This is a genomic window from Bradyrhizobium sp. Ken01, assembly GCF_055807355.1.
In genome coordinates, this window is the sequence record NZ_JBVVPC010000011.1 from 112,003 (window position 1) to 167,740 (window position 55,738).

The window sequence follows — 55,738 nt, forward strand, 5'->3', positions numbered from 1 at the left end:
GCTGCTCGTGCTCGACCTCGTCGACTTCCGCGTGCTGATGGCGCGGCATCCCGATCTCGCCGAGACCATCGATGCCGAGGCGAAGCGGCGCACGCTCGAAAACAAATAAATGGCGACGAGCAAATAAACGGAGACAAGAATGTCGGACATCACCGATGCAGCCACCGGCCCAGTGCTCGAACTCGTTGGCACACGCGCCACCATTCGCCTCAACCGTCCCAAACATCTCAACCGGCTCCAGGCCGAGGACCTCGGCGAGCTGGTCAAACTGTTCGACCGGGTCGAGGCCGATCCTGATATCCGCGTGCTGGTGTTGACCGGCACCGGGCGCGCCTTCTCCGCGGGCTATGATCTCAACTCCGTTGCCGAGCGCGCGGTCAGCGCGAGCGAACAGCAGAGCGCGGGCTCCGCCTTCGAGGTGGTCGTCAACCGTCTGGAGGATCTCGGCGTCCCCACGATCTGCCGGCTCAATGGCGGCGTCTATGGCGGCGCGACCGACCTCGCGCTCGCCTGCGACTTCCGCATCGGCGTCGATACCGCTGAGATGTTCATGCCCGCAGCACGCCTCGGGCTGCACTACTACAGCAGCGGCATCAAGCGTTACGTGACGCGGCTCGGCGTCGACAATGCAAAAAAACTGTTCCTGACCGCGCAAAAGATCAGCGCGCCGGAGATGCTACGGATCGGCTATCTCACCGATATGGTGGCGGTCGAGTTTCTGGACGAGGAGGTCGACAGGCTCGCCAACATCCTCGCCGGCAACGCTCCGCAGGCGATGCGCGGCATGAAGCGTGCGATCAACGAATTCGCCCGCGGCGAACTCGACCAGCAAGCCGCCGACCAGCGCCACCGCGACAGCATGCGCGGCGACGAGATCAAGGAAGGCATCAAGGCCTTCGCGGAGAAGCGGCCGCCGCGGTTTTGAGGGGGCGGAGCTGCAGCCGCTATTCGTCGGTGTCGTCCCGGCGAAGGCCGGGACCCATTCCGCGAGGTCTAGCGATAGCGGATGGTATAGATCCCGAACGACGCGTCTTCGCCAAACTTCTCCTTGTGGTTATGGGTCCCGGCCTTCGCCGGGACGACACAGAATGTGAGGCTCGTGCGCCTTACCCACCGGCAGCCGCGGCATGCTGCGCGGCCATCTCGGCATCGGCCGCAGTGATCCGCTGGAACGCCGGCCGCGCCGTCATCCGTTCGGCATAGCGGACGAACACATCCTTCTTCGGCACGATACCGAACATCATGGTCCAGCTGAACGCGACGCCCCACAGCACATCCGCGGCCGTCATGCGCTCGCCGAGCAGATACGGTCCCTTCGACAGCTGCGCCTCGAGCGCGCCGAGCATGGTGTCATAGTCGGCATACGGCGATTGCGTAATCGGTGCAGGCTCGCGCTGCATGAACTTGTCGATCAGGGCCGGTTCGAACGAGGCGCCGTAATAGGCGATCCAGCGCAGATAAGGGCCGCGCAGCGCATCGTTCAGGGCGGGCGTCAGCCCGGCTTCCGGAAACAAATCGGCGAGATAGATGGTGATCGCGACCTGCTCGGTCACAAGCTGCCCGTGGTAGCCGATCGCCGGCACCTTGCCGAGCGGGTTGATCGCGAGATAGGCCGGCTGGCGCTGCTCGCCGGCCTTCATGTTGAGGACATGAAGATCATAAGGCGCCCCCAGTTCCTCAAGCAGCACCCGCGTGCCGGTGGCCCGGCTTTGCGGTGAATAATACAGCGTGATGCGGTTCGGATCGGTCATGGCGGTCTCCATCTGGCCGGCTGGCGATGGCGTTGTAGCGGATCATACCTGACATCTTGTGTCAGGTATGATTTAAGGAATCATGCGCGCGAGCCGGATGCTGTCGATCCTCACCACCCTTCAGGCCAAGGGGCAGGTCAGCGCGCCCGAGCTCGCCGAGGCCTGCGAAGTCTCGGTGCGGACGATCTACCGCGACATCGACGCGCTCGCGGCGTCCGGCGTCCCTGTCTATGCCGACCGCGGTGCGGAGGGCGGCTATCGCCTGCTCGACGGTTATCGCGTGCGGCTGAACGGTCTGTCGCAGAGCGAGGCGGAAGCGCTGTTCCTGGCTGGATTGCCGGGCCCGGCGGCGGCGTTCGGGCTGGATGCGGCGATGATGGCTGCACAGAACAAGCTGATGGCCGCGCTGCCCGCTAATTTGCGCGAAGACGCCGGACGGATGCAGGAGCGCTTTCACCTCGACGCGCCGGGCTGGTTCGGCGAGGCGGAAGAGCCGAAGCATCTGCGCACCATCGCCGCCGCGACCCTGCGCGGGACACTGATCAAGATCCGCTACCAGAGCTGGCGCGCCGAGAAGCAGCGCCGCGTCGCGCCGCTCGGTCTCGTGCTGAAAGGGGGCAGCTGGTATCTCGCAGGTCTGGTCGACGGCAGCGTGCGAACCTATCGCGTCGCGCGCGTGCTCGACTGCACGGCGCTCGACGATCGCTGTGAGCGACCCGCCGGCTTCGATCTCGCCGCCTATTGGCGGGACGCAACGCTGCGTCTCGAGGCCGAGATGCATCCCAACGTCGCGATCGTCCGGCTGTCGCCCTTCGGCGTGAAACTGCTCGACGCACTGAGCCAGCCTTACGTCAGGGCGCGTACGCAGCTCGACGAGACCGCAGATGCAGACGGCTGGCGCATTGCCAGAGTGCCGACCGGCAAGACGTCGTGGCATGCCGCGGCCGAATTGTTGCGGCTCGGGCCAGAGGCCGAAGTGCTGGAGCCGGCCGATCTGCGCGAGAAGATGGCCGAGCTGACAGAGGCGATGGCTGTGCGCTATCGCGCGGCGCGGAAAACAGGACGGCGGCGCAATGCGCCGCGACCGACGAAACACTCCTGAAACACGATTCTCCCCTCCCCGCATGAACGCATCCGCGTTTCGGCTCGACCGAGATGCAGGGACACAACAACGGCCCTTTGCGCCATACTGGAGAATGAAGATGTTTCGTAAGCTTGCACTTGGTCTGATCGCTGCCGGCTCGCTCGGCGTTGCCGCTCTCGCCCCCACCGCCGCGTCGGCCCACGGCTTCCACCATCACTGGGGTCCCAGCTGGGGCTTTGGCGGCGTCTACGTCAACAGCGGCGTCAACAGTTGTTATCAGGAGCGCGTCGTCCAGACCCGCCACGGCCTGCGCGTCCGCGTCGTGAACGTGTGCGCGTACGGGATCTACTGATATCTCGCATTCACGGCAAAGCCCCGATCGCACCGCGATCGGGGCCTTTGCGCGTCGAATTTTCTTCTCTTAGCAACCCTGTCGCTGCCGGCGAAACCAGGCCCAGGTCTCGCGCGTCGTCCTGATGTAGCCGCGGCCACGATGGACGATCTCGCCGTCGACGATTCCGTTCAGCTTTGGCAGGGCGTGGAACGGGATCGAGGGATAGGCGTGATGCTCGACATGGTAGGGCATGTTCCACGCAACCCATTTGACGATCGCGCCGGTGTAGGTGGTGCGCGTGTTCTGGAATGCGCTGCGGGTACGCTCGCAGCCGGTGTGCTCGGCGTAGAGATAGGGCCGCAGGAAGAACTGCCCAACGATCAGCGGCACGATCCAGACCCAGAGCAGCAGCGCCGACGAGAACCATAGCGACAGCACGAGCAGCAACGCATAGAGCGCGGCGTAGGCGCGCGCCTCGGCGACGATGATGGCGCGCCTGTTCTCGGGAATCCAGGGCACGATGACCTTGCCGGTGACGGCATGGCCGAGCATCAGCCGCAGGCGTCCGGCGACCTGAAGCACGCCGCTATAGGCGAGCGCGAGCTGGGTGTCGGATTTCGGTTTGACGCCAACGACCAGCTCCGGGTCCTTGTCCGGATCCTGGGTGTAGCGGTGATGGTCCCAGTGGAACAGGCAATAATATTCGTAAGGCAATCCGATGATGAAACCCGACAGGTAGCCGACGACGAGGTTGAGAGCGCGGCTCTTGAACGCCGTCTTGTGCGCGGTCTCGTGCACGGCCATGAACAGGAAGGCGACGAGATAGCCCTGCACCGCCATCAGCGGCAACGCCCAAAGGATACCCCAGGTCGAAGAGACCCTCCAGATCAGCGCGCCGACCAATACGACCAGGCCGTAATGGCTGAGGCTTTGCGCGGCGCCCCTGAGGTTGGAGCGCACCGACAATTCGCGCAGCATCGTCGGCGCCAGCGGCTTCAGCCGATGGCCGGATTCTGAAACGGTTGCGTCGCTCATGATCGGATGTCTGCCCTACTTGCCGAGAAGCTCTGCGATCTCGGCCTTGATGAAGGCCAGATCGCGCGGATTGTTGACGGGGTTGCCGGCGCGATGGCCATGCAGCGACGGGATCGGATGCAGCACCGCAGAGCGCGCATTGACCAGCCGGCCGAGTTCGTCCTCGTTGTCGCGAACGTCGAAATAGCGGTCGGTCGCGCCCGGCATCAGCAACATGTGCGCCTTGATCGCACCGAGCGCGCGATCGAAATCGCCGTTGAATGTGGCGCAGCGACTGATATCGCCGTTCTGCCAGATCCCGATCTGAGCCAGGAGATCGTTGGCATCGCGCCGGGCAAACGCCGCGTCCCAGGTGCGGACGAGATAGTCGTCGAGCGAGGTGAAGCCTGCTTCGCGCCAGATCTCGTCGCGATAGAAACCGTGCGACATCGCCCAACCCGCGTAGACGCGCCCCATGGCGCGATAGCCCGCGACGGGCTTCTCGACGAAGCGGCCGTCGCGGAAGGCGGGATCGGCGGTCAGCGCGGCCTTCACACTTTCCAGGAAGACGTAATTATAGGGCGCGCAGCGGGCACTGCCACAGACGACAGCCGCCCGCTCGACCATATCGGGATGCAGTGCCGCCCAGTGATAGGCCTGCATGCCGCCCATCGACCAGCCATAGACCAGGGCAAGCTTCGAGATGCCGAACCGCTCGGCGAGCAGCCGATGCTGGACCGCGATGGCATCGTGATAGGTCAGGATCGGGAATGGCGCAGAGGTATTCGACGGCGACGACGACAAGCCGTTTCCGAACAGGTTCGGGATCACGATGAAGTAGCGTGTGGGGTCGAGCACGCCGTCGGGGCCGATCAGCCACTCGGTGTCGGTGTGCTGCGCGCTGAACGAGGTCGGATAGAGAATGACGTTGCCCTTGTCTGGACTGAGCGTGCCGTAGGTCTTGTAGGCGAGCTTGAGCGAAGGGACGACGGCCCCGGACCGGAGCGTGACGTCCCCGGCCTCGAAGATCTCGTAGTCGCGCCCTGCCGTCATGGACCGAATTCCCGCTCGCCGCGACAAGCGCGCCGCGGAAACAGCGATGCATTGATCATGCCGGTCCCGCAGACGCATCGTCGCGTCACGCTTAATAACTGTACTTATAGTCCATTTATTATGGAGCAGCAAGATAAATCCGGTCGCGCGCCGGCTCAGGCGATGGCGGCCAGATAGCGCGCGACAGAGGCCGCGAATGCGGCCTTGGCGCCCGCGGCGATGTTGCGGCCCCACCAGGCGCCGTAGATGCGGTCGAAGGCCAGCGGCTCGACGGCAGCCGCAATCCGTCGCACCGCGGCAGCATTGAGCGGCATGTAGTTCGGATAAGAGTACATGAAGCTGACAAAACGGCGATCCATCGTCACCTGCGCGATATCGCCGGTGAGCAGCGCACCCCTGCCGTTCGCACCGCGCGCATGGTGCAGCATGGTGGCGCCGGCGAAATGACCGCCGGTGTGCAGCAGCAGCACATCGTCGGAGATGCGATGGCTCTCGCCGGTCCAGTGCACGATCGAGGAATGCGGACGCGTTACCCATTGGCGATCATCGGCGTGCAGATAGACCGGCACCCCGCCGAACGCCTCGCTCCAATCGGCGAGCGCGCCATAGTAATGCGGATGCGAGATCGCGATCGCCTTCAACCCGCCGAGCGACCGCACATGCGCGATCGCGTCCGGCGTCGCCAGCGGTACGCAGTCCCACATCACCCAGCCGTCCGCGAGCGGCACCAGCAGCGCCCGCTGACCGATGGCAAAGCTTGGCTCGAGCGCGATGCCGGTCAGGCCGAGATCGTCGCGCCAGACGACGCGGTGACGCTCCGAGAGCGCCTCGCGCGTGAGAAAAGTCTGCCCCTTCCAGCCGACGTACTGCCGTTCGTCCTCGCAAATCGGGCAGGACGCGGGCGGATTTTCGCCACCCGGAAATTGCGCACCGCACGTTTCGCAGGTCCAGAGAGGCATGCCGTACTCCCGACAGGGACGATCCAACGTCAATAAGGAATTGCTGGCCGTGACCGCAAGCCCCACCGACCGGGCAAAACCTGGAACCAACCCGAGCAGCGCCCGTTAAACTCTCGTCCGCGCCAGAACGATTGGCTGAAAGGATCATGTCCCACCCGCCGCCTCACGGCTGAGACCACGTTTTGGTATCGATGACATCGCGGTCCCCCTCCTCGTCTCGTATCTGGCCCCTGTTCGCTCTCAACTTCTTCATGGCCGACATGCAGTCGGGCATCGGCCCCTTCGTCGGCGTATTTCTCCAGGAGCGCGGCTGGGCGAGCGGGTTGATCGGCACGGCGATGACGATCGGCAATGTCGCGGGCATGCTGATCACGACGCCGATCGGCGGCTTCATCGACGCGAGCCGCAACAAGCGGATGTGGGTCGTGATTCCCGGCATCTGCGTGGTGCTCGCGTCCGCGATCATCCTGATCTCGCAGAATTTCTGGGCGGTGACGTTCTCGCAGGTCGCACAATCGCTTGCGAGCGCCGCGATCGTGCCGGCGGTAACCGGCATCACGCTCGGCATCGCCAAACAGAAGGGCTTTAACGCACTCAACGGCCGCAACCAGGCGTTCAACCATGCCGGCAACATGGTCGGCGCCGCGCTGTCGGGCTATCTCGGTTACAAGTTCGGCTATGTCGCCGTGTTTGTGCTCGCGGCAATATTCGGCGCGATCGCGATCGCCTGCGTGATGATAATCCCGGCCAAGGCGATCGACGATCGCGCCGCGCGCGGCAGCAAGGAGGACGATCCCGACAGCGCGCCGGACGCCCTCACGATGCTGCTCAAGCACCGCGCGCTGCTGGTGCTGGCACTGGCGCTCGCGCTATTCCATCTCGGCAATGCCGCCATCGTGCCGCTCTATGGCCTGGCGGCGGTCGCCGAAGGCCAGGCCAACGGCCCGAGCTTCGTCGCGACCACCGTGGTGATCGCACAAGGCGTCATGATCATCACATCGCTGATCGCCATGAAGGCGGCGAGCAAGCGCAACTACTGGCCTATCATCCTCGTCTCCTTCATGTTCCTGCCCATCCGCGGCGTGCTCGCCTTCTTCGTCACGGGATGGTGGGGCGTCGTGCCGATGCAGGTGCTCGACGGCATCGGCACGGGACTCCAGACGGTTGCCGTCCCCGGCATGGTCGCACGCTCGCTCAATGGCACCGGCCGCATCAATCTCGGCCAAGGTGCCGTGATCACCGTGCAGGGCGTCGGCGCGAGCCTCAGTCCCGCGCTTGGCGGCTGGATCGCGCAATGGATCGGCTACGGCCCGACATTCCTGCTGCTCGGCGGTTTTGGCCTCGCGTCCATGGCGCTGTGGTTCGCGTTCGGCGCCCACGTGAAGAAGTATTGAGGCGCGAGCTTCAGGTCCCAAAATTCTTCTGGATCGCCTTGTCGAGCGTTTCGCCGCCGACGAAGCGCTGGCGCAGCTCGCGCTTGAGCAGCTTGCCGCTCGGGTTCTTGGGCAGGGCATCGACGAAGATGACGCGCTTGGGCACCTTGAAATGCGCCATCTGGCCGGCGCAATGCTTGATGACGGACTCCTCGTCGAGCTTCTCGCCGCTCTTGACCACGACGATCGCAGTCACCGCCTCGATCCAGCGCGGATCGGGCAGGCCTACCACCGCAACCTCGGAGACGGCGGGGATGCGGTAGACCATCTCCTCGACCTCGCGGCTTGCGACGTTTTCGCCACCGGTCTTGATCATGTCCTTGACGCGATCGACCACGGTGATGTGGCCCTCGTCATCGACGGTGGCGAGATCGCCGGAGTGAAACCAGCCCCCAGAAAACGCCGCCGCCGTCTTGACCGGATCGTTGTAATAGCCGGAGAGCAGATGCGGCGAGCGGTGCACGATCTCGCCGACTTCGCCGACCTTCACATCCTCCATCGAGCTGTTGACCACGCGGGTCTCGACGTTGAGCACGGGCTTTCCCGCCGAGCCGGCTTTGCGCAGCTGGTTCGCGGGACCCAGCACGGTCGCGAGCGGCGCGATCTCGGTCTGGCCGTAGAAATTCCAGAACTTCACGCTGGGCAGGCGGCGCTGGAGCTCGAGCAGCACCTCCACCGGCATGATCGAGGCGCCGTAATAGCCCTTCTGCAAGGTCGACAAATCCGTCTTGTCGAAATTGGGCGAGCGCAGCATCGCGATCCAGATCGTCGGCGGCGCGAAGAACGATGTGATCTTGTGCGTCTGGATCAATGATAGAATGTTGTCGGCCGCAGGCTTGCCCGTGATCACGCCGGAGGCGCCGAGATAGATTTGCGGCCCCAGGAACACGTCGAGCTGCGCGCAATGATAGAGCGGAAGCGCGTGCAGGAATTTGTCGTCCACGCTCATGCCGCCGTCGATGATGCAGCTGACATATTGCCACATCACCGCATCATGGGTCAGCATCGCGCCCTTGGGCAGCGACTCCGTGCCGCTGGTGTAGACGATCTGCGCGAGATCGCGGCTGTCGACGGACGCATCGAGGTACGAGCCGTCGGGGCTGAGGAGATCGTCGAAGGTGGTGAGGCCCGCGGGCGCCGTGGCGGGATCCTCACCCGGCAGCCAGATCATTTTCTCGACCGCGCAATCCCTGGCGCTGGCCGCGCGCGCGGGCTCGACGAAATCAGGGCCGGCCGCGAGCAGCTTTGCGCCGGAGCTCTTCAGGATGAAATTGATCTCGTCCGGATTGAGCATGAAGTTGATCGGTACCAGCACCGCGCCAATCCGGGCCAATGCGAACCGGAGCACCGCAAAGGCGTGCGAATTGCGCGAGAGCACGGCTACGCGGTCACCCTTTTTCACGCCGAGGCCAAGCAGGCCGCGGCCGAGCCGATTGCAGATCGCGTCCATCTCGGCAAAGGTCCAGCTGACATTGCCACAGCTCACCGCGAGCTTGCCCGGATCGCGGCCCGCCGCACGGCGCAGGAGGTCGCCGATGGAATGCTCGCGGGCCTTCGATATGGTCGCTGCGATGTCGCTCGTCATTTCCGTTCCCCTGAATTTTCTCATTGCGTGAGGGCCGCCCTGAGCACAGGTCAGGCCATTGCATTCACGCGCGTCTTGTCTTTTGCAAAAGCCTAGTCGGGGCAACCGGCCGCGTCAAATCAGCCGGCGAGCGCGGCGCCGTTACGCAAGAATTGAGATCAGAGCTTGTGCCCCTTCTGGCGCAACGCCTCGATGAGACGCTGCTTCAACTCGTCGGCCGTCTTCTGGCCGACATCCTGGCCGATCTGCGCGCTTGCCTGCGCCAGCGCATCCGACTTCTCCAGGAACTTCTTCCCGGCCGGCTGGACATAGAAGGCCTCGATCTGGCGCAACTCGTCGATGCTGAAGCTCTGGGCATAGAGGGCTGAGACTTGGTCGACCATCGAGGTGAGGGCCGGAGTGTAGATCTCGGAGCCGGGTGCCGTCACCGCATCATAGTCGCGCTCGATCTCCGGCCTGTCCTGCGCGACCACCGGCCTCAGCTTGAGCAGGAGTTGCGGCAACAGCGCGCGATACTGATCCGCGATTTTCAAGGTGACCACGAGCTTGCGCGCCGCGCTCATCGCCTCCGGCGACGGTGCTTGCGCCGACGCACTACAGATCAGGAGCAGGAGGGTGCCGGCGATCGTCAACACAAGTCTGGACATAAACCTCTCCGTTGGATCTCTCCACGAAAAATGCAGGCCGGCGATACTCAAGAACCCGCGGGCGCCACGGCAGACCTATCCGCGGGCGCGCTTTCCAGGACGGTGTCGGCCTCCTCGATCTCCGTCACCTTCACGAACAGGTTCGGCACCCGCTCGGTCCGGTCGAGCAGCCAGGCGGCTGCGATCATGATGACGATGCCGACGACGGAGACCGCGAGCTGCTCCCAGACCCCCTTGGTGTATTGCGTCAGGATCCAGTGCGCCGAGAACGACAGGAAGACGCCGAGGCAGAAGATCGGCAGCGAATGCTGACCGCAGAGGATCACGGGGCGCAGCCAGGCCCCGTGCAGGGTCCGCCATTTGCGCGAGATGAGGTGCGTCACCCAGATCGCCAGCGCCAGAAAATGCGTGAAGCGCAGCATGTCGAGGTCGGTTTTGTCGATCGGGTAGATCGCCTTGATCATCCATTTCGGGATCAGGGCTTCGAGCACGGGGACGTGCCAGGTCATCACGATCAGCAGCGCGAAGGCGAGCCAGGCCGCGGCCAGCGCCATTGCCGCCTTCGACCACACCCATCTCGCGACCTTGTCGATCTGGCCGATGCCGCACCAGGCCGCGAACACGAACATCAGCTGCCAGCAGAACGGGTTGAAGTACCAGTGCGTGCCGGGCGGGTAGGAGGCGACGTTCCAGTCGAACCAGCGCGCCAGCAAGTACAGCACCGCGGACGCGGCGAGCGTCAGGTTCGGCCGGCGCACCAGGCACCACACGATGAAGGGCGCAGCGAACACCAGCGTGATGTAAAGCGGCAGCACGTCGAGATTGACCGGCTTGTAGCGCAGTGAGAGCGCCTGCCCGATCAGAACGTCCGGATGCTCGAGGAAATTGTGAACGTTGAACTCGTGCTCGTACATGGGATTGTCGAAGCGGCGCACGGTGCGGGCGATCTGCGCCGTGAACAGCAGGAACAGCATGATGTGGGCGACATACATCTCGGCCGCGCGCCGCCACAGCCGCTTCAGCGCGGCGATAAACCAGCCGCCCGCGACGATCGGCCCGTAGATCCAGCCGACCAGATAACCGGAGATGAAGACGAAGAATTCGGCGGCGTCGCTGAAGCCGTAATTGCGCAAGGTCAGCCAGGCCACGACGTCGTGCGGGATGTGGTCGAGGAAGATCATCCACAGACCGATGCCGCGAAAGAGATCGAGCCGCAGATCGCGCTCGACCGGCGCGAGCAGCGCTGACTGGTCCCGTGTGATCATGGTCCCGCCTCGTTCGGTGGGCGTCGCGCCGTCGCGGCGCCGAAAAATCGGATGCTAAAAATTGAAATCAAAAGTCGCCTGGCCGTGTGGCCAGGGCCGACGGTAGCCGACCTTGCTGCGCGTGCAAGGGCATCGTCATCGGGGCGGGCCGCACCAGCGTGCCGTCCTCCGCGCTGCACCATGGCGGGCCCTTCAAAATAAAAGGGCGAAAACAACCCCATGCACAGTAGCTAACTCCTTGCGACGCCTGCTGAATTTATTTGACGCGTCGGGCAGATTTCGGCCGTGACGGTGGCCCCGGCCGCCACTGCCGTCAGCTGAGCTCGTCACCCGTCGCCTGCATCTCGTTGAGCATCGCCTCGGCCTTGTGCTGCAGCGGCAGCGCACCGCTCTCCGACGCGATCGCGATGGTCGCGCGCAGGGCGGCAACGGTGGCCGCCTTGACCTTCGCATCCGTCGGCGGCGTCACCACGGCCTCGCCGAACAGGGCCTCCGCCTCCAGGCCGGAGAACCCCTGCTGCCGCGCAGTGTTGCGCGCCTCGCGCAGCATGTTCTGCGCGGCCTGGACGTCGCCGAGCCGGTGGGTGGCGAGCGCCAAATAGATCGAGCTGCGCAGCACCGCCGAGGTATAGCCGACCGCCTTCGCCTCCTCACGCGCTTCCGTCAGCATGCCGCGCGCGCGGTCGAACAACCCCTGCTCCAGATAGGCCATGCCGAGATGGCAGGCGAGCACCGGCACGAAGAGCCGGATGCCGTGCTTCTGCGCCAGGACAAAACCGTCCTCGAGAATGGCCGCGGCCGCCGCCGGCTCGCCGCGGCCGAGCTTCAGCCAGCCGCCGCTATAGGCGGCGGCGACGCGGTCGTAGGGGCGGCCCGTTTCCTCCGCGATCGCTGCGGCCTGTTGCTGGAGCTGCTCGGCGGCATCGAGTTCGCCCATGACGGTGTGGGTGATGCTGCTCATCATGCAGCACAGCAGGAGCAAAGATCGTGGGGTCGTGCCGATCGGAGCACTCGCGGTCAGACCCGCGAGATGGACGCGGGCGGTGGCCAGCATCTTCTCGGCCCGATCGTAGCGGCCGGAAAGAAAATAGGCCTGCCCGAGACTGTATTGCGCGAGATTGCGCCAGGCGGGATTGGCCGAGCTTTCCGCCAGATGCACCACATCTTCCCCGATCGCGACAGCTTCGACCGGCGTTCCATAGAAATTCTGGGCACCCGCTCTCATGGTCATGGCCGCGACCTTGCGTCCAATGTCGCCGATCGCATCGGCTCGCCGTTCGGCTTCGCTCCCCAGATCCAGGGCTTCGGCGACGCGCCCCGACCCGGCAAAGGCCAACCGCGCCTCCATCCGGAGGTCAATGGCGTCCGTTTCGCGCGCGTGCGTCACCGGGGTCTTGTCGAGAGACCCCATCGCGATCTCGAAATAGTCGACCGCGTCGGCAAAGGCCGAGCGCACCAGACATTTTCGAGCCGCGCTCCTGCCATGCTGAAAAGCCTTCCTCCAATCCTTCGCTCTGGTCGCGTGATAGCAGAGCGTATCCGGACCGTCGGTCCATGCCTCGTCGGTTTCGAGAGCCGCCAGAATGCTGGCATGGATGCTTTCCCGCACCTTCTCGACCATCGAATCGTAGGTCACCTGCCTGACCATCTCGTGCCGGAATTCGAGCGAATCCTCCAACTCACTGTCGATCCTGACGAGCAGCTCGGCCCGGTCGAGCGCGGTGAGGCAATCCTGCAGGACGTCTTCCGGCAAGGCCGCCACTCTTCGCAGAGTGGCCTGGTCGGCCCGGGGTCCAAGCGCCGCGGCGATCTGGAGAAGCGACCGTTCCTGTCGTGACACACGATCCAGCCGCGCCGCGATCACACCCTGAATGCTGCTGGGGATGCCGAGCTCATCCACAGGACGCGCGAGGGTAAGGTCGCCCCACTGACCAAGAAGCATGCCGCTGTCCTTCAGGCTGCGGCAGACTTCCTCGATGAACAGCGGAACGTTGGCGGTATGCGAGATGATCCGGTTCTTCAGGTCTTCGTTGGTCGTGGCGGGACCAAGCATGTCCGCGAGCATGGCCAGGCCCGAATCGTCATCGAGAGGCCGCATTGCCACGATTTCCGCGCGGCAGCTCGCGATCCACACCGGCATCCCATTGGGCCGCGTCGTCAGCAGCACAAGCAAATCAGGGCATTGCAGCCCCGACAGGGTGGCGACGACGGCATCGCTGGCCCGATCCATCCAGTGCAGGTCTTCGATCAAAAGAACCGTACGCTGACGACGGGCGACGCTCTCGACGATTGCGCAGCTTGCGTCTGAAATCGCGCGACCGCGCGCGTGAGGCTCCAATTCATCCCATTGCGGATCGGAAACCGGCAAATCCAGGATCGCGTCGACGGCTCGCTGTTGCACCACCGGCAACGCGTCTCTCGGATCATCCGTCATGGTCTGATCTCTCGCAGCCGTATCAAGAATCGACAGCAACAGGCGCTTGAGCGCGCTGTACGGCGCACCCTGGAGATTCGGGCTGCACTCGACATCGATCAGCCGCCAGCCGCCAGCCCGAAGATCCTGCGCGAATTCATGCGCAAGTCGCGACTTGCCAATGCCGGCGTCACCCATCAGCAGAACCGTCTGCCGGCCGGCAGCAACCCTGTCCGCAGCGCGCCACAACAAGGCCCGCTCTGTCGTGCGGTCGACGAATCTGGAAACGCTGCGCGCCCGTCGGACCCGCCAGCTCGACAGATCGCTCGCCCCCATGACCCGGTAGACAGGCAGGGGCTCGCCGAAACCACGGAGCGCCTTGCGGCCCAGGAATTCAAAGCGGACGTGTCCGTCCGCCAGCTCCTGGCAGGCTTCGGAGACGTAGATCTGGTTCGCCTCGGCTGCCGCCTCCAGCCGCGCCGCCAAGTGCTGGGCTGCGCCGCCAATCTCGTAGACCTTGGAAAATTCGCTCGCGACCATATAGGCCACCACATGACCCGAGTGGAGGCCGACCCGGACCTGAAGTCCTGGATCGCCCAGACTGCCAACGCGCCGGACCAGCTCAATGGCCGCGTGGCAGGCCAGGGGGGCGTGGTTGTCGTCGGCGATCGGGGCGCCGAAGACGGCGGCCAACCCGTCCCCCAACTCCTTGCTGACGATGCCGCCGAACTGGCGCACCGCGCCTCTCATCGCCGCAAGAGCCGGTTCGAGGCGCGATACCGCCGCCTCCGGCTCCAGCTCGGCCACAAGACCCGTGGAGTCGACGACGTCGGCGCGCAAAATCGTCACAAACCGTCGTTCGCTGTCGGGATCGACGTGCTGGCGCACCGCCGCCCCGCATTTGGAGCACCAGCTGTCGCCCGGACCAATCGCCGACTGACACGCGAAACAATGCATTCCAGCGCCTTCAACCACTGCCTTGGCAGTCTCACCCCAACCCCTGCCAGGCGTTCAACCTGACAATACCTATAGGAAAGTGCGTGGCAATCGGCCTTGCGACATGCGACGTTGCGAGATGGAGGCTCTCTGGACGAAATACATTCCTGAGTGGTAGCGTTGACTGCGCACCACAAACAGCGTGATCGGCCGTAGGGTGACGCGTATTTTCGGCCACCGCACGAGAGATTTTGACAAACAGACATACGAAGGAAAGAGGCGATGGCCGGACTGGTATATAGCGGCAAGGCATTTCGAGACTTGATGAACAGCAATTACTATCCTTTGGCGAACATGAAGAAGAGCGTCGCGAAGCTCAAAGAGTCCGACGACATCGACCTGCCGACCTTGGAATACGGCCAGTACCATTTGATTTTGAACCCGGCATCGAACTGGCCGCAGGGAAGCGCCAAGTACTGGCACAAGGAAAAAGGCCGGGCCCGCGTCGACCTCAGCACCCAGCCGAACACGGTCCCCCTGTCCAGGGATGAGCCGGGTGTCATTCCACTGACACGTTGCGATCTGCTCGATGCCTGCGTCCGGAAATGCTTCAACTCCGAGCCGCCGATCCCGATGAAGACGAAGATCATCACCCACGAAGCCAGCGACGCATTCGCGCACAGGCATGAGATTCGGCTGGAGTGGGACTACAAGAAGGGCTCGGACAAGCCGACGCTGCTCAACCTGACGATGGTCTGTCCGCACAGATCCTGAGCTGCCGGATACATCCTGCTTCGTTCAGAAAATCATCTCCGCCCGCGCGCTACAAGCGCGCGGGTTAGAACCTCCGGCGCGTCCTTGAGGTGTCATGCCTGTCGCATCTTCCGTCACGGGCTTGTCGTACGAAAATGATTCGCTGCCTCCTGAACCATGACAGGAGCGGCCGATGCCCGTTGGACTGCTGGAGGTCGAAGGCAGCATTGATGTCGGCCAGTTCTGGCCGGAGGGGCGGTCGGACGCCGACACCACCAAGGTCGTGGTGAATGTCGCGCCGGACGCGATCCGCTTCCGCAAGAACGATACCGCGCCGTTCCACCCGACCCACGCCTTCGACGACGCCAAGGTCAAGGGCCGCACCAACACGGCACCGATCAAGAACGGCAAGCTTACCATTCGCCTGCAGGGCATTGACGCGCCGGAGCTGCACTACCAGCCCTCGCCGCTCTCGCCCGCGGAGAAGAAGGGGCTGACCGACGCCAGGCGACAGGCCTATCACGAGGTCACGCATCCCTATCGGCAATTTCTCGGCGCAACGACGAGCAAGGCGCTGCATGATTTTATCGGCAGCAGCGGCGAGCCGACGCTGGCGTGCCGGGTGTTCACGCATGTCGATGCCCCGAACGAGGTGTTCGACACCTATGGACGGCTGGTCGGCGACATCGAGGTCACGGTCGGCGGCCACAAGGTCGACGTCAACCATTGGCTGGTCGAGCAGGGCTTCGCCTATCCGACGTTCTACTCCTCGATGAACGACGACGAAATCAAAGCTTTCCTCGCGCTAGCCAAGACCGCGCGAACGAGGAAGCTGCCGGTCTGGAAGCACCTCGCCAGGACGATTCCCGCCTTCGACTTCGACCTGCGCGAACCCAAAACAAACGAGACCGACGTACTCGCGACCGACAAGGGCCCGGTGATCATGCCAAAGCTCTACCGCCGCTACGCCAATTGGTCGGCGCGCAAGAAGGCAAAAGTGACGAGCCAGAATTTCCAGAAATTCTTGGACGAAGGCTCCGGTGGCAAGCCCGACACCTGCTACGAGATCGACGACTTCCTGGAGAACGGCGTGCACTCGGCGACACCGCGCAATTTTGCGGAGTTCGTCGAGGGCGGAAAGACGATCAAGTTTCAGCCGGAGGGACTGGTGTTCGGCGAGGCACCGTCGATGCTGGTCGGGGCGGACGGGAGGGCGATTACGGGGTCTTGAGAGACGCGCGATAAAGATGGCCCGCACGACGCGGGCCATCTCCTCTTAGAAACCCTTAAGCTTCGCGCTCCGTCAGCGCAGGCCGCCTGTCACATGGAGCGTCTCGCCCGTGACGTACGACGCGTCGTCCGAAGCGAAGAAGGCCACTGCGGCAGCGATCTCCTCGACCTTGCCGATGCGGCCCAGCGGGGTGGTGGATTCGATCCAGTTGCGCATGTCACCTTCGTGCAGGCCGGCCGAGACGACGCCTTCGGTCGCGATCATGCCCGGGTTGACGGCGTTGACGCGGATCTTGCGCGGCGCCAGCTCCTTCGCCAGGACGGCGGAGATTGCATCCACCGACGCCTTGGTCGCGGTGTAGACGGCTGTGTTCGCCGGCGCGATGGTCGATACGCCGGAGCTGATGTTGATGATGCTTCCGCCATTGGCGTTGAAGTGCTTCGAAGCTTCGCCCGAGACCAGCAGCAGGCCAAGCACATTGAGGTCGAACTGCCTATGGAAATGCTCAGGCGTGATGGCCTCGAGCGGGGCGAATTCGTAAATGCCCGCGTTGTTGACGAGGATATCGATCGCGCCGAACGCCTTTACGGTCTCTGCGACCACGCTTGTCACGTCCTTGGCGTCGGCCAGATTGCCGTGGACCGCGACGGCTTTGCCACCCTTGGCGACGATGGCGGCGACCACGCGGTCGGCGGCCTGCTTGCTGGAGCTGTAGTTGACGGCGACCGCCGCGCCCTCTGCCGCCAGCCGGGCCGCGATTTCGGCACCGATGCCTTTGGATGCGCCGGTCACGAGCGCAACTTTTCCTTCGAGTCTCTTGGTCATCACATTCTCCACCATCCGGCACGACGCCGATATTCAATAGTTCAATACTAGTGAACTATTGAATGAGTTCAAGGGAGGTGCTATATTTTATGCATGGTGCAGTTCGTCCACCCATCGCGGAGCGAGATTTCACTGGCTGGGGTGCTGGGAGCGCTCGCGGACCCTATGCGGCTGCGGATCGTCAAGAGCCTGGCCGCGCAGAACGATTGCATGTCGTGCACCGAGGCGGCGCCTTGCCCTGACATGGCGAAGTCGACCCTGTCGAACCATTTTCGTATCCTGCGCGAGGCCGGCCTGATCCGGACCTCCAAGCAAGGCGTCCAGCACCGCAACGTCCTGCGCGAGGAGGACATCAATGCGCGGTTCCCGAAGCTGCTGAAGATGATCCTTAGCTATCCGGAGTGAGGGCTTCCCCCACTCTTGCGCAAGGTGCGGCCAACGTTTCCGCCGCAGCGCCTCCCAAAACAAAAATGGCCCGCTCAGCGCGGGCCATTTTCGGATCGGGACCAGTCAGGTCCGAACTTGGTTGCGGGGATAGGATTTGAACCTATGACCTTCAGGTTATGAGCCTGACGAGCTACCGGGCTGCTCCACCCCGCGTTAACCGTTGCTTTGCCTTCGTGAAAGTGCCGGGGACGGTGAATGAAGGGCCGGCGCTGTTCGCGTGGCTTGCTTCGTCCGTCCCGAAGGCTTCCTTGGAAGGCAACCCCGGGCAAAGCCCGTTGGGTGCGGGCGGTATGTACCAACCCGGGGTGGCTTTGGAAAGGGCTGCGGGGACGTTTTTTTTCGACTTTATGACAGCGCGGTGGACGAATTTGCGGCCTGTCTGGGCCGCCCTTGCCAGAAGTTCCACAAGGGGCCAGCTTGCGGCCACAAAACCAGGCGGAAACGCCACTTAAAAGGGGAGAACGCCATGGACCACGCCTTGGAACGTCCCTCGGATCGCCCCTCCGATCGCCCCCTGGACCATCCCCCGCCGAGCGCCCCGCTTCGGGCCGTCGAAGACGCCTTCCACGCCATGGTCGCGCGGTCGCGGGCCGAGCCGGCGCCTGGCCTTGCCGAGCGGCTCGACCGGCTGGCGCGGCTGCGCACTGTCGTTGCCGACAACGAGGAGCGCTTCCGGCAGGCGATCTCGGCCGATTTCGGCCACCGCTGCGCGGTCGAGACCAATATCGCCGAGACCATGATGGTGTTCTCCGAGATCCGTCATGCCACGAAACACCTCAAGAGCTGGATGGCGCCGCAGCGCGTTTCGACGGCGCTGCAATTTTTGCCCGCGCGCAACCGGCTGATGCCGCAGCCGCTCGGCGTCGTCGGCATCATCGCGCCGTGGAATTACCCGCTGCAGCTGACGCTCGCGCCCGCCATCGGCGCACTCGCCGCCGGCAACCGCGTCATCATCAAGCCGAGCGAGCACGTCGCCCATTTCGCAAGCCTGCTGAAGGAGACGGTCGCCGCGCGGTTCGACGCTGCGGAAGTGCTCGTCACCGGCATCGAGGACGAGATCGCAAAGGCCTTCGCGAGCTTGCCGTTCGATCATCTGGTGTTCACCGGCTCGACCCGGGTGGGGCGGCTGGTGGCGGAGGCCGCGGGGCGCAATCTGACGCCGGTCACGCTCGAGCTCGGCGGCAAGTCGCCTGTTATCATCGACGCCTCGGCCGATCTCGAAGAGGCCGCCGAGCGCATCGCCTACGGCAAGCTGCTCAATGCCGGGCAGACCTGCATCGCGCCCGATTATGTGCTGGTGCCCGAACGCTCGCTGCAGGCCTTCGCCGAGAAAGTGCGCGCGCAGATGCGACGCATGTTCGGCACCGACCCCTCCAACAAGGACTACACCTCCGTGATCTCCGACCGGCACTATGCCCGGCTGGAGAATCTCGTCGCGGATGCGGCACGTCGCGGGGCAAAGATCCTGCAGCCCGCGAAGGCGGACGATCCGAACTGGAAGGCGCACCGCAAATTCCCGCCGACGCTGATCGTGGGCGCGACCGCAGAGATGGCGGTGATGCAGGAGGAGATTTTCGGCCCGGTGCTCCCCGTGCTCGGCTATCGCGAACCGGCCAATGCCATCGCCTTCGTCAACGCCCGCGAGCGACCGCTGGCACTGTATTGGTTCGGCAAGGACCGCAATGCGCGCGACGAGGTGCTGGCGCGCACCATCTCCGGCGGCGTCACCATCAACGACTGCCTGTTCCACTTCGCGCAAATCAACCAGCCGATGGGCGGCGTCGGCGCATCCGGCACCGGCGCCTATCACGGCGAATGGGGCTTTCGCACCTTCAGCAAGCTGAAGCCGGTGTTCTATCGCTCGAAATTCAACCGCCTCGCCGACCTCTATCCGCCCTATGGCGGCAAGATCGCGCGGCTGGAGAAGATGATGCGGTTCATGTCGTAGGGGTGGTCGTTCCGGGGCGCGAAGCGAACCCGGAACCTCGAGATTCCGGGTTCGATGCTCCGCATCGCCCCGGAATGACGATAACGGGGGAACATCAGTGACTGACACATTGGATTTCGTCGTCGTGGGCGCGGGCTCCGGCGGCTGCGCGGTGGCGGGGCGGCTGTCGGAGGATGCGGGGACATCCGTGGCGCTGCTCGATGCCGGCGGACGGAACGACAATTGGCGGATCACCACGCCGTTCGGGCTCGCCTTGCCATACAAGGCCGCGAACTGGGGCTTCGATACCGTGCCGCAGAAGGGATTGAACGGCCGTATCGGCTATCAACCGCGCGGCAAGGGGCTCGGCGGGTCCTCGGCGATCAATGCCATGGTCTACATCCGCGGCAACAAATGGGACTACGACCACTGGGCTTCGCTCGGCAATGCCGGCTGGTCGTATGCGGACGTCCTGCCCTATTTCAGGCGCTCGGAGAACAACGCCGATTTCGACGGTGCGTATCATGGCAAGGACGGCCCGCTGCATGTCAACAGACTGCGCGCGGACAATCCGATCCACGACGTCTTTCATCAGGCCGCGCGCGAGGCGCAGTTCCGCATCCGCGAGGACTTCAATGCGGAGGACCACGAAGGGCTCGGCAGCTATCAGGTGACGCAGCACAATGGCGAGCGCTGGAGCGCGGCGCGCGCCTATGTGAATCCGCACATGGGCAAGCGCGCGAATCTGCGTGTCGAGACGCAGGCGCATGCCACGCGCATCCTGTTCGAAGGCGGGCGCGCGGTCGGCATCGAATACGTCCAGGGCAAGCAGACAAAGCAGCTGCGCGCGCGGCGCGAGGTGATCCTCGCCTCCGGTGCCTTCCAGTCACCGCAATTGCTGATGCTGTCGGGCATCGGCGACGGCGAGGCGCTCGCCGCGCACGGGATCGGCGTCATGCGTCATTTGCCGGGCGTCGGACGCAATCTGCAGGATCATCCGGATTTCGTGTTCGTCTACGCCTCCGACTACCCGCACTTCGTCCACTCATCGCTCGGCCGGCTGCCATCCCTGCTCCGCGCCATCCAGCGCTACCGCGGGGAGCGGCGCGGCCTGATGACCACCAATTTCGCCGAGTGTGGCGGCTTCCTGAAGACCCGGGCCGATCTCGATGTGCCCGACATCCAGCTGCACTTCATCATCGCGATGCTCGACGATCACGGCCGCAAGAAGCACAAGGAGGCGGGCTTCTCGTGCCACGTCTGCCTGTTGCGACCGAAGAGCCGTGGCAGCGTCTGGCTGAAAAGCGCCGATCCGCTGGCGGCGCCGATGATCGATCCGAATTTCTTGGGCGAGGCAGAGGATCTCGAGACGATGGTCGCGGGCTTCAAGACCACGCGACGGCTGATGGAGACGCCCGCCATGCGCGCGTTGCAGAAGAAGGACATGTTCACGTCCGACGTGAGAACGGACGACGACATCCGCGCCATCCTGCGCGCGCGTGTCGACACCGTCTATCATCCCATCGGCACCTGCAAGATGGGCACTGACGCGATGGCCGTGGTCGATCCGGCGCTGAAGGTGCACGGCATGGAAGGCCTGCGCGTCGTCGACGCCTCGATCATGCCGACGCTGATCGGCGGCAACACCAATGCGCCGACCATCATGATCGGGGAGAAGGCGGCGGATATGATCAGGGGCGAGATGCGGTGGTATTGAAGCTGCCGCCTCATACTCCGCCGTCGTCCCGGACAAGCGTAAGCGCAGATCCGGGACCCATAACCCCAGGGAGTAGCTGCGGCGTGAGATGGTAACCACGAGTCTTCGCCAAACTGCTCCCTGTGGTTATGGGTCCCGGATCTGCGCTCCGCTTCGCTGCGCTTGTCCGGGACGACAGTCAATCAATTCAGCAAGAACCCGCCGTCCACCGTCACTACGCTGCCCGTCATGTACCGCGAGGCCTTCGAGGCCAGCAGCAGGATCGCGCCGTCGAGATCGGATTCGGCGCCGATGCGGCGCTGCGGAATGCGCTTGGTCAGGCGCTCGCCCGGCGGCGTCGACCAGAACGCGTGGTTCATCTCGGTGTCGATGTAGCCGGGCGCGAGCGCGTTGATGCGAATGTTCTGCCCCGCGAGCTCCAGCGCCATCGCCTTGGTCGCCTGGATGATGCCGGCCTTGGAGATCGCGTAAGGCGACAGCGCCTTCGGCACGCCGGTGCCGAGCACGGACGCGATGTTGACGATGTTGCCTGCCTGCTTGCGCGCGACCATGCGGCGCGCGATCTCGGTCGCGAGGAAATAGGCGCCCTTGAGATTGGCGCCGATCACCGCGTCCCAATCGGCTTCGGTCTGCTCGGTCGCGAGCTTTTCGATCGCGATGCCGGCATTGTTGATCAGCACCGTGACCGGGCCGAGCGCGGCTTCCGCGGCATCGACGGCCCTGGCGATCGATGCGGTGTCGGTGACGTCAAGCGCGACGGCGGCGGCACGGCCGCCCTTGCCGCGGATCTCGTCTTCCAGGCTCTTCAGCTTGTCGGTCTGCCGCGCCGCGAGCGCGACGGCCGCGCCATGCGCCGCCAGCACCCTGGCAAATTGCCGCCCCAAGCCCTGGCTCGCACCTGTGACGAGGATGGTTTCCTGACTGACGTCGAATAGGTCTGACATGACGTTTTCCTTGACGCTTTCCTTGGGCGCTTTCCCTGAGCTTTGGGGCCATCAATACAGACGATTTTAACGATCTGAAACCGGAATGATCGGTTCTGCGTTCACTCGTTCCATGGCAGGCTCCCGCGCATGAACAGTTTCGATCTCGCCGTCTATGCGGCGCTCGCAATCGCGATCGGCTTCGGTTTCAGGACCGGCCTGCTCGGCAGCGCCATGACGATCCTGGCCTATCTCCTCGCCGCCCCCATTGCCGTCGCGCTGATGCCGCTGATCGTCCCGCAGGTCGCGGGCAATCCGAATGCGCCGCTGCTGCAGAACTGGATCTGGTTCTTCGGCATCTTCGTGGTGGTCGGCATGCTGTTTGGACGTCTCGGCCGTCTGGCGCTGAGCGACACGATACGGCAGGCCGGCATCGGCGACCGGCTCGGCGGCGCAGCCCTCGGCGCCATCAGGGTCGGCCTCGTCGCCACGACCCTGGTGCTGGTGTTCGACCAGATCGTGCCGGCCAACCGCCAGCCGCCGTTTCTCGCCGGCTCGCACCTGAGGCCGCTGTTCTCGACGGTGGGCCGGATGGGCTTCAAGTCGCTGCCGCCGGAGGCGGCCTCCGCGATCGACCGTCTCAAGCAGGAGCGGCGCATCTGATGAGGCGCATTTGCATCGCCGCGCAGGCGTGCATGCATTTTGATGCGAGCCAATCCCTTATCAGCGGCGCCAAGGTTGGCTAGAATGGCGGCTTCTTAAAAACCTGCATGACATTACGGGAGTGAAACAGTGGATCTTGGGATCAAAGGTCGCCGCGCCATCGTCTGCGCATCCAGCAAAGGCCTCGGACGCGCCTGCGCCATCTCGCTGGCCGAGGCCGGCGTACACGTCACGCTGACCGCGCGCGGCGCCGAGGCCCTGAAGAAGACGGCCGACGACATCCGCAAGGCCTATCCTGATGTGACCGTGACCGAGATCGTCGGCGACATCACGACGCCGGCGGGCCGCGAGGCCGTGCTGAAGGCCTGCCCCGAGCCGGATATCCTGATCAACAATGCCGGCGGACCTCCGCCCGGCGATTTCCGCAACTGGACCCGCGACGACTGGATCAAGGCGATCGACGCCAACATGCTGACGCCGATCGAGCTGATCAAATCGACCGTAGACGGCATGATGGCGCGCAAATTCGGCCGCATCGTCAACATCACCTCGGCCGCGGTGAAGGCGCCGATCGACATCCTCGGTCTCTCCAACGGCGCGCGCGCCGGCCTCACCGGCTTCATCGCCGGCCTGTCGCGCAAGACCGTGATCAACAACGTCACCATCAACGGCCTGCTGCCGGGCCCGTTCGAAACCGACCGTCTGCGCAGCACCGCGAAGGGGGAATCCGAGAAGCGCGGCATCACGCCGGACCAGGTTCTGGCCGAGCGCGCCAAGCTCAACCCCGCGGGCCGCTTCGGCGATCCCGACGAGTTCGGCTATGCCTGCGCATTCCTGTGCGGCGCCAAGGCGGGCTTCATCACCGGGCAGAACCTTCTGCTCGATGGCGGTGCCTTCCCGGGAACGCTGTGAGGGCGGTCTGGTACGAGGAGACAGGACCGGCGGCGGACGTCCTCACCTATGGTGAGATGGCGACGCCGGTCGCAGGTCCAGGCGAAGTTCGTATTCGCCTGGAAGCCTCCGGCGTCAATCCGGCCGATGTCGGCCGGCGCGGGGGCAGCTATCGCGCCAAGGAGTTTTCGCGCGTCATTCCGAACAGCGATGGCGCGGGCTTTATCGACCAGACCGGCGATGGCGCGACGCGGTTCAAGATCGGCGACAGGGTCTGGCTGTTCAACGGCCAGCGCAACGGCCGCGCCTTTGGCACCGCGGCCGAACATATCGCGCTTGCCGAGCATCTGGTGACGCCGCTGCCGGACAATCTCTCTTTTGCGCAAGGCGCGACGCTGGGCATTCCCGCCATGACGGCGTGGTGCTCGCTGTTCGCGGACGGGCCGATCGTCGGCAAGTCGGTGCTGGTCACCGGCGGCGCGGGTGCAGTCGGGCATTACGCCGTGCAACTCGCGAAATGGGGCGGCGCGCAGGTGATCGCGACCGTCAGCTCGGCGATGAAAGGCGAGCAGGCGCGACAGGCCGGTGCCGATCTCGTGGTCAATTACAGGGACGAAGATGTCGTTGCCAAGGCGATGGCCTTCACCGACGGACGCGGGGTCGACCGATTGGTCGATGTCGATTTCGGCGGCAACATCGCGACGACCCTGAAGTTGATGGCAATGAACTCGACAATCGCGGTCTACGCCACGAACGGCAACCGCACGCCGACCGTGCCGATGCGCGAGCTGATGGAGAAGTGCATCACGCTCCGCTCGCTCGTCTTGTTCGCGCTGCCGCCCGCGTTGCTTGCGGCGGCGCAGGCCGACATCTCGAAATGGCTGGCAGCGGGGCCCCGAATCCACAATGTCGCGGCGCAGTTTGCGCTGTCGGAGACGGCGCAGGCCCATGTCGCCGTCGAGAAAGGCGACAAGCTCGGCACCGTGGTCGTCGACTGCGCGCGCTAGTATCGGCCGGGATCACCGCTGTTGCTTGGTGGGCTCGTCTTCGTCCCGCTGGCTCGGACTGGATGAATCGGCGACTGGGTTTCCGTCGGTCCAGTCGATGCCGAATTCGTCGAGCCCGTCGGCGAGCAGATCGCCCAGCATCGGCTCACCGAGCAGATAATGCGCCGTCTCGCGCCGGGGACTGCGATACTCGGCGCGCGCCTCCACGGCGCGTGCGCGCAAATCGTCCCAATCGTCGATCGTGCCGTCGCCGCGGCCGAGCCAGGTCAGCGTGACGAGATCGATCTGCTCGTCTTCGTTCATGGCGACGATGAAACTTCCGAGTTCGTTGACGACCGGATCGGAGCCGTCATCCTCGAGGACGTCGACCGCGTCGTCGTCAGTGGCGTTCGAGCCGGAATCCGGATCGGAATCCGCCTGCTTGACGTCGAATTCACGCGCCTTTTCGATGATGAAGGCGACCTTGTCCGCGGAGATTGCGAGCTCTGGCATGGCTGGCCCTTTGTCTTTCCCTGGGTTCCCGCGATAACGCCGCACCGCGTCAGATGATCCATTGCGCCTGACGGCGAAACTGCGCATGTTCCGCGCCAAAGCAAGAACATGAGGATGCGCCGGATGCAGTGGAAGGTCGGCAGGGTCAAAATAACCAAGGTCGTGGAATTGGAGACGGTCGGCTCGACCCGCTTCATTCTGCCCTTGGCGAGCAATGCAGAAGTCCAGAAGCTGCCCTGGCTGATCCCGCATTTCGCCACCGAAGAGGGCCGGCTGAAAATGTCGATCCATTCGCTGGTGGTGGAGACGCCGACGCGCCGCATCGTGGTCGATACCGGGCTTGGCAACGACAAGCAGGGCCGCAACGTCCCGACCTGGAACAATCGCACCACGCCTTTCCTGGAGACGATGATTGCGGCGGGCTTTCCGCCCGACAGCATCGATACCGTGCTGTGCACGCATCTTCATGTCGACCATGTCGGCTGGAACACGAAATGGCTCGACGGCAAATGGGTGCCGACCTTCCCCAACGCGCGCTACGTCTTCGGCAAGACCGAGTATGAGCATTGGCGCGACCATTCCACCGAGCCGGACAAGCGGGCCGTGTTTGACGATTCCGTGAAGCCGATCGTCGATGCCGACCGGGCCGAGTTGATCCCGAGCGACCACCGGCTCAGCGACGAGATCAGCATGATCCCGACCCCCGGCCACAGCCCCGGGCATATGAGCATTCTGATCCAGTCGGACGGCGAGCAGGGACTGCTGACGGGCGACGTCGCCCATCATCCCTGCCAGATGGCGCATCTCGGCTGGTCCTCGACCGCGGATTCCGATCAGAGCCGATCTGCCGCGACGCGGCGCGAATTGTTCGGCCGGTTTGCCGACACCCCGACGCTGGTGATCGGCGGGCATTTTTCGGCCGGGCACATCAGGCGGGACGGGGACGCATTCAGGTTCGAGGCGCTGGGGTGAGCTCCGTGTCCCGGACGCGGTGCAACGTTCAACGTTGCGCCGCTGAGCCGGGACCCAGAATGCTGCAAAATGGGCCCCGGCTCAGCGGCGCAGCATTTCATGCTGCGCAGCGTCCGGGGCACGAGACCCGCAAGCCGGCGTATTCACCTCCGGAATTGAGAGGGCTGCAATGCGCCCTCTTTGAGCGGTTGAATTTCCCGCCGCCCTGTTCCATGAAGCTGTTTAACCGATCGGTCCATTTTAGGGAGAAACGAGAATGAAGCTTGTTCGTTATGGCGAGAAGGGTGCGGAAAAGCCCGGCCTGATCGACAAATCCGGCCAGTTGCGCGACCTGTCGGCGCATGTGAAGGACCTGACCGGCGAGGCCTATTCGCCCGAAAGCCTGAAGAAGCTGGCGGCGCTCGATCCCGCCTCGCTGCCCGCCGTCTCCGGCAAGCCGCGGTTCGGCGCCCCCGTCACCGGCATGTCGAAATTCGTGGCGATCGGCCTCAACTACAGCGACCACGCCAAGGAGACCGGCGCCGAGATCCCGAGCGAGCCGATCATTTTCATGAAGGCCAACACCTCGCTGTCCGGCCCGAACGATGCCGTCGAGAAGCCGCGCGGCTCGACCAAGCTCGACTGGGAGGTCGAGATCGCCGCGATCATCGGCACGCGCGCAAAATACGTCTCGGAAGCCGACGCGCTCAACCACGTCGCCGGTTACTGCGTCTGCAACGACGTCTCCGAGCGTGCCTTCCAGATCGAGCGCCTGGGTCAGTGGACCAAGGGCAAGTCGCACGACACGTTCGGCCCGCTCGGCCCCTGGCTCGCCACCAAGGACGAGATCAAGGACGTGCAGAACCTGCCGATGTGGCTCGACGTCAACGGCCAGCGCCGTCAGACCGGCTCGACCAAGACCATGATCTTCTCGATGGCCAAGTGCATCTCCTATGTCTCTCAGTTCATGACGCTGCTGCCCGGCGACATCATCACGACAGGCACCCCGCCCGGCGTCGGCCTCGGCATGAAGCCGCCGACCTTCCTCAATGTCGGCGACGTCATCACGCTCGGCATCGAAGGCCTCGGCGAACAGCGCCAGGAGATCGTCGCGGCGTAAGCCGCGGCCAGCGCAACACTCGCCGTCATGCCCGGGCTTGTCCCGGGCATCCACGTCTCACAGTCTAACCACGCGGAAGCGCGTGGATGGCCGGGTCAAGCCCGGCCATGACGGAGGAGACACCGTTTGCTCAAGACCGATCGCAGGGAATTGTCCCATGAAGCTCACCTTCTCCCCCGCATCCCCCTTCGCCCGCAAGGTGCGCATCGCCGCGATCGAGCTCGGGCTGATCGACAAGATCGAGTTCACGCCGGCGACCGTCGCGCCCGGCACGGCCAACGAGGATTATTCGAAGATCACGCCGCTGAAGAAGTTGCCGGTGCTGATCACCAATGACGGCGATGTTATTTTGGACTCCTACGTCATCGTCGAATATCTCAACGAGATGGCCGGCGGCAGCCTGATCCCCGATTACGGTCCGCGGCGCTGGAAGGCCAAGACCAATCATGCCCTGATCAACGGCATGCTCGATTCCATGCTGCTGTGCCGCTACGAGAAGATGGTGCGGCCGCAGGGCCTGCAATGGCAGGCGTGGTCGGACGACCACTGGAACCGGGCCTGGATCGGCATGGCGCGCTTCGAGAACATGCCTGAAGTGCTGAACGGCCCGTTCGATATCTCGCAGATCGGCCTCGTCTGCGTGCTCGGCTATGCCGACTTCCGCTTCGCCGATTGCGGCTGGCGCAAGGCCTATCCGAAGCTCGACGCCTTCCACCAGAAGATGCTGGAGCGGCCCTCCGTGAATATCTCGGTGCCGCCCGCGGCTTAACTCTTCGGAGTTCTCATGAGCCTGAAATACGCGGTCGGCGATCTCACCATCCATCGCATCATCGAGCAGGAAACCTCGTTTGTGCCGGCACTGGAGATGTTGCCGGGGCTGACACCGGAGCTGCTGGCCGAGAACCGCGTATGGATGAGGGAGGCGAAAGCCCTGGATGACAGCGACACATTGATGCTGTGCTTCCAGTCCTATGTGATCAAGACGCCGCACCACACCATTCTGGTCGACAGCTGCATCGGCAACGACAAGCCCCGGCCGCAGCGGCCGAAATGGAACATGAAGACCGACGACACCTATCTGCGCGGTCTCAACACCGCCGGATTCTCGGTCGACGACATCGACTTCGTGATGTGCACGCATCTGCACGTCGATCACGTCGGCTGGAACACGCGGCTGGATAATGGCCGCTGGGTGCCGACCTTCCCGAAAGCGCGCTACGTGTTCGCAAAGCAGGAATTCGATCACTGGACCGAGCAGAACGCGAAGGCGGAGGTGGCCCCCTTCGTGGACAGCGTGCTGCCGGTGGTCGAGGCCAAACGCCACGAGCTCGTCGGCAACGATCACCAGATCGGCGATCACGTTCGTATTCTGCCGACGCCCGGCCACACGCCGGGCCATATCGCCATCACGATGGGCCGCGGCAGGGACGACGCCGTGTTCTCCGGCGACCTCATGCACTCGCCGATCCAGACGCTCTATCCGGAGCTGTCGGTCAAGTTCGACCTCGATCAGGCCAAGGCGGCAACGACGCGCCGCAGCTTCCTGGAACGCTATTGCGACACCGACACGCTGTGCTGCACCGCGCATTTCCCGTCGCCGTCAGTGGGGAAGATCAAGCGCAAGGGCAGCGGCTTCGTCTGCGCGGCGGTGTGATCTAGCCGAGATGCCGTAGGGTGGACAAAGCGAAGCCTGCCCACCATGCCAAACGCGTTATAGAATGATGGTGGGCATGGCGCGCAAAGCGCGCCTTTGCCCACCCTACGATTCCACCCGTGTGGAGAAAGCAATGACCGACCTCCCCGAGATCCCGCTCCCCGCCGGCATTCGCTCACGCTATGTCGACGACATCAACGGCCTGCGCATGCACGTGCTGGAGGCCGGCTTCGAGACCAAGGGACGGCCCTGCATCCTGCTGCTGCACGGCTTTCCCGAGCTCGCTTTTTCCTGGCGCAAGGTGATGCCGGCGCTGAGCGCGGCCGGCTATCACGTGATCGCGCCGGACCAGCGCGGCTATGGCCGGACGACGGGATGGAGCGCGGAGTACGACGGCGATCTCGCACCGTTTTCGCTCTTCAACCTGGTGCGGGATGCGCTCGGGCTGGTGTCGGCGTTCGGCTACAGGCAGGTCGATGTGGTCGGCCACGATTTCGGCAGCCCGGTCGCGGCCTGGTGCGCGCTGATGCGGCCCGACGTGTTCCGTTCGGTGGCGATGATGAGCGCGCCGTTCGGCGGAGCGCCGCCGCTGCCGTTCAACACGGTCGACACGCCGGCAAAGCCCCCGGCCGAAGACCCCGTGCATCGCGAGCTCGCCGCCTTGCCGCGTCCACGCAAGCACTATCAGTGGTATTATGCGACACGCCCGGCGAATGCCGATATGCACTGCGCGCCGCAAGGCGTGCATGATTTCCTGCGCGCCTACTATCATCACAAGAGCGCGGACTGGACCGACAACAAGCCGTATCCGCTGAAATCGTGGTCGGCGAACGAGTTGGCGAAGCTGCCGACCTATTATGTGATGGACCTGAACGAGACCATGGCCGAGACGGTTGCGAAGGAGATGCCCTCGCCGGCCGCGATCGCGGCCAATCAATGGCTCCCCGACCGCGAGCTCGCCTACTACAGCGCCGAATATGGCCGCACCGGATTCCAGGGCGGCCTGCAATGGTATCGCTGCGGCACATCGGGTGCATTCAACAGCCAGCTCGAATTGCTGGCCGGCCGCACCATCGACGTCCCCTCCTGCTTCATCTCGGGCAAGCAGGATTGGGGCACCTATCAGCGTCCCGGCGTGTTCGAGGCGATGCAGGCGCGAACCTGTACGAAGCTGCTCGGCTGCCACCTCGTCGACGGCGCCGGTCACTGGGTGCAGCAGGAGCAGCCGGCCGAGGTGAGCCGCCTGCTGCTCGATTTCCTGGCGAAGAGCCGCGGCGTGATTTGACCCGGGAACTTCGGCGCCCTATATAATTTAGAACTATTCTAAACTAATCAGACAGGGCCGCCGTGAAGAATTTTGCCGATCTGACCGAGCGCGAGGTGCTTGCGGTCGCGATCTCCTCCGAGGAGGAGGACAGCCGCATCTATATGAGCTTCGCCGAAGACCTGAAGGAGCGCTATCCGGACTCCGCCAAGATCTTCGAGCAGATGGCCGAGGAAGAGCGCGGCCATCGTCACATGCTGCTGGAAATGTACGAGCAGCGCTTCGGTCCGCATTTGCCCCCGATCCGCCGCGAGGATGTCAAAGGCTTCCTGCGCCGTCGTCCGGTCTGGCTCACCAAGAACCTGCCGCTCGACACCGTCCGCAGGGAAGTCGAGACAATGGAATTGCAGGCCGAGCGCTTTTACGTGAAGGCGGCTGAGCAGGCGCAGGACGTCGGCGTGCGCCGCCTGCTCGGCGATCTGGCCGAGGCTGAGAAGGGCCACGAAGAGGTGGCGGCGAAGCTGACGGACCAGATCCTGAGTTCTGACGTGCGCGCCGAGGAAGACCGCACCAACCGGCGCATGTTCGTGTTGCAATATGTGCAACCAGGTCTCGCCGGCCTGATGGACGGCTCGGTCTCGACGCTGGCGCCGCTGTTCGCGGCTGCCTTCGCGACGCATCAGAACTGGCAAACATTTCTGGTCGGCCTCGCCGCCTCGATCGGCGCCGGCATCAGCATGGGTTTTGCGGAAGCGCTGTCCGACGACGGCTCGCTGACCGGGCGTGGTTCGCCCTGGCTGCGCGGTCTCACCTGCGGCTTGATGACGACGCTCGGCGGGCTTGGGCACACCCTGCCCTACCTCGTGCCCGATCGCTGGGCCAACGCATTCTGGATCGCGACCGGAATTGCCGGAATTGTCGTGTTCTTCGAATTGTGGGCAATCGCCTTCATCCGCGCGCGCTACATGGATACACCGTTCCTCCAGGCCGTGTTCCAGATCGTCCTCGGCGGCGCGATCGTGCTGGCGGTGGGGATATTGATCGGAGCGGCGTAACAGCCTCACTCTCGGTGTCATGCCCCGCGAAGGCGGGGCATCCAGTACGCCGCGACCTCCCCGCGTCCGATCGGCCTCGCTGGAATACTGGATCACCCGAGCCGGGCGATGACTGCGAGTGGTTGCTTGGCTCACCGCGTTCCGTCTTGCTCACATGTCAATCGCGATCAAACGGCGGTTGCGGTGCTGGGCCAAACTGCGCATCATCGTTCGACAATAAGAACAGGAGATGCGCCATGGCCAAATCCGAATGGAGCTTCAAGAGCGCGGTCGCGCTGTCGGCCGCGTTGGCCGCGAAGAAGGTTTCCGCGGTCGAGCTCACGCAGGATGCGATCGACCGCATCGAACGGCACGACGGCAAGGTCAACGCGATCTGCGTGCGGGATTTCGACCGCGCGCTGGACGCCGCACGCGAGGCGGACGCCGCATTGGCCCGCGGCGATCGCAAGCCGCTGCTCGGACTGCCGATGACGATCAAGGAATCCTTCAACATCGCCGGCCTGCCGACGACCTGGGGCTGGACGCCGCAGAAGGATTTCAAGCCGGCGGAGGACGCGCTGTCGATCGCCCGGGTGAAGGAGGCCGGCGGCGTCATCCTCGGCAAGACCAACGTGCCAGTGGGGTTGGCGGATTGGCAGAGCTACAACGAGATCTACGGCACGACCAACAATCCATTCGATCTCGGCCGCACGCCGGGTGGCTCGTCGGGCGGCTCGTCTGCGGCGCTCGCGACGGGCTATGGACCACTCTCGCTCGGGTCCGACATCGGCGGCTCGCTGCGCGTGCCCGTCTTCCATTGCGGGGTTTATGCGCACAAACCGACCTACAATCTCTGTCCAACGCGTGGCCACACGCCGCCGCCATTGCCAGCCATCCCGATGGAGCGCGATATGGCGGTGATCGGTCCGATGGCGCGGAGCGCCGTCGACCTGCCCCTGCTCCTGGATGTGATGGCAGGCCCCGATCCGTTGGACCTCGGCGTCGGATACAAGCTCGCGCTGCCGGAGGCGCGACACCGTGCGTTGAAGGATTTCCGTGTGCTGGTGATCGACAGCCACCCGCTACTGCCTGCGAATGCCGACATTCGCAGCGCGATCGAGAAGCTGGCGAAACAATTGGCGGGCGCAGGTGCGAGCATCACCCGCGAAAGCCCGCTGTTTCCCGACTTCACAGAAGCCTCCCGCCTCTACATGCGCATGCTGATGGGCTTTCTGGGCGCCTTCTCTCCGCCGGACATTCTCGCCGGCGCGCGTGCCGGAGCGGCGCAGCTCTCGCCCGACGACAAGAGTCTTGCTGCCGAGCGGCTGCGTGGCATGACCAGCACACATCAGGCCTGGGTGTTCGACGAAGGCGCCCGCGCCGGCCTGCGCGCGCAATGGCGGCAATTGTTCAGGACATTCGATGCGGTGATCTGTCCGATCATGCCCACGCCGGCCTATCCGCATGATCATTCGCCGGAGCAGGAAAAGCGCCGGATCAATATCGATGGCAAGGACCACGCCTATCCGGACCAGCTTGCCTGGCCCGGCATCGCCACGCTGACGGGCCTGCCGGCAACGGCCGTTCCGCTCGGCCTGTCGAAGGACGGCCTGCCGGTCGGCGTGCAGATCATCGGGCCTTTCCTCGAGGACCGCACGCCGCTGAAGCTCGCCGAGCTGATCGAACGCGAGTTCGGCGGGTTCGTGCCGCCGAAGATGTTCGACGATTGATGCGTTCGCCATTGCGACGGCGCTACGAGGTCACCGCTCCAGATTCTTCAACAGCAATTTCAGCGCTGTCGCTGCAAATATCTGCATATTGGCGAAGCGGTCGTTGCTGCCCGTCTCCAGCGTCATCACCTCGACCGCGGGCCCGGCGACCGCCATGCAGCTGTGGCCCGCCGCATCGCCGTAGCGATTGCCGGTGGGGCCGGCGGCGCCGGTTTCGGACAGGCCCCAATCGCAGTTGAAACGGCTGCGCATCTGCTCGGCCAGCAGCTGCGCGTAGCGCTCCGACGAGGAGCGAAAGCCCTTCATTCCTTCGTCCGCAATATCCATCAGCACGCGCCTGGCATCGCGGGTGTAGACCACGGCGCCGCCGAGGAAATAGGCGGACGCGCCGGGGACCGCGAGAAGGCTGGCCGAGATCAGGCCGCCGGTCGAGGATTCCGCCACGGCAATGGTCTGTTTGCGCGCGATCAATTTCGCTGCGACCTGTTCCGCAATGCCGACGAGCTCTTTCATGCCTTGACCCCTTATGCCTTCGCAACCGAGCTCGGCCTTTCTAGCATATGACAGCGCCGTTGGCCGAGTTGCAGCCAACGGGCAGGCCTGCTTGAATGGCGGTCAAGACCAAGCGCCGCCCGCGAGACGACGCGACGAGGAAACGTGAAGGACACGTCATGGCGTCCCTGATCGCCGGCGGAGTGGATTGCGATGTGCATCCGGCCGTGCCGCATCTGACCAGCCTGCTGCCGTACCTGAACGACTATTGGCGCGATCAGGTGACGACGCGCGGCATGGTCGATCTCATCTCGCAATCCTACCCGCAGAACTCGCCGATCACGGCGCGGCCCGACTGGCGCCCCGAAAGCGGCAAGCCGGGCGAAAGCCGGGCGGACATGCAGCGCCATGTGCTCGATCCCTTTCAGCTCTCCCATGCCATCTGCAATCCGCTCTATGGCGTGCAGATGGTGTTTTCCGAGGATCTGCAGGCCGCCTTCTGCAGCGCACTGAACGACTGGCTCGTGAAGGAATGGCTTGATCGCGATACGCGGCTGCGCGGCTCCATCGTGATCCCCACCCAAAGCGTCGAGAAGGCCGTCGCCGAGATCGAGCGCTGTGCGGCGGACCGCCGCTTCGTGCAGGTGCTGATGCTGGTGATGGGCGACACGCCGCTCGGCAAGCGCGCGCTATGGCCGATCTACGAGGCGGCAGAACGGCTGGACCTTCCGATCGGCATTCATGCCGGTTCCGCCTATCACAATCCGCCGACCGCCGTGGGGTGGGGTTCCTACCACATCGAGGATTATGCCGGTCAGGCCCAGGCGTTCCAGACCCAGCTCACCAGCCTGATCGTCGAGGGCGTGTTCGCCAAATATCCGTTGCTGAAAATGGTGATGCTGGAATCCGGGGTGTCCTGGATCTCGCCATTTCTCTGGCGCCTGCACAAGTTCTGGCGCGGCGTGCGGATGGAGACGCCGTGGGTCGATCGCGCGCCGCTGGACATTGTGCGCAGCAACATCCGCTTTTCGTTACAGCCATTCGATGCGCCGCCGGATGAGGCGACATTAATTCGCCTGTTTGATCATATGCAGTCGGACGAATTGGTCGTATTCTCCACCGACTATCCGCACTGGCAGTTCGACGGCCAGGAGGCGCTGCCCGCAGGTCTCACCCCCGATCTCGTGCGCAAGATCATGATCGATAATCCGCATGCGACCTATCCCCGCCTGACTTAGCCGCTGCCAAAGGAGGCAAGGCGATGAATATTCAGTTCCGCGAAAGCTCCGAAGCCGCTTCCCCACTGACCGTCAAAACCGCGATCGCGGACTGCGACATCCATCCGGCACGCGCGACCCGCGCCGAGCTCTATCCTTACCTCGCCAAACGCTGGCAGCATCATCTCGAAGTCTACGGCGTCCATGCCTATCAAGGCATGATGGAAGGTCCGCCCTATCCGAAGGCCCAGCCCAACGCCTCGCGCCGCGACGCCTATCCGCCGGAAGGCGGGCCGCAGGGCTCCTCGCTGTCCTTCATGCAGAAGCAGCTGCTCGACCCCCACAACGTGCAGCTCGGCGTGCTCAATCCGCTCAACACCGGGCAAGGCATCCGCAATCACGAGCTCTCGGCTGCCTTGTGCTCGGCGATCAACGACTGGCAGATCGACAAATGGACCAGCAAGGACAAGCGGCTGAAGGCCTCCATCGTCGTCGGCAATGAGGACGGACTGTCGGCCGCCGCGGAGATCCGCGAGCGCGCCGGCGACAAGAATTTCGTGCAGGTGCTGCTGCTCAGCCGCAATGTCGAGCCGCTCGGCCAGCGTCGCTACTGGCCGATCTATCAGGCTGCGGAAGAGGCCGGCCTTCCCGTCGGCGTCCACGCCTTCGGCTTCGGCGGCAACCCGATCACGCCGTCGGGCTGGCCTTCCTATTACATCGAGGAAATGGTCGGCCATTCGCAGTGCCAGCAATCGGCGCTCGCGAGCTTGGTGCTGGAGGGCGTGTTCGAGCGTTTCCCGAAATTGAAGATGGTGATGATCGAGGCCGGCTTCGGCTGGGCGCCGTCGCTGGCATGGCGGCTCGACAAGGTCTGGCAGCGCCTGCGCAGCGAGGTGCCGCATGTCAAACGGCCGCCGTCGGAATATATCCGCGAGCAGGTGTGGTGGACCACGCAGCCGATGGAGGATCCGGAGCGGCGCGAGGATCTGTTCGACGTCATCAAGTGGATCGGCTGGGATCGGCTGCTGTTCGCGACCGACTATCCGCATTGGGATTATGACGAACCCTCGCGCGTGCTGCCCGCAGGCGTCAGCGACGACAACCGCGAGGCCTTCTATCTCGGCAATGCGAAGAAGCTGTACGGGATCGCTTGATGGCGCGGCATGTGATTGCCGCGGTCGACGAGCTGCCGCCCGGCACGCGAAAATTTCTGGAGATCGACGGACGGCCGATCGCAATCTTCAACATCAAGGGTGAATATTTCGGCCTGATGAACCGCTGCCCGCATCAGGGCGCGGCGCTGTGCGAGGGACCCTTGATCGGGCTCGCGCAATCGACGGATCCGGGCGAGATCGAATACACCAAGCTCGGCGAGATCATTCGCTGCCCTTGGCATGGCTGGGAGTTCGACATCCGCACCGGCCAGTCCTACTGCGACCCCCGCCGCTTCCGGGTGAAGGCTTATCCCGCGCATGTCGAGCCGGGTACGAGCGTGGTGAAGGGGCCGTACGTTGCTGAGACGATACCGGTGAAAGTCGAGAGCGATTACGTCGTGGTGGACCTGTAGCGAAGCAGATGGCGCGGACTGCGCCGGCACGATCTCAGGCTTTATTCTGCGTTGCAGCGATCATCCAGTCGCGGAATGCGGCGAGCTTCGGCGCCTCGCGGCGGCCCTCCGGCGCGACCAGGTAGAAGCCGGCATCGGCCGGCAGCGCGATCTTGAAGGGGACGACGAGCCGGCCCTTGGCGATGTCGTCCTGGACGTAGGAGGTCCGCCCCATCGCGACGCCGATGCCGTCGATCGCGGCCTGGATGGTCATGAAGATCATGTCGAAGGTGATGCCGGGCTGCCTGGCGATGTCGGCCGGCTGACCCGCCGCCGTCAACCACAGCCGCCAGTCGTCGCTGTTGGCGTTGGAGGTGTGCAGCAGCATGTGGCTCTTGAGGTCCTCGGGACAGCGCAACGGCTTGTCACCGCGCAAGAGAGACGGGCTGCAGACCGGAAACAGCTCGTCCGCCATCAGCCAGTCGGCGCGCAGACCCGGCCATTGGCCGCGGCCGTAGCGGATCGCGGCATCGACATTGTCGCGCTGGAAGTCGACGAGGCCGGTCGAGGTGGTGATGCGGACGTCGATGCCGGGATGGTGCTCCTGGAAATCGGTCAGCCGCGGCAGCAGCCATTTTGCGGCAAGCGATGCCAGCGTCGAGACCGTCAGAACCTTGTCGTCGTCCTTGCGCAGCAGCCGGTCGGTGGCGAGGCGAAGGTCGTTGAAGGCGGCGCGGACGCCCGGCAAATAGTCGCGCGCCTCCGGCGTCAGCGTCAGCGCGCGGTTCTGCCGGACGAATAGCCGGATGCCGAGCTCCTCCTCAAGCCTGCGGATCTGATGGCTGATCGCGGTCTGGGTCACGTTCAGCTCGGACGCGGCCAGCGTGAAGCTGAGATGCCGCGCGGCGGCCTCAAAGGCCCGCAATCCGTTCAGGGAGGGCAATCTGGCAGTCATCTGGCAGCAGGATACATGACGTTATTTCATGCGAAAGAGTACAAATTGTCGTTTGTCGCAGTGCATCAGCAGGCAGATATTAGCGGTCAAGTTAGCTCAAGGAGCTGAAAATGTCTACTCTGACCCAGAATTCGATGACAAATCATCATGCACCCGGCCTGATCCACCAGATCGGCGAGACCCTTCACGTCTGGCACGAGCGCTACCGGACCCGCCGGGAGCTTACTAACTGGTCCGCGCGTGACCTTCAGGACGTCGGGCTGTCCTGGAGCGATGTGGCCTACGAGGCCGACAAACCCTTTTGGCGGGCCTGATTGGCCGCCAGGCCGGCGCCGCCTGACTGTGGGGCGCCGGCGGTCTCCTTTCCCTTTGGTCCCCTTGGGGCGCGTGCCATGAGCACCCTTCGCCTGGAAGATCTGAAGCAATATTCGGACACGTTGCGCACGCGGCACGGCGAGGCGCTGCGCGTTCGTTTCGTCGAGCCGCGCGACACCGAGGAGCTCCAGTATTATTTTCGCTCGCTCCCGACGCGCTCCCGCTACAACCGCTTCTTCGGTGCGATGAGCGAACTGCCGCAGGGCCTCCTGCAGGAATTCCTTCAGGTCGGCGAGCGCGAACGTTTTACCGTGGTGGCGACCATGATGGTCGACGGCTTCGAGACCATCGTCGCCGAAGCGCGCTACGCACTGCATGCCGAAACCGCGACGCTTGAATTCGGCCTGTCGGTTGCGGACCGCCGGCAGGGCCAGGGCATCGCCACCGCGCTGATGAAGAATCTCGAATGCCGCGCGGCCGCGCTTGGCGCCGACCACATGTTCGGCGACACGCTGCGCTCCAACGCGGCCATGATCTCGCTCGCGCGCAAATCGAGCTTCGCCTTCGTCAATCATCCGGACGACTGGAAGCTGGTGCGCTTCGACAAGGAGATTTCCGTCGCGCCGAAGGACATTCCCTGCGCGAGCTGGCGCCTCGTCGCTCTTTCCCGTCAGGCCGATAGCCCCTCAGCCTCGGCCTGACACCACTCGAGCCCGGCTCTGGTCAAACGGAGCCGGGCTTTTTTTCGCCGCTACTTCCCCGTGAACACCGCCTTGCGTTTCTCGATGAAGGCTTGCACCGCTTCCTTGTGATCGGCGGTCGTGGTCAGGCGGACCAGCCGCTCGGCTTCGTGATCGCGCGCGGTCTCGAAGTCGAACAGCAGGGCCTCGTCGAGATTGTCCTTCATGTAGCGCAGCGCGAGGCGCGGACCTCCAGCGAGGGATTTAGCCAGTGCGAAGGCCTCCGCCTGCAATTTGTCGTCGGGCACCACGCGGTTGACGAGGCCGATGGCCTCGCACCTGGAAGCATCGACCCGATCGCCGGTGAACAGCAGCTCGCGCGCCCGCGCGGTACCGACGAGGCGCGTCAACAGCCACGCGATGCCATAATCGCCGCTGAGCGCGATGCGCGCATAGCCGGTGGCCACGAAGGCCGATTGCGCGGCAATGCGGATGTCGCAGGCCATGGCGATGGCGAGCCCCGCGCCGACCGCCGGCCCCGGCAATGCCGCGATGGTCGGCTTGCGCACCGAGACCAGTGCGCCGGTGAGCAGGCGTTGCCGCTCCTGGAGATCGGCGATGCGATCTTCCTGCGACATCTCCAGCTTCTTGGGGTCGCGATGCGCACCCATGCCCTTGACGTTGCCGCCCGCGCAGAACGCTTCGCCCGCGCCGGTGATCAGCAGCGCGCCGACATCGGGGTTCTCGCCGCAGGAGCGGATCATGGTGCGCAGCGCCGGGGTCAGCGCGTCCGACAGCGAGTTGCGCGCCTCGGGCCGGTTCATCGTGATCAATGCGACGCGATCGCGGATCACGCACAGGAGTTCACTGGTGCCGGTATCGATGGTGATTTCCGTGGTCATGATTCCCGCCCTTGTCGGGTGGGCAAAGCGAAGTGTGCCCACCATTGCTGTTTCGTCGTTGATGGTGGGCACGGCGCTATGCGCCTTTGCCCATCCTACGGCAGCTTGCCTTCAAAACTTCTCCACCCACGGCCGCAGCTCCAGCTCCCAGCTCCAGGCGCTGCGCGGCTGCTGCAACACGTTCCAGTAGCTCTCCGCAATCGCATCGGGATCGAGCATCGAATCCGGCTTGTCCGGCGCTTCCGTGCGCGCTGCACTCCTGATGCCGCCATCGATCACGAAATGCGCGACATGGATGCCTTGCGGCGACAATTCGCGCGCCATGCTCTGCGCGAGCCCGCGCAGTGCGAACTTGCCCATCGCGAACGGCGCGGATTGCGCGTAGCCCTTGACGCTGGCCGAGGCGCCGGTGAACAGGATCGCGCCGTGTTGGTTCGGCAGCATGCGCCTGGCCGCCTGCTGCGCCACCAGGAAGGCGCCATAGGCACTGACCGCAATGGCGTTCGCCACGTCGGCCGGAACGAGATCGACGAACGGCCCGCGCGCCCGACCGCTGGCGTTGTAGACGACCAAATCGGGCGTGCCGATCTCGCGTTCGACGAGGCCGAACAGGCGCTCGACCTCATCAGGCTCGATGGCGTTGCAGGCATAGGCCTTGGCGCCGGTCTCGCTGCAGAGCGCGCCGAGCTTCTCGATTTTTCGCGCGGCCAGCGCAACGCGGATGCCCTGGGCGGACAATAGCCGCGCCAGCGAGGCGCTCAGGCCTTCGCCCGCACCGACGATGAGGGCGATCTTGTATTTCGGGTGTTCCATGACGTGATCTCTCGAAGACGGGAAGCCGCTGATCTATGCACGGTCCGCGCGGACAACCAGCCGGGCGATCACAATTCCGCAGGGCGAATTGCTCCCACGCGGCGATCATGCCTCCCTGACAATTTGCGGCTTTATCCGCTTTCGCGACTGGAGCATGATCGACATCATCTCAAGCGGCAAGCGCCAAATCAGCGCAAAATGGCCGCAAGGCGGAAACGAAGAGGACGATCATGCGACAGCCGGCCCCCGCGCAGCCAAAACAGGTCGCGGCCGCACCATCCGGACTGCTGGCGCCCGACACCACCGGCATGAATTTCTACCGCGCCGATCAGGCACTCACCGATCTCCTGCGCATCCATCTGCCGGAGACGCTATTCCGCCATATCGAGCCGCATCTCGATCGGCTGGGCGAACTCGCCGGCGGACATCTCGACGATTGCGCGCGGCTCGCCGACCGGCACACGCCGGTGCTGCACCATCGCGACAAGTTCGGCCGCGACGTGCAGTGGATCGAATACCACCCGGCCTATCGCGAGCTGGAGAAGGCAGCCTTCGGCGAGTTCGGCATCCACGCGCTCTCGATCCGCAAGGGCATCATGGGCTGGCCGGACAAATATCCCGTCGTCGCCAAGCACGCCTTCACGTTTCTGTTCAACCAGACCGAATTCGGCATGGGCTGCCCGATCAACGTCACCGACGGCTGCGCCAAGCTGCTCGCGAATTTCGGCAGCGACGCGCTGAAGGCGAAATATCTCGACGGCCTGACCCAGACCGACATGAGCAAGCTGACCCAGGGCGGCCAGTTCATGACCGAGAAGGAAGGCGGCTCCGACGTCGGCACGCTGACCACGACGGCGATGCAGGAAGGCGACCATTGGCGCCTCACCGGCGAAAAATGGTTCTGCTCGAACGCCGACGCAAAGATCGTGATGCTGCTGGCGCGCCCTGAAGGCGCCGGCCCCGGCACGCGCGGCGTCGGCCTGTTCCTGATGCCGCGCTTCCTCGACGACGGTTCGCAGAACCACTACCGGATCGTGCGTCTGAAGGACAAGCTCGGCACGCGCTCGATGGCCTCGGGCGAAATCAAGCTCGAAGGCGCGATCGCCTACGCGGTCGGGAAGCTCGACCGCGGCTTCGTGCAGATGGCCGAGATGGTGAACTCGTCGCGGCTTTCAAATGGCGTGAAGTCCACCGCGCTGATGCGCCGCGCCTACCATGACACGATGACGGTGGCAAAAAATCGCGTGGTGTTCGGCAACCGCATCATCGACCTGCCGCTGGGCCGGCGCCAGATGCTGAAAATCATGCTGCCGGTCGAGCAAGCGTTGTCGATGAGCTTTCTCACTGCGGACGCGCTCGACCGCGCCGAGGCCGGCAGCCAGGATGCAGCCGCACTGCTGCGCATCCTGACGCCGACCTTGAAATTCCGCGCCACCCGCGATGCACGAAAGGTCTGTGGCGATGCGCTCGAGATGCGCGGCGGCATCGGCTATATCGAGGAGTTCGCGACCGCCCGCCTGCTCCGCGACGCGCATCTCGGTTCGGTCTGGGAAGGCACCGGCAACATCGTCGCGATTGATGCGCTGAGGCGCGCGGTCGGCCGCCACGGCGCCGAATTCGCGCTCGCCGCCGATCTGCACGCCCGCCTCGATGACAGCCCCTCGGTGCCGCAGGCCTGGCGCGACCGGCTCCGCGGCCTCACCGATCGCGCGGTCGGTTTTGCGCGCGAGGTCGCGGCCAAATCCGAAAACGAAGCCGATGCGCGCCGCGCCACCAGCCTGCTCTATCATGTCGCCAGTGCCGTGGCGCTCGCCTGGGAGGCACATCGTATTCACGACATGCGCGGCGATGCGCGAAGGCTGTTGTTGTCGCGGCTGGTGGTCGACCACCGGGTGTCGCCGAGCGATCCGTTCCGGCTGACGGAAAATGCCGCGCAGCAGAAGATTGCCACGCTGCTGCTCGGCGACCGCGCAGCTGATATGAGCGAGGTTGGCGAACTGGTCCTGGCGGCGTAGGCTGCACCCACGTTCAAAGCAAAAAAAGCGATAGGGAGTGCTCGATGAAGGCCGCCGTCCTCCATGAAGTCAACAAGCCTCTGGTCATCGAGGATGTCAGCCTGCCGAAGCCCGGCCCGCGCGAGGTCCTGATCCGGACCTCGGTCGCAGGCCTCTGCCACTCCGATCTGCACTTCATGGAAGGCCTTTATCCGCATCCGCTGCCCGCGGTGCTCGGGCACGAATCGGCCGGAATCGTCGAGCAGGTCGGCTCCGACGTCACCTATGTGAAACCGGGCGACCATGTCGTCACTTGCCTGTCCGTGTTCTGCGGCACCTGCGACAATTGCACCACGGGCCGCACTGTGCTCTGCACCGACACCACGGTGAAATTGCTGCCGGGGGCGTCCAACCGGATGCAATGGGCCCGCTCCGAGAAGCTGCATCAGTTTCTCAACCTCTCGTCCTTCGCCGAGCAGATGCTGGTGCACGAGAACGCGATCGTCAAAATCCGGAAGGAGATGCCGCTCGATCTTGCGGCGCTGATCGGCTGCGGCGTCATTACCGGCTACGGCGCGGTCGTGAACACGGCGAAGGTGACGGCCGGCGAGACCGTGGCCGTGATCGGCTGCGGCGGTGTCGGCATGGCTGCGATCAACGGCGCGCAGATCGCGGGCGCCGGCCGCATCATCGCCATCGACACCAATCCGGCCAAGCTCCAGCTCGCGACCAAGCTGGGCGCGACCGACATCATCAACCCGGCAGACGGCGACGTCGTGAAACAGGTGCGCGATCTCACCAATGGCGGCGTGCATCATTCCTTCGAGGTGCTCGGCCGCAAGGAGACCGCCGAGCAGGCCTTCGGCATGCTCGCTTCGGGCGGCACGGCCACCATCGTCGGCATGATTCCGTTCGGCCAGAAGATCGAGCTGCATGGCTTCGATTTCCTGCGCGAGCGCAGGATCCAGGGCTCCTCGATGGGCTCGAACCATTTTCGCGTCGACATGCCGCGGCTGGTGGATTTTTACCTGCGCGGCCGGCTGCACCTGGAGGACTGGATCTCGGCCAAGCTCAAGCTCTCCGAGATCAACGAAGGGTTTGCCAACATGAAGGCCGGCAAGACGCTGCGCAGCGTGATCATGTTCGACAGCTGATGGCCGGATCAGGCAGGGCGCTCAGGATTGAGGCAACTGCTCCGGGCCGGCCAAGTCGCAACGCGACTCTTTCAGGAGCAGCAGCGCCGCAGCTGTGACGAGACCCGTGGCGAGCAGGTACAGGGCGAGATGTTCAAACCGGGCCCTGCGAAGACCAGGTACGAGAACAGTCCCGCGGTCGACACGATAAAGCCGAGCCAGGCAAACCTCGGAAAGCGAAATCCACGTTCACCGCGCCAAAGATCAAGCACGAGGTTTGCCATTAAGCCGATGTTGCCGGATAGCTCGCGCGGCGTGCCACGGGTGAATGACCGTCGTGTCCTGAATGGCATCTTCTGGGTCTTCAATCCGGAGCTTCTCTTTCCGGCTTAACTGGGCGCCCGTCGGTTCCATATTTGGAGGGCCGCCGTCAACTTTAGGAACAAATTCTTCACCAACACAAACGATAGTACTCATTGTAAATACAACCGCACGATGCGCGTGCTAAAACCCCAAGAAGCAGCGCGAAGTTTCACGTCTGCTGTCGCAATTGGGAATCTGGAATGTTCAGCGGACTGACCTACTCCGCATGGGGGCGCTCCCCCGCATTGGAACGTCGAAAGGCATGCGGATCGCGGGTTCAAGTGCGCTGGGAGCCCGCCACGCGTCGGCGGATCGAGAAGTGCTGCTGGTTGATCGCCGCTTCGGCGTGCGGCTTTGTGGCCTCCCGCTAAGACCACAACCATGTTCAGTCTTGCTGATCAGCTGGCTCTTTCGCGCAATCGGCCTGCAGGTTTCGATTACATGCGGATTGCGCTGGCGGCCGCGATCATCTGCCTGCACAGCGCGAACGTCACACTTGGCCTCGATCGGGCAATGGAGGTAGCAGGCCATTTTCGCATGGTGAACGCAACGATTCTTGCGCTCTTCTTCGCCCTGAGCGGGTTCTTGGTGACGGGCAGCTTGTTGAGGTGCAAGAGCCTGATTTCGTTTATCGGCCTGCGCGTGCTTCGCATCGCGCCCGCTCTCGTGGTTGAGACGACGCTTTCAGCCATCATCATCGGCCCGATCTTCACCGCGATGCCTTTGACCGAGTACTTCGCGGACCCGAGATTCCATGTCTATTTTCTCAACATGCTCGGCGACGCCACTTCGAACTCCCGGGTGTATTTCTTTACAATCCGGTGCCTGATCTGGTGAATGCTCAGCTCTGGACGGTGCCGTATGAGCTGTGGTGTTACGCTATCCTGGCGCTTCTTGCCGCGACCACGATTTGCTTCAACAGGGCACTATACCTTGGGTTCCTGGTGTTCGCCCAGATCGGCCTCGTCTGGTACGATATCTACCATTCAGACGAACTGTTCATTCACCTTCGCCCGCACATTCTGGTGTTCTGCTTCCTCCTAGGCGTCGGCTTCTACCTCTGGCGCGACAAGGTACCGTTCAACCGGGCGACGGGCCTGTTCGCGCTTGTACTTTGCATGATCGGCATGGCCGGCGGACGCAGCGACGCGATTTTTGCCGTGCCGGCCGCCTATATCGCGTGTTATCTGGGCCTCACGAACCCGCGGCGAATCTGGATCGTGTCGTCCGGCGACTATTCCTACGGGATGTACCTCTATGGATTCGTCATACAGCAGTGCGTTGCAGCGCTGGGCCCGTCGCTTCAGTACTGGTATCTGAACGTCCTGATCAGCCTGCCGATTGCCTTTGGCGTCGCTGTCGCCTCCTGGCACCTCCTCGAGAAACACGCTCTTCGGCTGAAAGGCCAGCTCGAACGATTTGAGACGGCGGTTCTTTCGGCGTTTCGATCGTGGATTACCCATAGGAGGAGGCGTCGCGTGCAATCGCATAGCCGCCCGATTGCTGAAAACTGAACAACTCCTTCTCCGTGAGCAACCGAGTTTTAACCAGTGGTTGCTTTGCTCATCTATCTCTAGGCGCGATTTGGCCCTCGCACGGTCTAAGTCTTTCGAGACTTGAAGGATAAAATTGAAGTCATCAGCAGGTTTGCACTTTATCGGGCTTGACCACGTTCGGGCAGTCGCGGTGCTCATGGTTTTCGCTTGGCACTTCACGCATGCCGCTGGTGCTTATCCTGAGACCTTCGAGGGCGCCCCGGCTGTGTTTCCGCTGGCCCTGTTTGACGAAGGTCACACCGGAGTGGCGCTTTTCATGACGCTCAGCGGATATCTGTTCGCGAAGTTGCTTGACGGCAAAACGATAAACTACCGTGCATTTTTCTGGAACCGTTTGATCCGGCTCGCCCCGCTCCTGGTCCTCGTCCTCATCCTGATCGGGATCATCAGGCATGCGGAGGGCGGGAGGCTTGGTGGATACCTCGCAGATCTAGCGAAGGGATTCGTGGTCCCAGCTTGGCCGAATGGCGCGTGGTCCATCACCATCGAAATGCATTTCTATATCGCGCTGCCCTTTCTGATCTACGCGAGCAGGCGCCATAAGTGGACACCACTCATCTTCGTGGGAGCAGCAATTGCCCTACGCTCCATCATCTTCCTATTGGTCGGCGAAGTAGAATATTTCGCGTACTACACGATCATTGGCCGCATAGATCAGTTCGCTTTGGGCATCACCGCGTTCAGCTATCGACACATTTTCACCGGAAGACACCTTTCCGCCATTGGAATACTCACAGCGTTCACTGTGGGGTTCTGGATGTTCGACATTGCCGGTGGCTACTACGGAACAGAGCGCAATCCGCTGTGGATAATCCTCCCGACCGCCGAAGCCGTCGCTTACTCGTCGCTTGTCGCCTACTATGACACCAGTTTCAGGCTGAGGAACGCTGGCCTTTCATGGGCGTTCTCGAAGATTGGCGAATATAGCTATTCGATCTACCTGCTGCATACGTTCTTCGTGGTCGAACTAGCGGAGTTCGTTCAACGCCACGTCATGGACATTTCGAATTTCTACGTCGCATTGGCGTGGTCATTCGCTTGCTTCACCCTGATGATTCCGATCGGGATCATCAGTTTCGTTTACGTGGAAGCGCCTTTTCTCCGGCTTCGTCGCGTCTATACAAAGCCAATTGCACGAGTCGCATGTCCGCAAGCGGTCCTTCTTGGAAGTCCGACAACGTCCGCTTTCGCGCCGCTGTTGGAGGACAAGCGGACATCACGCGCGCCTACTCTTAGCACCAGATTTTCTAAGTACGCACCCTAGATCTTGACCAACCGATGAACTGCCCCGGAGCATGATTGCGGAGGCCGGAGCGGAACTACGGCTGTAAATGTCGCGTAAAGATCCGCACCACATGACCCCTGACCCGCGGCGCCTCGTCGTAGAGGTCTGACGCAAGCCGCTCGATGGTCTCGCGCAGCGACAGGAACTGGGCCTGCCGGGCGCTGCTTTCGGTGCCCTGCATGCCCGCAAGCTCGTCCATCGCGGCGTCGCTGATCTGGCACTGCACGACCTCGCCGTCGTTCAGCATGGTGAAGCGAAAGGCGAGCCGTTCGAGATCATGGCCAATGATCCTGTCGCGCATGAGTGGCATCAAGTCGTCCCGGTCGCCCCCCGCGCCGAAAATGCCGAAAATCCCGCTGCTTGTCAGCAGCAAAGGCAATCCATCGCCTACTGAAACGCAACTTCGGCGAAACTGCGGAGCTTTCGCGAATGCAGTCGCTCGGATTCCTGCTGCTTGAGCCGTTCCAGCGCCTTCAAACCGATCTCGAGATGCTGGCCGACGCGGCGGCGGTAGAATTCGCTGGCCATGCCCGCGAGCTTGATCTCGCCGTGCAGCGGCTTGTCGGAGACGCACAGCAGCGTGCCGTAGGGCACGCGAAAGCGGTAACCGTTGGCGGCAATCGCGGCCGATTCCATGTCGAGCGCAACCGCGCGCGACTGCGACAAGCGGCGAATGACATCGGGCCCGCTGATCTCCCAATTGCGGTTGTCGACGCTCGCGACGGTGCCGGTACGCATCAGGCGCTTGAGCTCGAAACCTTCGAGCCCGGTGACGTCCTCGACGGCCTCCTCGAGCGCCACCTGCATCTCCGCGAGCGCCGGGATCGGCACCCACAGCGGCAACTCACGATCGAGCACATGGTCCTCGCGCACATAGCCATGCGCGAGCACGTAGTCGCCGAGCCGCTGCGTGTTGCGCAGGCCCGCGCAATGGCCGAGCATCAGCCAGGCATGGGGCCGCAGCACGGCGACATGGTCGGTGACGTTGCGCGCGTTCGACGGACCGGTGCCGATGTTGATCAGGGTGATGCCGCGATAGCCGGGCGCGACCAGATGAAAGGCCGGCATCTGCGGCGCCCGCGCGGGCGCAACGCCTGTCGTCGCGCCGCCGCTGCGCGTGATCACGTTGCCTGGAGCAACGAAAGCGTCGAGGCCGGCCTCGCCAGCCTGAAGCCGCTGCTGGCAGAGCTGCGCGAAGGCGTCGACGTAGAACTGGTAGTTGGTGAAGATCACGAAGTTCTGGAAATATTCGGGGTCCGTGCCCGTGTAATGGTAGAGCCGGCGCAGCGAGTAATCGACGCGGGCTGCCCGAAACAGGGACAGCGGCTCGGGCGCGCCGGGCTGAAGCTCGAAAGTGCCATCGGCGATGGCATCGTCCATGGTGGCCAGATCCGGCACGTCGAACGCATCGCGCAGCGACCGCGTCACCGACGAATTCTCGCTGGTGGTGATGGCGGCTTCGATGTTGATGTCGCGGCGGTAGGCGAAGTGAACGGGGATCGGTTCGCTGGACTCGCCGATTTCGACCGGGACGCCGTGGTTCTGGATCAACAGCCCGATCTGCTCGGTGAGATAGGTCCGGAACAGATCGGGACGCGTGACGCTGGTCTCGTGCACCCCGGGCCGCGCGACGAAGCCGTAGGCGAGACGCGAATCCAGCCGCGCATGCGTCGCGGTGGTGACACGGACGAAGGGATAGAAGGCCCGCACCCGCGTCGTGATTGCCTCGCCGTTGACGTAAGCTTCGAACCGGTCACGCAGGAACTTCGTGTTGCGCTCGTAGATCTCTTCGAGGCGGGCGACGGCGAGGCCAGCCTCGGAAAAGGACTCGGTCGCGACGGAGGGTGGGGATTGGATGGATTGCATTGTTCGACGCCGGGTTGCTGGGGCTGAATCGAACTATAGCAAGAAAACTAAAGCAAAAAAGAAGCCGCCCGTCACTGCGAGCGTAGCGAAGCAATCCAGAAATCCCGCCGCGGAGGCAACCTGGATTGCTTCAATACGCTCGCAATGACGAAAGGAGGCGAGGATGCGCTTCCGCGCGTCACTTCTCCCTGAACGCCCGCATGAACTGGTCGTGCAGCGGCTTCATCAGATAGGACAGCATGGTGCGGTCGCCGGTCTGGACGAAGGCTTCCGCGGGCATGCCGGGGATCAGCCTGGAATCACCGAGCTTGGCGACCTCCTCTGCGGACAGCGAGACGCGGATGGTGTAGTAGCTCTGGCCGGTGCGCTGATCGGTGGTGACGTCGGGCGAGACGCGGCTGACGACGCCGTTGAGCTCGGGCGTAGTGCGCTGGTTGAAGGCGGACAGGCGCAGCAGAGTCTTCTGACCGATCTGCAGCTTGTCGATATCGACCGGATTGACCTTGGCTTCGACCTGGAGATCGTCGGCCTGCGGCACGATCAGCATGAGGGCGTCGCCGGCGGTGATGACACCACCAACGGTATGCACCGTCGATTGCAGCACCATGCCGTCCTGCGGCGCGCGGATGTCGACGCGGCGAAGCTGGTCCTCGGCGGCGACCTTGCGCTCGATCATTTCGCCGATCTTGTCGTTGGTCTCGCGCAGATCCTTGGAGACCTCGCTGACCATATCCTTGTCGACCTGGATGATCTGGAGCTCGGTCTCGGTGATCTTGCCCTTGGCCTGCGCGCGCGAGGCGATGTATTGCGCGCGCTCGCCGTTGAGGCGGGCACTATCGCGTTCGAGCGTGGTCAGACGGGAGATCTGCACCAGGTGTTTGTCATAGAGATCGCGGACACCGATCAGCTCCTGCTGCACCAGCGAGATTTCCCTGTCCTTGGCCCGCTCCTGCGCGGAGAGGCCCTCGATCTCCTCGTTGAGCTGCTGGATGCGCTCGCGCAGCTGCGCCTTCTGGCCGGCGCGCCCGTTGACGCGGACGTCGAACAGCTTGGTTTCGGCCGAGAGCAGCGCCTTGACGTCGGGATCGTTGCCGCGATCGAGCAGCGCTTGCGGGTAGTCGATCCTGTCGATCCCGCGCTGCTCGGCCTGGAGCCGCGCCGCACGCGCCTGCGCGGCGTCGAGATTTTTGGTGACGATGGCGAGGTTAGCCTTGGTGACGGTGTCGTCGAGCCGCACCACGATGTCGCCAGCCTTGACCACGTCGCCGTCGCGAGCACGCACCTCGCCGACGACGCCGCCGGTCGGATGCTGAACCTTCTTGACGTTGGATTCGACCACGATCTGACCCGGCGCGATCAGCGCGCCGGAAATCTGCACCGTCGAAGCCCAGCCGCCGAGGCCGACCAGGAGGACCAGCACGATCCCAAGCCCGAGCATCAGGTGGAACCGGATCGACTGCCGTACGGTCCGCTTCGCGGCAGGCTTTGCGCCGCCGAGCGCCATCGTGCTCATGCCTTGGCTCCGCCTTCGCTGACGATCTTGATCGGCGCCGGCGGCGTCACGCGCGGCTGAAGCACCTGGGCGAGCACCTGCTCCTTCGGCCCGAAGGCCTGCATGCGGCCGTCGCGCAGCACCAGGATCTGGTCGACCGCTTCCACGCCGATCGGACGGTGCGCCACCACGATGACGATGGCGCCGCGCTCGCGCGCCGCGCGGATGGCGCGGGTCAGCGCTTCGTCGCCTTCGGTATCGAGATTGGAATTGGGCTCGTCGAGCACGATCAGGAACGGGTTGCCATAGAGCGCGCGCGCCAGCGCCACGCGCTGTGCCTGGCCCGCGGAGAGCGCCGTGCCCTGCTCTCCGACCTGGGTGTTGTAGCCCTCGCGCATCTTGATGATCATCTCGTGCACGCCGGCTTCCTTGGCGGCAGCGATGATGCCGTCAGAGGTGGCCTCGGGATCGAAGCGGCTGATGTTCTGCGCGATCGTGCCGCCGAATAATTCGACGTCCTGCGGCAGATAGCCGATATGGCGGCCAAGCACGTCCGACGACCACTGGTCGAGCGCCGCACCGTCGAGCCGCACCTTTCCGCGGACCGGTTGCCAGACGCCGACCAGCGCGCGGATCAGCGACGACTTGCCGGAGCCGCTCGGTCCGATCACGCCGAGGCCGTTGCCGGCTTCGAGCGCAAAGGTGATGTCCTGCACGATGAGACGCTGGTCGCCCGGCGGCACCATGGCGATGCCTTCGACCGAGAGACGGCTGGTGGGCGCCTGTAACTGAGTCGGCATCGTCTGCGCCGGCATCTGCTCCAGAAGGCGGGTCAGGCGGTGCCAGCTCTGGCGTGCCGCGACAAAGGATTTCCAGTGCGCGATCGCGAGGTCGACCGGCGCAAGCGCACGGGCTGAGAGGATCGAGCCGGCGATGATGATGCCGGCGGTCGCTTCCTGGTGGATGACCAGATAGGCGCCGACCGCGAGCACGGCCGATTGCAACATCATGCGCAGAACTTTTGCGACCGCGCCGAGACCGCCGGCGACGTCGCTCGCACGCTGGTTGCCGTCGAGATATTTTTCGTTGGCCTCGCTCCAGCGCGCGTTCATCCGGCCGGCCATGCCCATCGACACCATGACTTCGGCATTGCGGCGGCTGGCCTGGGCGAGATCGTTGCGCTGGGCGGCAAGCCCCATCGCCTCTTTCGCCGGCTGGCGGGACATGAACTCGGTGACCAGCGTCAGCCCGACCAGGATGACGGCGCCGACCAGCGCGGTGACGCCAATCATGACGTGGAAGGCGAAGCAGATGGCGAGATAGAGCGGCAGCCAGGGCAGGTCGAAGAACGCGCTCGGGCCCATGCCGCCAAGAAAGGAGCGGACATTGTCGAGATCGCGCAGCGGCTGAAGCCCCTCGTTGCGGCTGCCGACCAGCAGTGGCAGGCGCACGATGGTGTCGAACACCCGCTTGTTCAGGGCTTCGTCCAGCGCGGTGCCGACCCGGCCCAGGATCCGATTGCGGATCATGTCCAGCACGCCCTGCGCCATATAGAGGAAACTGGCGAGGACGATCAGGCCGACCAGGGTCGGAATGCTGCGGCTCGGCAGCACCCGGTCGTAGACCTCCAGCATGAAGATCGACCCGGTCAGATAGAGCAGGTTGATCATGCAGCTCATCAAGCCGACGCCGACAAACGCCGTGCGACAGGCGCGCAGCGCATCACCGAGCTCTGAGCGGCGGACGCCGGGAACGGCTGCCATCAGTCTGATCTCTTTCGGGTAGGGGCCAAAGCCCCTGATTTCAAAGGCAAATTCAGGAGTAATTGACCCGGATTAACATCGCGTTTGCGCTCATCGCCCAACGCAGTCGAACACCCGGGACCCCTATAGCCCACATCACCCGCGACCGGCCTTGCACGCAAGTCCGGAATCCCACGATCTTGCGGCTTTTTCTTGCAGACATGTCACCTCTCCCCGGGCGGGGAGAGGTCAAAAGTTCGATCAATTGAACTCGGGCGCCATTAGAACCGGCCGCCGCCGCGGACCAGCCGCACCACCAGCAGCAGGATGACCGCGCCGATCGCGGAATAGATGATCTCCGAGATCAGTCCGGTGCCGATGTGAATGCCAAGCTTCGGAAACAGGAAGCTTGCCACCAGCGCGCCGGCGATGCCGACCACGATGTCGCCGATGATGCCGAACCCGGTTCCGCGCACCACCTTGCCGGCCAACCAACCAGCCACCAGGCCGACGAACAGGATGACAAGCAGGCCTTCATTGGAAATGTACATAAGTGAGGTCCCTCTCCGTGAACGGTTCCATGGAAGCGGAACCGGGATGAACGAGGTCTGAATGCTGTTCCCCGCTCGCCGCTTGGAGTCCAAAATCACGACAGCGCGGTGACCGGCTCCGCCAGCACGCACCGTGCCGCCCGGCCCGGCCCGACCTCCACGCTCCCAGGCAGCTGCTCCAGACAGCGCGGCTGGGCTACGGCGCAGCGGGGCGCAAAGGAGCAGTTGTGCGGCTTCTCGCCGAGCGACGGCGGGGTGCCGGGGATGGTCTCGAGCCGCTGTCCCCGCTTGGCCCCGTGGACGGTCGAGGCGAGCAGACCCTTGGCGTAGGGATGCACCGGCGACCGGACGATGTCGCGAAGCGTGCCCTGCTCCACGATCTGGCCGGCATACATCACCGCGACCCGGTCGCAGATCTCGATGGCGACCCCGATGTCATGGGTGACGAAGATAACGGACATGCCGAACTCGCGCTGCAATTCACGCAACAGCAGCAGGATCTGGATCTGCACGGTGGCATCGAGCGCGGTGGTCGGCTCATCCGCGAGCAATATCTTGGGACGACAGGCGAGCGCCAGCGCGATCATGGCGCGCTGACGCATGCCGCCGGACATCTCGTGCGGATAGGCATCGAGCCGGCGTTTTGCGGAAGGAATGCGCACGACATCGAGCATTTCGAGTGCGCGCGCCCTGCCCTCCGCATAAGACTTGCCCTCGTGACGCACCACGCTTTCGGCGATCTGCGCGCCGATGGTGTAGACCGGGTCGAGCGCGAGCGCCGGCTCCTGAAAGATCATCGACACGGTCTGGCCGCGAAACGACGACAGCTGCTCGTCGTTCATGGCGAGCACGTCGCGGCCCATTACGTTGACCTTGCCCGTGATCTGCGTGCGCTTCTTCGGCAACAGCCGCATCAGTGCACGCAAGGTCACGCTCTTGCCTGAGCCGGACTCTCCGAGCAGGCCTAGCACCTCGCCGTCGCCGAGCGAGAGGCTGAGATCGTTCACGGCATAGACCGTGCGCTCACCGGTGAAGCGGATATTGAGGCCTGAGATCTCGACGAGCTTTGTCATGACGGTAGTTTCGGCAGCCGAGCGTGGTAGTCGGTGGCGCGCTGGAACGCGGCGCCGATGGTGAGCAGCGTCGCTTCATCGAACGAGCGGCCGATCAGCTGCATGCCGATCGGAAGACCGCTTTTGGTGAAGCCCGAGGGCACCGTGAGCGACGGCAGGCCGAGGTAATTCACCGGACGGGTGAACAGCGTCAGCCGCTGCAACAGCGCCGGCGCATTCGGCCCGCCGCTAACGTCGCTCTCCTCGATCGTCGGCGCCGGCACGGGCGAAGCCGGTGCGATGATCGCGTCGACGCCAGCCGTGGCTGCATTGTGCGCGGCAAGTGCCGGCCCGCGCCAGCGCATTGCCTCAAGATAGGTGATGGCGGGGACGGCGAGCCCGTTCTGAAGCCGCATCAACACCTGCGGACCATAATCCTGCGGCCGCTCGATCATCCAGCGCTTGTGGAAGGCGGCGGCTTCGGCTGCAAGCACGAGTTGGCTTGCCGAGGACAATTGCCGCTGATCGGGCAGCTCGACCGTGACGATGTCGGCGCCCTCACGCTTGAGCAGCGCGATGGTCTCGTCCAGCACGCGCGCAACCTCGCCGTCGAGATCGTCGACATAGAAGGACGAGGGGACGCCGACCTTGAGGCCCTTCAGCGAGCCCTTGGTCGCGCCGACATAGTCAGACAGCGGCTCACGGCTCGCGGTCGAATCCTCGGGATCGGGGCCGGCCATCAGCGCCAGCAGCAGCGCGCAATCCTCGGCGGTGCGGGCGAGCGGGCCGACCGTGTCGAGCGACTGCGACAGCGGCATCGCGCCGGCGCGGCTGACGCGGCCGACCGTGGTCTTCAATCCCGTGACGCCGCAGAAATGCGCGGGCATGCGGATCGAGCCGCCGGTGTCGGAGCCAAGCGCGGCATAGGTCAATCGCCCCGCGACCGCCGAGCCGGAGCCGGACGACGAGCCGCCGGTAATGTGCGCCACGTTCCAGGGATTGCGCACCGGACCGTAATGGGCGTTGTGGCCAGTCGGGCCATAGGCGAATTCGGCCAGATGCAACGTGCCGAGCCGAACCTGGCCGGCGTCCTTCAGCCGCTGCAAGGCAGTCGAGGTGACGGTCGGAACGAAATCGCGGCGGATCAGCGAGCCGCAGGTCGCGATGTGCCCTGCGTCGTAGTACATATCCTTGTGCGCGAGCGGCACGCCGTGCAACGGACCGCGGACTTCGCCCTTGGCGAGTTCGGCGTCGGCGGCATCGGCGGCCTTCAGCGCCGCCTCTGCCTCGATCGACATGAAAGCGTTGAGATGCGGCTGCCATTGCGCGATGCGATGCAGCAGCGCGCGCGTCACCTCATGCGAGGACACCTGCTTCATCGCGATCGCGCGCGCGACCTCGGTGAGCGTCATCAATGCAGGCTCGGTGCTCATTTCGAGACCTTGGCAGTCTGCGCGATCGGATAGAGCGCGGGCTCTAGATCGAACGGCAACGTGCCGGCAATGGCCGCAAAGCCCTCGAAGGCCGGTCCGATGGAATTGGAGATGCGCGTCGCAATCTCGTCGTCGACGGGAACACCTGCGACCTGTGCCGTCGCCTTGATCTCTTTTGTCGTCGGTCTCGTCATGCGGTTTCCTCCTTCGGCGCGCGGCTATGGCCTGAACCCGGGATCGCCATGTAGCACGCGGCCTCGTGGCCCATTCTATCGAGCGCGGTGAGTTTTGGTGTCGCATTTGCGCAGAGCGGCTCCGCAAACGGGCAACGGGTATGGAAGCGGCAGCCCGAGGGTGGATCGATCGGATTGGGCGGATCGCCCGTGATCGGCGGCGTCTCGGTGCGACGGTCCGGATCCGAGGACGGCATCGCGGCAAGAAGTGCGCGCGTATAGGGATGTGCAGGCCTGTCCCAGACCTGGTCGACCGGGCCGAGCTCGACCACCTCGCCGAGATACATCACCAGCACACGATCGCTGATGTAGCGGACGACGTTGAGATCGTGGCTGATGAAGAGATAGGTCAGGCCGAACTCGCTCTTAAGATCGGCAAGCAGATTGAGCACCTGCGCCTCGACGGATTTGTCGAGCGCGGACACGGCTTCGTCCAGAATCACCAGACGCGGCGACAGCGCCAGCGCCCGCGCGATGTTGACGCGCTGGCGCTGGCCACCGGATATCTCATGGGGGTAGCGGTTGGCGAAGTTTGCGGGAACCAGGCCCACCTTCCCCAGCAACTCGCGCGCCAGCACGCGCGCAGCGCCGTCGGCCATACCGTGCACCTTTGGGCCGAAGGCGATCGATTCCTCAATTGTCAGGCGCGGATTGAGCGAGGCGTAGGAGTCCTGGAACACCATCTGCATGCCGCGGCGCAGCTCGCGCAGGGAGAGCGACTGGCCGACGCTCATGCCGTCATAGATGATGTCGCCGGTGTCGCGCGGCATCAGATGCATGAGCAGCCGCGCGGTGGTCGATTTGCCGCAACCGGACTCGCCGACGATGCCGACGGTCTCGCCCTTGGCGACAGAGAAGGAAACATTGTCGACGGCACGCACGGTGCGCTTTGCGGCGAACAGGCCGCCTCGCACCGGAAAATGCTTGGTCAGGCCGTTGACCTGAAGCAGCGGTTGGGCGACGCCGCCGAGGTCTTCGATCGGCTCCAGCATCGTGACGGACGCGTTGGTTTCGC

The 55,738-nt window shown here is 64.1% G+C and carries 54 protein-coding genes and 1 tRNA gene (2 of these 55 running past the window's edge); 30 read left to right on the forward strand and 25 right to left on the reverse strand.

Annotation, left to right across the window (positions count from 1 at the left end):
- Together AC0L3S_RS13825 and AC0L3S_RS13830 are read left to right on the forward strand one after the other, a co-directional pair.
- Nucleotides 1–109 carry the end of a cyclic nucleotide-gated ion channel gene (locus tag AC0L3S_RS13825; protein WP_473279429.1) on the forward strand. 1,001 nt of this gene lie to the left of the window's left edge, so 109 of the gene's 1,110 nt are visible here — the last part of the coding sequence; the start codon falls outside the window, past its left edge; the stop codon is at nucleotides 107–109.
- Between the two features lie 30 nt (nucleotides 110–139).
- A complete protein-coding gene (locus AC0L3S_RS13830; protein WP_473279430.1) occupies nucleotides 140–925 on the forward strand; it encodes an enoyl-CoA hydratase/isomerase family protein in 786 nt (261 codons plus the stop codon).
- A 181-nt stretch (nucleotides 926–1,106) separates the two neighbouring features.
- Here the strand turns inward: AC0L3S_RS13830 and AC0L3S_RS13835 are convergent, their stop codons facing one another.
- Nucleotides 1,107–1,751 carry a glutathione S-transferase family protein gene (locus AC0L3S_RS13835; protein ID WP_473279431.1) on the reverse strand — a complete coding sequence of 215 codons (645 nt, stop codon included), beginning with the start codon at nucleotides 1,749–1,751 and terminating at the stop codon, nucleotides 1,107–1,109.
- 82 nt (nucleotides 1,752–1,833) lie between these two features.
- Here AC0L3S_RS13835 and AC0L3S_RS13840 point away from each other — a divergent pair, with 82 nt between their 5' ends.
- Together AC0L3S_RS13840 and AC0L3S_RS13845 are read left to right on the forward strand one after the other, a co-directional pair.
- A complete protein-coding gene (locus AC0L3S_RS13840) occupies nucleotides 1,834–2,853 on the forward strand; it encodes a helix-turn-helix transcriptional regulator (protein WP_473279432.1) in 1,020 nt (339 codons plus the stop codon).
- Between the two features lie 100 nt (nucleotides 2,854–2,953).
- A complete protein-coding gene (locus AC0L3S_RS13845) occupies nucleotides 2,954–3,187 on the forward strand; it encodes a hypothetical protein (RefSeq protein WP_473279433.1) in 234 nt (77 codons plus the stop codon).
- A gap of 69 nt (nucleotides 3,188–3,256) precedes the next feature.
- Here the strand turns inward: AC0L3S_RS13845 and AC0L3S_RS13850 are convergent, their stop codons facing one another.
- The 3 genes from AC0L3S_RS13850 to AC0L3S_RS13860 all read right to left on the reverse strand — a co-directional run bounded on the left by AC0L3S_RS13850 (nucleotide 3,257) and on the right by AC0L3S_RS13860 (nucleotide 6,195).
- Nucleotides 3,257–4,204: a fatty acid desaturase gene (locus tag AC0L3S_RS13850; protein WP_473279434.1), complete on the reverse strand. Its 948-nt coding sequence runs from the start codon at nucleotides 4,202–4,204 to the stop codon at nucleotides 3,257–3,259.
- 15 nt (nucleotides 4,205–4,219) lie between these two features.
- On the reverse strand, nucleotides 4,220–5,236 hold the full coding sequence (locus AC0L3S_RS13855) for an alpha/beta fold hydrolase (RefSeq protein ID WP_473279435.1): 1,017 nt from the start codon (nucleotides 5,234–5,236) through the stop codon (nucleotides 4,220–4,222).
- Nucleotides 5,237–5,391: 155 nt separating this feature from the next.
- The gene (locus AC0L3S_RS13860) at nucleotides 5,392–6,195 is read right to left on the reverse strand and encodes an MBL fold metallo-hydrolase (RefSeq protein WP_473279436.1); all 804 of its coding nucleotides are present in this window, start codon (nucleotides 6,193–6,195) and stop codon (nucleotides 5,392–5,394) included.
- Nucleotides 6,196–6,386: 191 nt separating this feature from the next.
- On the opposite strand from AC0L3S_RS13860, the gene AC0L3S_RS13865 reads away from it, so the two are divergent.
- Entirely contained in the window at nucleotides 6,387–7,589 is a 1,203-nt protein-coding gene (locus AC0L3S_RS13865; RefSeq protein WP_473279437.1) for an MFS transporter, read from the forward strand.
- A gap of 10 nt (nucleotides 7,590–7,599) precedes the next feature.
- Here the strand turns inward: AC0L3S_RS13865 and AC0L3S_RS13870 are convergent, their stop codons facing one another.
- The 4 genes from AC0L3S_RS13870 to AC0L3S_RS13885 all read right to left on the reverse strand — a co-directional run bounded on the left by AC0L3S_RS13870 (nucleotide 7,600) and on the right by AC0L3S_RS13885 (nucleotide 14,495).
- On the reverse strand, nucleotides 7,600–9,213 hold the full coding sequence (locus tag AC0L3S_RS13870; protein WP_473279438.1) for an acyl-CoA synthetase: 1,614 nt from the start codon (nucleotides 9,211–9,213) through the stop codon (nucleotides 7,600–7,602).
- Nucleotides 9,214–9,371: 158 nt separating this feature from the next.
- The gene (locus AC0L3S_RS13875) at nucleotides 9,372–9,860 is read right to left on the reverse strand and encodes a DUF2059 domain-containing protein (RefSeq protein ID WP_473279439.1); all 489 of its coding nucleotides are present in this window, start codon (nucleotides 9,858–9,860) and stop codon (nucleotides 9,372–9,374) included.
- Between the two features lie 47 nt (nucleotides 9,861–9,907).
- A complete protein-coding gene (locus AC0L3S_RS13880) occupies nucleotides 9,908–11,125 on the reverse strand; it encodes an OpgC domain-containing protein (RefSeq protein WP_473279440.1) in 1,218 nt (405 codons plus the stop codon).
- Between the two features lie 313 nt (nucleotides 11,126–11,438).
- Nucleotides 11,439–14,495, reverse strand: coding sequence for an ATP-binding protein (locus AC0L3S_RS13885; RefSeq protein ID WP_473279441.1), 3,057 nt, complete (start codon nucleotides 14,493–14,495; stop codon nucleotides 11,439–11,441).
- A gap of 261 nt (nucleotides 14,496–14,756) precedes the next feature.
- On the opposite strand from AC0L3S_RS13885, the gene AC0L3S_RS13890 reads away from it, so the two are divergent.
- Both AC0L3S_RS13890 and AC0L3S_RS13895 read left to right on the forward strand, forming a co-directional pair.
- A complete protein-coding gene (locus AC0L3S_RS13890; protein WP_354207743.1) occupies nucleotides 14,757–15,248 on the forward strand; it encodes a hypothetical protein in 492 nt (163 codons plus the stop codon).
- Between the two features lie 172 nt (nucleotides 15,249–15,420).
- The gene (locus tag AC0L3S_RS13895; RefSeq protein ID WP_473279442.1) at nucleotides 15,421–16,458 is read left to right on the forward strand and encodes a thermonuclease family protein; all 1,038 of its coding nucleotides are present in this window, start codon (nucleotides 15,421–15,423) and stop codon (nucleotides 16,456–16,458) included.
- A 72-nt stretch (nucleotides 16,459–16,530) separates the two neighbouring features.
- Here the strand turns inward: AC0L3S_RS13895 and AC0L3S_RS13900 are convergent, their stop codons facing one another.
- A complete protein-coding gene (locus AC0L3S_RS13900) occupies nucleotides 16,531–17,283 on the reverse strand; it encodes an SDR family NAD(P)-dependent oxidoreductase (RefSeq protein ID WP_106942175.1) in 753 nt (250 codons plus the stop codon).
- Nucleotides 17,284–17,376: 93 nt separating this feature from the next.
- On the opposite strand from AC0L3S_RS13900, the gene AC0L3S_RS13905 reads away from it, so the two are divergent.
- Complete coding sequence (locus AC0L3S_RS13905; RefSeq protein WP_473260691.1) at nucleotides 17,377–17,688, forward strand: ArsR/SmtB family transcription factor; 312 nt, start codon at nucleotides 17,377–17,379, stop codon at nucleotides 17,686–17,688.
- 118 nt (nucleotides 17,689–17,806) lie between these two features.
- On the opposite strand, the gene AC0L3S_RS13910 is transcribed toward AC0L3S_RS13905, so the two are convergent.
- Nucleotides 17,807–17,883 (reverse strand) — tRNA-Met (locus tag AC0L3S_RS13910).
- 313 nt (nucleotides 17,884–18,196) lie between these two features.
- Between AC0L3S_RS13910 and AC0L3S_RS13915 the strand changes: the two genes are divergently transcribed.
- Nucleotides 18,197–19,678: a coniferyl aldehyde dehydrogenase gene (locus AC0L3S_RS13915; protein ID WP_473260883.1), complete on the forward strand. Its 1,482-nt coding sequence runs from the start codon at nucleotides 18,197–18,199 to the stop codon at nucleotides 19,676–19,678.
- A 97-nt stretch (nucleotides 19,679–19,775) separates the two neighbouring features.
- Nucleotides 19,776–21,374: a GMC family oxidoreductase gene (locus tag AC0L3S_RS13920; RefSeq protein WP_473279443.1), complete on the forward strand. Its 1,599-nt coding sequence runs from the start codon at nucleotides 19,776–19,778 to the stop codon at nucleotides 21,372–21,374.
- 182 nt (nucleotides 21,375–21,556) lie between these two features.
- Here the strand turns inward: AC0L3S_RS13920 and AC0L3S_RS13925 are convergent, their stop codons facing one another.
- Nucleotides 21,557–22,318 carry an SDR family NAD(P)-dependent oxidoreductase gene (locus tag AC0L3S_RS13925; protein ID WP_473279444.1) on the reverse strand — a complete coding sequence of 254 codons (762 nt, stop codon included), beginning with the start codon at nucleotides 22,316–22,318 and terminating at the stop codon, nucleotides 21,557–21,559.
- Nucleotides 22,319–22,447: 129 nt separating this feature from the next.
- On the opposite strand from AC0L3S_RS13925, the gene AC0L3S_RS13930 reads away from it, so the two are divergent.
- The 3 genes from AC0L3S_RS13930 (at nucleotide 22,448) to AC0L3S_RS13940 (ending at nucleotide 24,858) form a co-directional block, all read left to right on the forward strand.
- Nucleotides 22,448–22,960: a CvpA family protein gene (locus tag AC0L3S_RS13930; RefSeq protein ID WP_473279445.1), complete on the forward strand. Its 513-nt coding sequence runs from the start codon at nucleotides 22,448–22,450 to the stop codon at nucleotides 22,958–22,960.
- Between the two features lie 129 nt (nucleotides 22,961–23,089).
- Entirely contained in the window at nucleotides 23,090–23,872 is a 783-nt protein-coding gene (locus AC0L3S_RS13935) for an SDR family oxidoreductase (protein WP_473260892.1), read from the forward strand.
- Complete coding sequence (locus AC0L3S_RS13940) at nucleotides 23,869–24,858, forward strand: NADPH:quinone reductase (protein WP_473279446.1); 990 nt, start codon at nucleotides 23,869–23,871, stop codon at nucleotides 24,856–24,858. Before AC0L3S_RS13935 ends, AC0L3S_RS13940 begins: the two co-directional genes overlap by 4 nt.
- Nucleotides 24,859–24,870: 12 nt before the next feature.
- Here the strand turns inward: AC0L3S_RS13940 and AC0L3S_RS13945 are convergent, their stop codons facing one another.
- Nucleotides 24,871–25,350, reverse strand: coding sequence for a DUF3775 domain-containing protein (locus tag AC0L3S_RS13945; RefSeq protein WP_473279447.1), 480 nt, complete (start codon nucleotides 25,348–25,350; stop codon nucleotides 24,871–24,873).
- 123 nt (nucleotides 25,351–25,473) lie between these two features.
- Between AC0L3S_RS13945 and AC0L3S_RS13950 the strand changes: the two genes are divergently transcribed.
- The 7 genes from AC0L3S_RS13950 to AC0L3S_RS13980 all read left to right on the forward strand — a co-directional run bounded on the left by AC0L3S_RS13950 (nucleotide 25,474) and on the right by AC0L3S_RS13980 (nucleotide 33,103).
- The gene (locus tag AC0L3S_RS13950) at nucleotides 25,474–26,322 is read left to right on the forward strand and encodes an MBL fold metallo-hydrolase (protein WP_473279448.1); all 849 of its coding nucleotides are present in this window, start codon (nucleotides 25,474–25,476) and stop codon (nucleotides 26,320–26,322) included.
- A gap of 256 nt (nucleotides 26,323–26,578) precedes the next feature.
- The gene (locus tag AC0L3S_RS13955; protein ID WP_007599594.1) at nucleotides 26,579–27,421 is read left to right on the forward strand and encodes a fumarylacetoacetate hydrolase family protein; all 843 of its coding nucleotides are present in this window, start codon (nucleotides 26,579–26,581) and stop codon (nucleotides 27,419–27,421) included.
- 157 nt (nucleotides 27,422–27,578) lie between these two features.
- The gene (locus AC0L3S_RS13960; RefSeq protein ID WP_473260900.1) at nucleotides 27,579–28,190 is read left to right on the forward strand and encodes a glutathione S-transferase family protein; all 612 of its coding nucleotides are present in this window, start codon (nucleotides 27,579–27,581) and stop codon (nucleotides 28,188–28,190) included.
- A 15-nt stretch (nucleotides 28,191–28,205) separates the two neighbouring features.
- The gene (locus tag AC0L3S_RS13965) at nucleotides 28,206–29,075 is read left to right on the forward strand and encodes an MBL fold metallo-hydrolase (protein ID WP_473279449.1); all 870 of its coding nucleotides are present in this window, start codon (nucleotides 28,206–28,208) and stop codon (nucleotides 29,073–29,075) included.
- Between the two features lie 133 nt (nucleotides 29,076–29,208).
- A complete protein-coding gene (locus tag AC0L3S_RS13970) occupies nucleotides 29,209–30,360 on the forward strand; it encodes an alpha/beta hydrolase (RefSeq protein WP_473279450.1) in 1,152 nt (383 codons plus the stop codon).
- A gap of 62 nt (nucleotides 30,361–30,422) precedes the next feature.
- Nucleotides 30,423–31,394, forward strand: coding sequence for an iron exporter MbfA (mbfA, locus tag AC0L3S_RS13975; protein WP_007605213.1), 972 nt, complete (start codon nucleotides 30,423–30,425; stop codon nucleotides 31,392–31,394).
- Between the two features lie 236 nt (nucleotides 31,395–31,630).
- Nucleotides 31,631–33,103: an amidase gene (locus tag AC0L3S_RS13980; RefSeq protein WP_473279451.1), complete on the forward strand. Its 1,473-nt coding sequence runs from the start codon at nucleotides 31,631–31,633 to the stop codon at nucleotides 33,101–33,103.
- A gap of 30 nt (nucleotides 33,104–33,133) precedes the next feature.
- On the opposite strand, the gene AC0L3S_RS13985 is transcribed toward AC0L3S_RS13980, so the two are convergent.
- Nucleotides 33,134–33,616 (reverse strand): CinA family protein, encoded by a 483-nt coding sequence (locus AC0L3S_RS13985; protein ID WP_473279452.1) that lies wholly within the window; start codon nucleotides 33,614–33,616, stop codon nucleotides 33,134–33,136.
- Nucleotides 33,617–33,774: 158 nt separating this feature from the next.
- Here AC0L3S_RS13985 and AC0L3S_RS13990 point away from each other — a divergent pair, with 158 nt between their 5' ends.
- Genes AC0L3S_RS13990 through AC0L3S_RS14000 form a run of 3 tightly spaced genes read left to right on the forward strand, consistent with a single transcriptional unit; the run spans nucleotide 33,775 to nucleotide 36,379 of the window.
- On the forward strand, nucleotides 33,775–34,833 hold the full coding sequence (locus AC0L3S_RS13990; protein ID WP_473279453.1) for an amidohydrolase family protein: 1,059 nt from the start codon (nucleotides 33,775–33,777) through the stop codon (nucleotides 34,831–34,833).
- A gap of 23 nt (nucleotides 34,834–34,856) precedes the next feature.
- Nucleotides 34,857–35,966, forward strand: coding sequence for an amidohydrolase family protein (locus tag AC0L3S_RS13995; protein ID WP_219682963.1), 1,110 nt, complete (start codon nucleotides 34,857–34,859; stop codon nucleotides 35,964–35,966).
- A complete protein-coding gene (locus AC0L3S_RS14000) occupies nucleotides 35,966–36,379 on the forward strand; it encodes a Rieske (2Fe-2S) protein (protein WP_473279454.1) in 414 nt (137 codons plus the stop codon). The genes AC0L3S_RS13995 and AC0L3S_RS14000 overlap by 1 nt, the downstream gene beginning before the upstream one ends.
- Nucleotides 36,380–36,413: 34 nt before the next feature.
- On the opposite strand, the gene AC0L3S_RS14005 is transcribed toward AC0L3S_RS14000, so the two are convergent.
- Nucleotides 36,414–37,313 carry a transcriptional regulator GcvA gene (locus tag AC0L3S_RS14005; RefSeq protein WP_473260915.1) on the reverse strand — a complete coding sequence of 300 codons (900 nt, stop codon included), beginning with the start codon at nucleotides 37,311–37,313 and terminating at the stop codon, nucleotides 36,414–36,416.
- 110 nt (nucleotides 37,314–37,423) lie between these two features.
- On the opposite strand from AC0L3S_RS14005, the gene AC0L3S_RS14010 reads away from it, so the two are divergent.
- On the forward strand, nucleotides 37,424–37,627 hold the full coding sequence (locus AC0L3S_RS14010; protein WP_007599575.1) for a DUF1127 domain-containing protein: 204 nt from the start codon (nucleotides 37,424–37,426) through the stop codon (nucleotides 37,625–37,627).
- 78 nt (nucleotides 37,628–37,705) lie between these two features.
- Complete coding sequence (locus tag AC0L3S_RS14015; RefSeq protein WP_473279455.1) at nucleotides 37,706–38,329, forward strand: GNAT family N-acetyltransferase; 624 nt, start codon at nucleotides 37,706–37,708, stop codon at nucleotides 38,327–38,329.
- A 50-nt stretch (nucleotides 38,330–38,379) separates the two neighbouring features.
- On the opposite strand, the gene AC0L3S_RS14020 is transcribed toward AC0L3S_RS14015, so the two are convergent.
- A complete protein-coding gene (locus AC0L3S_RS14020) occupies nucleotides 38,380–39,210 on the reverse strand; it encodes an enoyl-CoA hydratase (protein ID WP_473279456.1) in 831 nt (276 codons plus the stop codon).
- Between the two features lie 111 nt (nucleotides 39,211–39,321).
- A complete protein-coding gene (locus tag AC0L3S_RS14025; RefSeq protein WP_473279457.1) occupies nucleotides 39,322–40,023 on the reverse strand; it encodes an SDR family NAD(P)-dependent oxidoreductase in 702 nt (233 codons plus the stop codon).
- A 230-nt stretch (nucleotides 40,024–40,253) separates the two neighbouring features.
- Between AC0L3S_RS14025 and AC0L3S_RS14030 the strand changes: the two genes are divergently transcribed.
- From AC0L3S_RS14030 to AC0L3S_RS14050, 5 genes are all read left to right on the forward strand, one after another.
- A complete protein-coding gene (locus tag AC0L3S_RS14030) occupies nucleotides 40,254–42,038 on the forward strand; it encodes an acyl-CoA dehydrogenase family protein (RefSeq protein ID WP_473279458.1) in 1,785 nt (594 codons plus the stop codon).
- A gap of 44 nt (nucleotides 42,039–42,082) precedes the next feature.
- Nucleotides 42,083–43,171 (forward strand): Zn-dependent alcohol dehydrogenase, encoded by a 1,089-nt coding sequence (locus AC0L3S_RS14035; RefSeq protein WP_219682968.1) that lies wholly within the window; start codon nucleotides 42,083–42,085, stop codon nucleotides 43,169–43,171.
- A 723-nt stretch (nucleotides 43,172–43,894) separates the two neighbouring features.
- Nucleotides 43,895–44,350 carry a hypothetical protein gene (locus AC0L3S_RS14040; protein WP_473279459.1) on the forward strand — a complete coding sequence of 152 codons (456 nt, stop codon included), beginning with the start codon at nucleotides 43,895–43,897 and terminating at the stop codon, nucleotides 44,348–44,350.
- Nucleotides 44,335–45,027 carry an acyltransferase family protein gene (locus tag AC0L3S_RS14045; protein WP_473279460.1) on the forward strand — a complete coding sequence of 231 codons (693 nt, stop codon included), beginning with the start codon at nucleotides 44,335–44,337 and terminating at the stop codon, nucleotides 45,025–45,027. The genes AC0L3S_RS14040 and AC0L3S_RS14045 overlap by 16 nt, the downstream gene beginning before the upstream one ends.
- Before the next feature lie 115 nt (nucleotides 45,028–45,142).
- The gene (locus tag AC0L3S_RS14050; protein ID WP_473279461.1) at nucleotides 45,143–46,333 is read left to right on the forward strand and encodes an acyltransferase family protein; all 1,191 of its coding nucleotides are present in this window, start codon (nucleotides 45,143–45,145) and stop codon (nucleotides 46,331–46,333) included.
- 55 nt (nucleotides 46,334–46,388) lie between these two features.
- Here AC0L3S_RS14050 and AC0L3S_RS14055 read toward each other — a convergent pair whose 3' ends face one another.
- The 9 genes from AC0L3S_RS14055 to AC0L3S_RS14095 form a co-directional block, all read right to left on the reverse strand.
- Nucleotides 46,389–46,664: a DUF1488 family protein gene (locus tag AC0L3S_RS14055; RefSeq protein ID WP_473279462.1), complete on the reverse strand. Its 276-nt coding sequence runs from the start codon at nucleotides 46,662–46,664 to the stop codon at nucleotides 46,389–46,391.
- Between the two features lie 77 nt (nucleotides 46,665–46,741).
- Nucleotides 46,742–48,220, reverse strand: coding sequence for an AMP nucleosidase (locus tag AC0L3S_RS14060; RefSeq protein ID WP_473260935.1), 1,479 nt, complete (start codon nucleotides 48,218–48,220; stop codon nucleotides 46,742–46,744).
- Between the two features lie 178 nt (nucleotides 48,221–48,398).
- A complete protein-coding gene (locus tag AC0L3S_RS14065) occupies nucleotides 48,399–49,733 on the reverse strand; it encodes an HlyD family type I secretion periplasmic adaptor subunit (protein ID WP_007605181.1) in 1,335 nt (444 codons plus the stop codon).
- A complete protein-coding gene (locus AC0L3S_RS14070) occupies nucleotides 49,730–51,475 on the reverse strand; it encodes a type I secretion system permease/ATPase (RefSeq protein WP_473279463.1) in 1,746 nt (581 codons plus the stop codon). The genes AC0L3S_RS14065 and AC0L3S_RS14070 overlap by 4 nt, the downstream gene beginning before the upstream one ends.
- 260 nt (nucleotides 51,476–51,735) lie before the next feature.
- Entirely contained in the window at nucleotides 51,736–52,005 is a 270-nt protein-coding gene (locus AC0L3S_RS14075) for a GlsB/YeaQ/YmgE family stress response membrane protein (protein WP_007605178.1), read from the reverse strand.
- Between the two features lie 95 nt (nucleotides 52,006–52,100).
- Nucleotides 52,101–53,078: an ABC transporter ATP-binding protein gene (locus tag AC0L3S_RS14080; RefSeq protein WP_473260941.1), complete on the reverse strand. Its 978-nt coding sequence runs from the start codon at nucleotides 53,076–53,078 to the stop codon at nucleotides 52,101–52,103.
- Entirely contained in the window at nucleotides 53,075–54,490 is a 1,416-nt protein-coding gene (locus AC0L3S_RS14085; protein WP_473279464.1) for an amidase, read from the reverse strand. Before AC0L3S_RS14085 ends, AC0L3S_RS14080 begins: the two co-directional genes overlap by 4 nt.
- Entirely contained in the window at nucleotides 54,487–54,684 is a 198-nt protein-coding gene (locus AC0L3S_RS14090) for a hypothetical protein (protein WP_247362904.1), read from the reverse strand. Before AC0L3S_RS14090 ends, AC0L3S_RS14085 begins: the two co-directional genes overlap by 4 nt.
- Nucleotides 54,681–55,738, reverse strand: the 3' portion of a protein-coding gene (locus AC0L3S_RS14095; protein ID WP_473279465.1) for an ABC transporter ATP-binding protein. The gene runs 4 nt beyond the window's last position; the window shows 1,058 of its 1,062 coding nt (coding positions 5–1,062); its start codon lies off the right edge, out of view; its stop codon occupies nucleotides 54,681–54,683. The genes AC0L3S_RS14090 and AC0L3S_RS14095 overlap by 4 nt, the downstream gene beginning before the upstream one ends.

Coding starts and splice junctions, on each gene's coding strand:
- AC0L3S_RS13830 (WP_473279430.1), top strand. CDS start 140: ATGTCGGACATCACCGATGCAGCCACCGGCCCAGTGCTCGAACTCGTT.
- AC0L3S_RS13835 (WP_473279431.1), bottom strand. CDS start 1,751: ATGACCGATCCGAACCGCATCACGCTGTATTATTCACCGCAAAGCCGG.
- AC0L3S_RS13840 (WP_473279432.1), top strand. CDS start 1,834: ATGCGCGCGAGCCGGATGCTGTCGATCCTCACCACCCTTCAGGCCAAG.
- AC0L3S_RS13845 (WP_473279433.1), top strand. CDS start 2,954: ATGTTTCGTAAGCTTGCACTTGGTCTGATCGCTGCCGGCTCGCTCGGC.
- AC0L3S_RS13850 (WP_473279434.1), bottom strand. CDS start 4,204: ATGAGCGACGCAACCGTTTCAGAATCCGGCCATCGGCTGAAGCCGCTG.
- AC0L3S_RS13855 (WP_473279435.1), bottom strand. CDS start 5,236: ATGACGGCAGGGCGCGACTACGAGATCTTCGAGGCCGGGGACGTCACG.
- AC0L3S_RS13860 (WP_473279436.1), bottom strand. CDS start 6,195: ATGCCTCTCTGGACCTGCGAAACGTGCGGTGCGCAATTTCCGGGTGGC.
- AC0L3S_RS13865 (WP_473279437.1), top strand. CDS start 6,387: ATGACATCGCGGTCCCCCTCCTCGTCTCGTATCTGGCCCCTGTTCGCT.
- AC0L3S_RS13870 (WP_473279438.1), bottom strand. CDS start 9,213: ATGACGAGCGACATCGCAGCGACCATATCGAAGGCCCGCGAGCATTCC.
- AC0L3S_RS13875 (WP_473279439.1), bottom strand. CDS start 9,860: ATGTCCAGACTTGTGTTGACGATCGCCGGCACCCTCCTGCTCCTGATC.
- AC0L3S_RS13880 (WP_473279440.1), bottom strand. CDS start 11,125: ATGATCACACGGGACCAGTCAGCGCTGCTCGCGCCGGTCGAGCGCGAT.
- AC0L3S_RS13885 (WP_473279441.1), bottom strand. CDS start 14,495: ATGCATTGTTTCGCGTGTCAGTCGGCGATTGGTCCGGGCGACAGCTGG.
- AC0L3S_RS13890 (WP_354207743.1), top strand. CDS start 14,757: ATGGCCGGACTGGTATATAGCGGCAAGGCATTTCGAGACTTGATGAAC.
- AC0L3S_RS13895 (WP_473279442.1), top strand. CDS start 15,421: ATGCCCGTTGGACTGCTGGAGGTCGAAGGCAGCATTGATGTCGGCCAG.
- AC0L3S_RS13900 (WP_106942175.1), bottom strand. CDS start 17,283: ATGACCAAGAGACTCGAAGGAAAAGTTGCGCTCGTGACCGGCGCATCC.
- AC0L3S_RS13905 (WP_473260691.1), top strand. CDS start 17,377: ATGGTGCAGTTCGTCCACCCATCGCGGAGCGAGATTTCACTGGCTGGG.
- AC0L3S_RS13915 (WP_473260883.1), top strand. CDS start 18,197: ATGGACCACGCCTTGGAACGTCCCTCGGATCGCCCCTCCGATCGCCCC.
- AC0L3S_RS13925 (WP_473279444.1), bottom strand. CDS start 22,318: ATGTCAGACCTATTCGACGTCAGTCAGGAAACCATCCTCGTCACAGGT.
- AC0L3S_RS13930 (WP_473279445.1), top strand. CDS start 22,448: ATGAACAGTTTCGATCTCGCCGTCTATGCGGCGCTCGCAATCGCGATC.
- AC0L3S_RS13945 (WP_473279447.1), bottom strand. CDS start 25,350: ATGCCAGAGCTCGCAATCTCCGCGGACAAGGTCGCCTTCATCATCGAA.
- AC0L3S_RS13950 (WP_473279448.1), top strand. CDS start 25,474: ATGCAGTGGAAGGTCGGCAGGGTCAAAATAACCAAGGTCGTGGAATTG.
- AC0L3S_RS13955 (WP_007599594.1), top strand. CDS start 26,579: ATGAAGCTTGTTCGTTATGGCGAGAAGGGTGCGGAAAAGCCCGGCCTG.
- AC0L3S_RS13960 (WP_473260900.1), top strand. CDS start 27,579: ATGAAGCTCACCTTCTCCCCCGCATCCCCCTTCGCCCGCAAGGTGCGC.
- AC0L3S_RS13965 (WP_473279449.1), top strand. CDS start 28,206: ATGAGCCTGAAATACGCGGTCGGCGATCTCACCATCCATCGCATCATC.
- AC0L3S_RS13970 (WP_473279450.1), top strand. CDS start 29,209: ATGACCGACCTCCCCGAGATCCCGCTCCCCGCCGGCATTCGCTCACGC.
- AC0L3S_RS13980 (WP_473279451.1), top strand. CDS start 31,631: ATGGCCAAATCCGAATGGAGCTTCAAGAGCGCGGTCGCGCTGTCGGCC.
- AC0L3S_RS13985 (WP_473279452.1), bottom strand. CDS start 33,616: ATGAAAGAGCTCGTCGGCATTGCGGAACAGGTCGCAGCGAAATTGATC.
- AC0L3S_RS13990 (WP_473279453.1), top strand. CDS start 33,775: ATGGCGTCCCTGATCGCCGGCGGAGTGGATTGCGATGTGCATCCGGCC.
- AC0L3S_RS13995 (WP_219682963.1), top strand. CDS start 34,857: ATGAATATTCAGTTCCGCGAAAGCTCCGAAGCCGCTTCCCCACTGACC.
- AC0L3S_RS14000 (WP_473279454.1), top strand. CDS start 35,966: ATGGCGCGGCATGTGATTGCCGCGGTCGACGAGCTGCCGCCCGGCACG.
- AC0L3S_RS14005 (WP_473260915.1), bottom strand. CDS start 37,313: ATGACTGCCAGATTGCCCTCCCTGAACGGATTGCGGGCCTTTGAGGCC.
- AC0L3S_RS14010 (WP_007599575.1), top strand. CDS start 37,424: ATGTCTACTCTGACCCAGAATTCGATGACAAATCATCATGCACCCGGC.
- AC0L3S_RS14015 (WP_473279455.1), top strand. CDS start 37,706: ATGAGCACCCTTCGCCTGGAAGATCTGAAGCAATATTCGGACACGTTG.
- AC0L3S_RS14020 (WP_473279456.1), bottom strand. CDS start 39,210: ATGACCACGGAAATCACCATCGATACCGGCACCAGTGAACTCCTGTGC.
- AC0L3S_RS14025 (WP_473279457.1), bottom strand. CDS start 40,023: ATGGAACACCCGAAATACAAGATCGCCCTCATCGTCGGTGCGGGCGAA.
- AC0L3S_RS14030 (WP_473279458.1), top strand. CDS start 40,254: ATGCGACAGCCGGCCCCCGCGCAGCCAAAACAGGTCGCGGCCGCACCA.
- AC0L3S_RS14035 (WP_219682968.1), top strand. CDS start 42,083: ATGAAGGCCGCCGTCCTCCATGAAGTCAACAAGCCTCTGGTCATCGAG.
- AC0L3S_RS14040 (WP_473279459.1), top strand. CDS start 43,895: ATGTTCAGTCTTGCTGATCAGCTGGCTCTTTCGCGCAATCGGCCTGCA.
- AC0L3S_RS14055 (WP_473279462.1), bottom strand. CDS start 46,664: ATGCCACTCATGCGCGACAGGATCATTGGCCATGATCTCGAACGGCTC.
- AC0L3S_RS14060 (WP_473260935.1), bottom strand. CDS start 48,220: ATGCAATCCATCCAATCCCCACCCTCCGTCGCGACCGAGTCCTTTTCC.
- AC0L3S_RS14065 (WP_007605181.1), bottom strand. CDS start 49,733: ATGAGCACGATGGCGCTCGGCGGCGCAAAGCCTGCCGCGAAGCGGACC.
- AC0L3S_RS14070 (WP_473279463.1), bottom strand. CDS start 51,475: ATGGCAGCCGTTCCCGGCGTCCGCCGCTCAGAGCTCGGTGATGCGCTG.
- AC0L3S_RS14075 (WP_007605178.1), bottom strand. CDS start 52,005: ATGTACATTTCCAATGAAGGCCTGCTTGTCATCCTGTTCGTCGGCCTG.
- AC0L3S_RS14080 (WP_473260941.1), bottom strand. CDS start 53,078: ATGACAAAGCTCGTCGAGATCTCAGGCCTCAATATCCGCTTCACCGGT.
- AC0L3S_RS14085 (WP_473279464.1), bottom strand. CDS start 54,490: ATGAGCACCGAGCCTGCATTGATGACGCTCACCGAGGTCGCGCGCGCG.
- AC0L3S_RS14090 (WP_247362904.1), bottom strand. CDS start 54,684: ATGACGAGACCGACGACAAAAGAGATCAAGGCGACGGCACAGGTCGCA.